Here is a 56,681-nt window from a genome sequence, read left to right as displayed (position 1 = left end):
AGCATCACGCCGCCGCACGCCGGCGAGGCGCTGATCACCGTCGAAGCGGACAAGACCTTGTGGGTCAGGCGCATCCCGGTGGCCCTTGATGGCACGACGGTCGAGATTCCGGTGGACAAGGCGTGGAAGCGCCACGACCTGTATGTGTCGGTCAGCGTGCTGCGGCCGGGCAGTGCCGGCGAGAAGGTCACCCCGGCGCGGGCCCTGGGCCTGGCGCACCTGCCGCTTGAACGGGGCGAGCGCAAGCTGGCGGTGAGTCTCGATGCGCCGAAGAAGATGCTGCCGGACACGCGCCTGAAGGTGAAGGTCAAGGCGCCCGGCGCCGCCGGCCAGCAGGCGGTGGTCACGCTGTCCGCTGTCGATGTGGGCATCCTCAACATCACGCGCTACACGACGCCCGACCCGCACGGCCACTTCTTCGGCAAGCTGCGTTACGGCGCCGACCAGTACGACGTGTACGGCCGTCTGATCGAGAAGATGGGTGGCCAGAAGGGCAAGCTCAAGTTCGGTGGCGATGCCGCGCCGAAGGCGACCAAGAGCCTGCCCAAGAAGGTGCGCCTGGTGGATCTGTTCTCCGGGCCGGTGCTGCTCAACGCACAGGGCGAAGCCGAGATCGCCCTCGACGTGCCTGATTTCAACGGCACGCTGCGCCTGATGGCGGTGGTCGCGGCACCCGAGAAGTTCGGCAATGCCGAGGCGGAGACGGTTGTTGCCGCGCCGCTGGTGGCCGAGCTGATGACGCCGCGTTTCCTGACGGTGGGCGACAACGCCACCATCGCCCTCGATCTGCACAACCTGTCCGGCGCGGCGCAGAAGCTCAAGGTGCGCATCGAGAATGCGGACGGCCTGAAGATCCAGAACGCCGAGCGCGAGCTGGACCTCAAGGATCAGCAGAAGCAGACGCTGCGCTTCCCGCTCGAAGCCGGCAACGCCTTCGGCCTGACCGATGTGCAGGTCCACGTCAGCAGCGTTGCCGGCCTCAAGCTGGAGCGCAGCTTCGGCCTGCAGGTCCAGGCGGCGACGCCGCAACAGCAGGTGCTCAAGCTGCTTGCCGTCGGGCCGGGCGAGACGGTGGAGGTGAAGGACGCGGAACTGGGCGGCTTCATCCGGAGCACCGTGCAATCGCATCTGGTGCTCTCCAACAAGGCGCCGATCGACGTGCGCAGCGCGATCCAGGGGCTGCTGACCTATCCCTACGGCTGCGCAGAGCAGACGACCAGCACCGCCTACCCGCATGTGCTGATCGACGAGGAGGGCGCCCGGCTGTTCGGGCTCAAGGCCTACACCCGCGCGCAGCGGGAAGACATGCTGGAGAAGGCCATCGCCCGGCTTGGCGCGATGCAGGCGCCGAACGGCGGCTTCAGCCTGTGGGGCAATGTGTCCGAGTACCAGTACTGGCTGTCGGCCTATGTCGGCAACTTCCTGCTCGATGCCCGCGAACAGGGCTTCCAGGTGCCGGAGGCGATGCAGAAGAAGACCCAGGAATTCCTGCTCAAGTACCTGCAGGAAGGCGTGGCCGGCCTGCCGGCCGGCAAGCTGAGCTACAACGAGAACGGCTGGCAGGATTACCGCTTCGGCGGTTCCGGCCGCTTCGGCGTGCTTGCCTACGGCGCCTATGTGCTGGCCCGTGAATCCAAGGCGCCGCTGTCCACGCTGCGCCAGATGTTCGAGGTCCGCAGCCAGGCGCACTCGGGGCTGGCCCTGGTGCAGCTCGGCCTGGCGCTCAAGCTGATGGGCGATGAAACCCGCGCCCAGACGGCGCTGGCTGAAGGTGTGAAAAAGAGCCGTGACAATGGCTACTGGTGGGGTGACTACGGCAGCCCGTTGCGGGATGCGGCGCTGTCCTACGCGTTGCTCGACCGCCACAAGGTGAAGGTGGACGGGCGTGACAATCTGGTTGCCGTCGCTGCCGCCGAGCTGGGCAAGAACCGTTACACCAGCACCCAGGAGAAGCTCGCGCTGTTCCTGCTTGGCCGCAATTTCACCAAGGCCGGCGAAGGTGAGGGCGGGTGGACGGCGGAAGTGCTCGGCAAGGACACGCCGGAAGTCATCAACGGTGCCGGCACGCTGATCCGGCCGCTGTCGGCAACGGCCTTGCAGGGCGGCGTTCGTATCCGGAACACCTACAAGGACAAGCTCTACCTGCAGCTCAGCCTGAGCGGCAATCCGGTGAAGATGCCGGCCAACCGCGACGACGCCATCGCATTGAGCCGCGACCTGTTCGAAGCCGACGGCACGCCGCTGAAGAGCCGCACGCTGAAGGTTGGTGAATCGGTCATCGTGCGCATCAAGGTCAATCCGCACAGCTGGGTCAATACCGGCATGGTGGTGGACCATATCCCGGCCGGCCTGGAGATCGAGAACCTCAATATCGTCCAGGGCGAAGGCATGGGCAGCACGACGATCGAGGGCATCAACCCGGCCGAGGCGATGCAGGACCCGCGCATCCAGCACGTCGAGTTCCGCGATGACCGCTTCGTGGTGGCCGCCCGGCTGCACGGCAAGCTCAGCCTGTTCTACCGCGCACGGGTCGTCACCCCCGGCAAGTTCGTCTTCCCGCCGCTGTATGCCGAGGACATGTACCGCCCGGACGTCTATGGCCTTGCTACTGGCGATGCGACCCTGACGGTGAGCGACGGCAAGGACAAGCCGGCTGCCGCAGCGCCGGCCAAGCCGTAAGGCATGACGCAACGCGCAGCATGGCTGGTTGCCGGGCGCGGATGGCTGATGAGCCGTCCGCGCTGGCAGTGGGGTGTGCTGCTCGCGCTGCTCGTATTGGCTGGGCTGGACCATGCTTTTCCACCGCCGGTGCCCGGCCGTGATGCGCCGAACGCGCTGCTCATCGTCGCCCGCGACGGTACGCCGCTGCGGGCCTTTCCGGACCGCGACCATGTGTGGCGCCATCCGGTGGCGCTGGCAGATGTCTCGCCGCTCTATCTTGAGGCGCTGGAGCGCTACGAGGACCGCTGGTTCCGCTGGCATCCCGGCGTCAATCCGCTGGCCCTGACGCGGGCGGCGTGGCAGTGGCTGCGCCATGGGCGCATCGTCTCCGGCGGTTCGACGCTGACCATGCAGGTCGCCCGCATCATCGAGCCGACGTCGCGGACGCTGCTTGGCAAGGGCCGGCAGATCCTGCGCGCGCTGCAGCTCGAGCTGCACTATTCGAAGGACGAGATCCTCGCCCTCTACGTCAATTACGCGCCGATGGGCGGCGTGCTCGAAGGGGTCGAGGCGGCCAGCCGGGCTTATCTCGGCAAGCCGGCCAAACGCTTGAGCCATGCGGATGCGGCGCTGCTGACCGTGCTGCCGCAGATGCCGTCGCGCCTGCGGCCGGATCGTCAGCCGGCCCGGGCGCGGGTGGCGCGCGACAAGGTTGTGCACCGCATGGCCGGCGTGTGGCCGGACGGCGACATCCGCGATGCGCTGCAGGAGCCGATCATCGCCCAGACGGCGCGCGATCCGCTGCTTGCGCCCTTGCTCGCCGAGCGGCTGCGCAAGGAGGCGCGTGGCCGGCAGCGCATCGATACGACCATCGACGCCCAGACCCAGCAGACCGTCGAGCTGCTGCTCACCAGCCGGCTCGCCGCCTTGCCGCCGCGGGTGTCGATGGCTGCGCTGGTGGTGGACAACGCAACGCTGGAGGTCCGCGCTTATGCGGGCTCGGCCGATTTCGGCGATACCGACCGCTTCGCCTTCGTGGACATGGTGCGCGCGTCGCGCTCGCCCGGTTCGACGCTCAAGCCCTTCCTGTACGGGCTGGCGCTCGATGAAGGGCTGATCCATTCGGAGTCCCTGCTCGCCGATGTGCCGCAATCCTTCGGCGGCTATCAGCCGGGCAATTTCCAGCAGTCCTTCCACGGGGCGGTCAGCGTTTCCGAAGCCTTGAGCAAGTCCCTCAATGTGCCGGCGGTCGAGGTGCTCGATCGGCTGGAGCCGGGTCGTTTCGTTGCCGCCCTGCGGCGGGGTGGCCTGAAGCTGGATTTTCCCAAAGGAGAAACGCCGAATCTATCGGTGATCCTCGGTGGCGCCGGTACGACGCTTGAACAACTGGTCGGCGCCTACACGGCTTTCGCCCGCGAGGGCGTCTCGGGCAAGCCGCGCTACCGAACGGATGAGCCGCTGGTCGAGCAGCGCATGCTGTCGCCCGGCGCGGCCTTCATCATTCGTGACGTGCTCGAATCCGGCGGACCGGTGGGCCGCGCGGTGGAGCAGGGGCCGGGCATCCGCCGCGGCATTGCGTGGAAGACCGGGACCAGCTTCGGCTTCCGCGATGCGTGGTCGATCGGCGTGTCGGACCGCTATACCGTCGGTGTGTGGATCGGCCGCCCGGACGGCACGCCGAACCCCGGTTTCTTCGGCGCCAATATCGCGGCGCCGCTGTTGGTCGATATCTTCTCGGCGGTGGATAGCCAGCCGGCCACGACCCGAACGCCGCCGCCGTCAGTGCATCAGGAGAAGATCTGCTGGCCGCTCGGCACGCGTTTTCAGCCGGAGGACGAGGCGCTTTGCCATCGCCAGGCCATCGCCTGGGTGCTCAATGACACCGCGCCGCCGACCTTTCCCGACCGGCTGCGCAGCGGCGAAATGCGCTACACCTATGAGGTCGATGCGGTCAGCGGCCTGCGCGTCACGCCGGCGTGCAGTACCCGCCCGCGCCGCCAGGTCGAGGCCGTGCATTGGCCGACCGCGCTGGACCCGTGGTTGACCGCCGATCTGCGCGCCAAGGCGCAGCCGCCGGCGTGGGATGCCGGTTGTCAGAAGCAGGCCGAGCCGGACGCTGGTCTGAGCATCGTCGGTCTGAGCAGCGGTGAGGTGATCAAGCGTCCGCGCCCTGATCAGGCGCCGGTGATCCGCCTCGAACTGCGCGGTCAGCGTGGGCAGGTTTATTGGCTGATCAACGGCCGGCTGGTCGCTCACCGGCCCGCCACCCAGCCCTTGATTCAAACTCTGACCGAAACCGGCCGTGTCAACATCACCGCGATGGATGAGCAGGGCCGTTACGACCGGATCAGCGTCAGCGTGCGCTGAGGGCGCCGCCTCCGCGTGTCAGCCCTGTTGTTCAGTCGATAGCGGGTGGGTTTCCTGTTTGGGCGGGAAGATGGCCTTGTGCGCCAGATGGTAGGCCAGCAGCAGCGGTGGCATGCGCAGCCAGTGGGCGCGGATGTAGAGGCTGCGGCGTGCCAGCGGGGTGAAGCGATCGGCGGTGCTCGGGTGTTGCGGGCACAGTACGCGGGCGTAGATGCCGTCGAGCATGCGCTGGACGATGCCCGTGCCGGCGAGGCAGCGGCTGCGGGCCGCGATGCGCTCGGGGAGCGGTGTGCCGAGCAGGCGGTGGCAATAGCGCAGCGCAAGGCGCAGCGGGCCGGATAGCTGAAGTTGTGCGGCCCGTTCGAGGAGCCCGTCCCAGGCGGTGTCGTCACGGGCCAGGTGGCGCAGCAGCAGATCGAGGTCGGTGAGGTCGCGCAGCAGGTTGTCCGGTTCGCCTTCGTGGAACAGATGCGAGGCGCTGTGCAGGATCAGGTCGGGCAGCGACAGGGTGTGCACGCCGGGCAGATCGGGTAGGGCGACGCTGGCTTCGATCAGCAGGCGGGCATCGGGTTTGAGGCGGGCGGTCGGCGGCAGGATGGTGTGGTGCACGTCGAGCGCGGAGCCGCGGAAGACATGGCGCATCGCAGGCAGTTCGTGCATCCAGCGGCGGTAGTAGCGCTGGTCGTAGTCGTCGGTGGCGGTGCTGGCCCAGCCCTTGAGCATCAGTGCGGATTCGGCATCGCCGAGGCGCTCCTTCGGCAGCAGGATGTCCACGTCGGAGAACAGCCGGCCCTGGGCGGCGGGCAGGCCGGCGGCGACGTAGGCGGCGCCCTTCAGCAGGATCACCGTGATGCCGGCCGGTTTGAGCGCCTCGCGGAGGAAGCAGGCTTCCCGCCGGATCGCGTGGCGCTGTTCGCTCGCCATCACTGCGCCGGACAGCAGGTGGTTGTGAGGCTGCTCCGGAATGTCGGCTTCGACGCCAGCGCTCTGCAGGCGCAGGAACAGCCGGCCGACCAGGTTGGCATGGCGCGCCTGGCGGACGAGCAGGTCCCAGTCGGCGGTGCCGAGACGGCGGATCGATTCGGGTTCGCGGTAGGTCTCGATGAGGAGGTTCATTCGGCCATGCCCTCCGCGGCGAGGCGGTCGAACACTGCAATGGCGTCGTCGAGGCGGCTGTATTCGAAGCTGTAGTTGCGCGTTCGGTCGATGATGTCGCCGACCGCCTTGAAGCCGCGTGCGCCGAGCACGTGGTAGTTCATGGCGTTGTCGGCGAGTTGCATGAAGGCGGTGCCGCTGCCCATCGGGGCCAGCGTCGCGTCGGCGCCGGCGCGGTAGCGCGGAAGCACCATCCAGGCGGGATCGGCCCATTCGCCGACGGCCTCGACGCTGGCCTGGGTCGGCGCCATCAGCGCGACGGTGCCCTTGGTGGTGTCGAGTATCGGCCGGGTGAGGAAGGCATCGGGCGCGTAGGCGCGAATGATGTCGATGGACGCGTTCTTCAGGTTCACCGGCCGGGCGAGGCCCATGATCTGGCCGGTGTCGAGGCGGATCAGCGTGAGTTCATCGGATAACAGGCGCCAGCCCCGGTTGACCAGTGCGGCGCACAGGGTGCTCTTGCCCGACCCCGGCGGTGCCGGGAGGATGGCCGCGTGCTTGCCGCGTGCGACCGAGGCTGCGTGGATGACCAGGATGTGGTGGCAGTAGGCCGTCACGCACCAGTTCAGGCCCCATTCGAGCATCGGCAAGGCCTGGCCGCGCGGTAGCGGCGTGAACGGCTCGACGGCATCGACGATGAAACGTGCCTGCGGTGCAATCCATCGACGCAGGCCATGGCCGGGCTGGACACCGACATGGAAGTCGATGAAGGGCTTGTCGTCGATCAGCGGATGATGGGCGTAGAGCCGGGCGAGTTCATCGGCGAGCTCGGGAATTCCGCTCTGCAGGCGGCAGTTGAACGGTCCGGTGGCCAGTCGGATACCGTCTCCACCTAGCCGCGCGCGGAATTCAGCCAGGGAAAGATCACGAATTTTCAAGGGAATGGCTCGGAGCGGCCTGAATCAGGCGGGCGCCGATCAGCGCGTCGAGGGCAGCCACAACGAGTTGCCGGCAATCCTCCGGGGCTGCATCGGGCTCTTCCTGGCAGATGGCGTGGATCAATTCGTCTTCGGAGCGCTGCCGGCCGGGAACCGACAGCTGATCAAGCACGAATCGGGTGACCGGGGCGAGCAGAAGGGTTGCACCGGCTTGTGGGTCGTAGCGGACCCACCCTTCATCTACGTCTTTCCAGAGTACATCCGCCAAGCCTTCGAACAGGGTCTCGCTGGCGGAGTACCGGATGCCGGCCGGGACCAAAAGTCAGCGTCGCTATCAGGGGAGCAGCACGTAGTCGAGGTAGGTTTCCACCTGAGCTGCATTCCACGTGACGCCCAGCGTAGGCTGGTAGGCATTGGCCACAACACCGGTGTCCCACATCTTCTTGACTTCGTCCGCGCTGAAGAGCGAGGTGCTGCCGACATTGGCGCTCAGCCAGGCGGCAACGATCTTGCGTTGAATCGACGAGCCGGAGGAGAGAATCTCGCGGAATGATTTGGTAACTGTGGAGCTGAAGACTTCGTTGAACAGCTTGTCGAGAGTGGTGTCAGTGGGATTCTGGGTGGCGTAGGTGGTCCAGAAGCTGACGCCGTTCACTTTGGTAGAGCAGGGCGTGGTGCCGTTGCGGCTGAGATTGCCGGAAGCAGAGAAGCCCGAAGGCCGCTTGCATTCTGCGGCAAGCGCCGGAACGCTCTTGAGTGCCATCAGAACAGGAGCGCCGGCCAGACCGGTTTTTATCAGCTTGCGGCGGGACAACAAGGGCGCTGCGGCGCTGCTGCCTTGTTGTGCGACCGATTTTTCCGAGTGCTCCAGTTTCATCCTAAACCTCTTCGTTCTGGCACCGTATGTCGGCGCGGTTGAACGTAATATAAGTACACCTGATTTACAGGGGCGTGACATTTGCACGCTTATGTTCAAAATAGATTAAGCAAATTTTGTTCCGCGAATTTTATAGCATACAGGATGCTGATTCAAAACGAATTTTTATGAGGTGCCGAAGAGCGTCGGAAAAAAAGGCCGGTTTGTGTAAAAAAAGTCGACGAACTTTGGCGCCAATATCTGCGGGCGTCGGGCCCCTTTGAGTTGATGATCTGCGCATGCTTCGCATGCTTCCGATGATTCATCCGCCGGTTTGCAACAGACGTCAACGACGTGTGTAGGAGGGAGCGCTCGCGGGTTTTGTTGCTGCCGGCGGGGTGAAGATGTGTGTTATCCGTCGATGGGGCCGTCGTGCGCGGAGGCGCTCACCCTGCCACGGCCGCCGGCGACAGTGCTGTCGCGAGTTGGCCGACCGCACTCCAGTCGAGGGCTTGCGGCCCGCCCGGCGTCTCTACCGAAATGCCGTCCGCGCCCACCGGCGCGACGAAGATCGCGTCGCTGGCGATGGGGGACATGAAGAGTTCGGTCTCGGCGCTCTTGCCGTCCCGCACTGCGACCATCGCGAGGGCGAGGGTGTGGGCCTCGTGGGGCGTGAGGCGCACCGTGAGGGTGCTACCGACCCTCAGGGTGAGCAGGCGGCCAAGGGCACGATGTGTCGTTTCCGAGACCGAGAACGGGGGTTTGTCGGCTTCCCGACTGCCATGCGTGTCGCTCATGCGCCGTCCCCGTGGGCGAGGAGGGCTGCGATCACCGAGCCGCCGGCACCGTCTTCGGGGTCGAGTTCCTGCAGTTTGGCGAGGGCCTTGGCCGAGGCGTCCTGGTTGTCGCGGCGCAGTTCGATGAAGGCGACAGCCTTCAGGAACTGCAGCAGGAAGCGGCGCGGTGCGGCCGGGGCGGCGGAGACGTCGGCAAGGCTCCAGCCGGTCCAGGTGCGCGGCAGGGCGGCTTGGTCGGCAGCCCGGGCGAGGGCCGTGACGGCGGTCTCGAAGGCGGAGTCGAAATCGCGCAGCTTGTTCTGCAGCTTGAACAGGCAACGGTAGGACGGCAGTACGTCCGGCGCCACCTCGATGGCCGTGCGGAAGAAGGCGCGGGCGCGGGCCGGGTCGCTGGAATGGATGGCGACGCCCTGTTGCAGCAGGGCGTTGATGTTGTCGGGTACGTCGCCGAAATCGACGGTGTCCTCGCTGAGGGCGGTAACGCTCATTGAACTCTCCGGGGTTTTCTGTTGTTGTCGGAGAGGTTTAGCAATTATGGGGCCAGCATCGGCGGGCCCCATCCGTCAGCGACAGGCGAGGCGGAAGCCGGCCTCGATGGCGGCGGCGTCGAGGCGCCGGCCGATGATGACGATGGTGGTCTCGCGGGCTTCGCCTGCCTGCCACGGGCGGCCGTAGTCGAAGCCGGTGATGCGGTGGACGCCCTGAAAGACCAGGCGCCGCTCCTCGCCCCGTACGGCCAGGATGCCCTTGTAGCGCAGCATGTCGTTGCCGCTCTTGAGCAGCAGCTCTTCGACGAAATTACCCATCAGGCCCACATCCACGTCGCCGGCGTGATGCAGCACCAGCGAGGCGATATCGTCGTTGTGGCGCACGAAGGGCTGGCGCTCTGCACCACCGCGGCGCAGGCCGCTGGGGGCGGCGTCGGATAGGAAACCCGGGGTGTGCTCCAGCACGTCGGTGAGCACGAAGGCGTCGAGGGTGAACAGCGCGGCGACGGCATCCGCGTCGGCGGGGACGGTGGTGATCGGCACGCGCAGGTTGATGCGGCGCAGGCGGGCTTCCAGCGCTTCCAGCTCGGCGGGTTCGACGAGTTCGGTCTTGCTCAGCAGGATGCGGTCGGCGAAGCCGATCTGCGCGGCGGCGACGCGGTTCTCGTCGAGCTGCTTGCCGGCATGGACGGCGTCCACGATGGCGAGGATGCCGTCCAGCTCGTAACGGTCGCGCACGCCTTCATCGACGAAGAAGGCCTGGGCGACGGGCGCCGGGTCGGCGAGGCCGGTGGTCTCGATGACCAGATGTTCGAAGTCCAGCTCGCCGCGGTCGCGGCGGTCGGCCAGCGCGGCGAGGGACAGGCTCAGTTCGCCGCGCACGCTGCAGCAGATGCAGCCATTGGCGAGCTCGACGACTTCGACGGCCGGCGAACCGGCGATCAGCCCACCGTCGATACCGACGGCGCCGAATTCGTTTTCGAGTACGGCGATCTTCTTGTGGCCGGCCGTGTTCAGGTAGCGGTTGAGCAGCGTGGTCTTGCCGGCGCCGAGGAAGCCGGTGAGGATGGTGGCGCGGATCGGCGGGCGGGGAATGGCGAGGGGATTGGTCATGGTCCGGATTCAATGAAAAATCGGCCGGAAACCCGCCAGAAGCGGGCTTGCCGGCCGAAGAATACGCGTGCCTTGCTCAGCAGCAGCGCCCCGGGCGTCCGTCGGCGCCGCCGTAGCGGGCTTCCTGGCGTTCCCGGAAGAACTCTTCATAGCTCATGATGGGCTTGTCCGGGTGGTTGAGGCGCATGTGCTGCACGTAGGTATCGTAGTCGGGCATGCCCACCATCAGGCGGGCGGCCTGACCGAGGTACTTGCCTACGCGGGCGAGGTCAGAGAACACACTGTGCTCCTTACTTGGCCGGAAGCGGCTCGAAAGGCGTTTCGAGCGTGGTCGGCTTGTTGGCGTTGAGGGCGCGCAGGCAGGCCGGGATGGCATAGACGACGATCGCGACCACCAGCAGGATGAAGAGGCCGGACATGGTGGCATCCACATAGTTGTTGGTGATGATCTGGTGCATCTGGTCCATGTTCTTTGCCGGCGCCAGGATCTCGCCCTTGTCGAGCGCAGCCTGGTACTTGTGGGCGTTGGCGAGGAAGCCGATCTTCGGGTTCTCGTGGAACATCTTCTGCCAGCCGGCGGTCAGCGTGCAGGTCAGCAGCCAGGCTGTGGGCACGATCGTCACCCACGCGAACTGCTGGCGCTTCATCTTGAACAGCACTACGGTGGCGAGGGTCAGCGCGACGCCAGCCAGCATCTGGTTGGCGATGCCGAACAGCGGCCACAGGGTGTTGATGCCACCTAGCGGGTTGACCACGCCTTGGTACAGGAAGTAGCCCCAGGCCGCCACGCATAGCGCGGTGGCGACGAGGCTGGCGAAGATGGAGTCCATCTTGCGCATGGACGGCACGAAGGTGCCCATCAGATCCTGCAGCATGAAGCGGCCCGCACGGGTGCCCGCATCGACGGCGGTGAGGATGAACAGGGCCTCGAAGAGGATCGCGAAGTGGTACCAGAAAGCCATCATCGCCTTGCCGCCGAGGGCATTGGAGAGGATGTGGGCCATGCCGACAGCCAGCGTGGGTGCGCCGCCGGCGCGGGAGATGATGGTCTTTTCGCCGACGTCCTGGGCGGTCTGCAGCAGCATGTCGGGGGTCAGTACGAAGCCCCATTGGGAGATCGCCTGGGCGGCGCTTTCGGCCGTCTTGCCGATCACCGCGGCCGGGCTGTTCATCGCGAAGTAGATGCCCGGTTCGATGACCGAGGCGGCGACCAGCGCCATCATGGCGACGAAGGACTCCATCAACATGCCGCCGTAGCCGATGAAGCGGGCGTTCTTCTCGTTGTCGAGCAGTTTGGGGGTGGTGCCCGACGAGATCAGTGCGTGGAAGCCGGACACGGCGCCGCAGGCGATGGTGATGAAGAGGAAGGGGAACAGGCTGCCGGACCACACCGGGCCGCTGCCGTCGATGAACTTGGTGAGGGCCGGCATCTGCAGGTTCGGCGCGACGATGGCGATGCCGATGGCCAGGCCGACGATGGTGCCGATCTTCAGGAAGGTGGACAGGTAGTCCCGCGGCGCCAGCAGCAGCCATACGGGCAGCACGGAAGCGATGAAGCCGTAGCCGACCAGCAGCCAGGTGAGCTGCTTGCCGTCGAAGGTGAACAGCGGGCCCCACGTTGGGCTGGCAGCGATGTCACCGCCGAAGACGATCGCGGCCATCAGGAGCACGAAGCCGATCAGGGACATTTCACCGATGCGGCCCGGGCGGATGAAGCGGGTATACACGCCCATCAGCAGCGCGATGGGGATGGTGGCGCCGACGGTGAACATGCCCCACGGGGATTCGGCCAGCGCCTTCACGACGATCAGCGCCAGCACCGCGAGGATGATGACCATGATCATGAAGGTGCCGAACAGCGCGATCACGCCGGGCACCGGGCCGAGTTCGGTCTTGACCAGATCGCCGAGGGAGCGGCCATCGCGGCGTGTGGAGATGAAGAGCACCATGAAATCCTGCACAGCCCCGGCGAAGACCACGCCGGCGAGGATCCACAGCATGCCCGGCAGGTAGCCCATCTGTGCGGCCAGAACGGGGCCAACCAGTGGGCCGGCGCCGGCGATGGCGGCGAAGTGGTGGCCGAACAGCACGTACTTGTCAGTGGGAACGTAGTCGAGGCCGTCGTTATGGCGGACAGCCGGGGTCATGCGGTTGGGGTCGAGCTCCATCACCTTCTCGGCGATGAACAGGCTGTAGTAGCGGTAGGCGATGAGATAGGTACACACCGCGGCGATGACCAACCACAGGGCGTTGATGGTCTCGCCGCGGTGCAGGGCTACGGTGCCGAACGCGGCTGCGCCGAGCACGGCAACGGCCCCCCAGCCGAGGTGACGCTGTATGGATGACATGGTTTTCCTCACTGTCTGTTTCGTGGAGACGCACGAACCTTCGCCCGACCAGTGAGGAGGAAATGGTGCCGTCCCCGGTTGGGCGTGAGCACCGGATCGACCGTGGGGCCGGGAGAAAGCCCGCCAGCGGCCCATTGTGTGTCTTATAACTTTAGTTGCAATTCGGGCCGCTTGCCCATTCTTTGCATGCGGCCCGGTATGGTCAATCAGGGTTATCACACATTGCGTCTCCCCTTGACGCAGATCAGATGTCGGCCTCCACCGAGTCGCCTTTTTCCTCCATCCAGGCCCGTCGGCCGGAGGCTTCGCCCTTGCCCATCAGCAGCGTGAACATGCGCAGGGTGTCGTCGAAGGCGTCGGGGCGCACGTGCACCGGCAGCACGCGGCGGGTGGCCGGGTCCATGGTGGTTTCGCGCAGCTGGTCGGGGTTCATCTCGCCGAGGCCCTTGAAGCGGCCGACTTCGATGTGCTCGGCCTTGACGCCTTCGTGAGCCAGACGGTCGCGCAGGGAGGCGAGCTCCTGGTCGTCCAGTGCATACAGGCGGCGCGGCGGCCGTTTCTTGCCCTGGGCGGGCACGTCGAGGCGGTACAGCGGCGGTTGGGCGACATAGATATGGCCGTTCTCGATGAGCTTGGGGAAGTGGCGGAAGAACAGGGTCAGCAACAGAGTCTGGATGTGGGAGCCGTCCACGTCCGCGTCGGACATGATGATGACTTTGCCATAGCGCAGTTCGGATAGATCCGGATCGTCCTTCGGGGTGTGGGCGTCCACGCCGAGGGCTACCGCGATGTCATGGATTTCGGCGTTGGCGAACAGGCGCTCCCGGTCCACTTCCCAGGCGTTCTGCACCTTGCCGCGCAGCGGCAGGATGGCCTGGGTGTCCTTGTCGCGGGCCATCTTGGCGCTGCCGCCGGCGGAGTCGCCTTCGACGAGGAAGAGTTCGTTGCGTTCGATGTCCTCGGATTCGCAGTCGGACAGTTTGCCGGGCAGCACGGCGACGCCGGAGGACTTGCGTTTCTCGACCTTCTGGGCGGCGCGGGCGCGGGCCTGGGCGGCCTTGATGGCCAGCTCGGCGAGCTTCTTGCCGTATTCCACGTGCTCGTTGAGCCACAGCTCGAAGGGGTCGCGGACCATCCGCGAGACGAGTTGTACGGCGTCGCGGCTGTTGAGGCGTTCCTTGGTTTGGCCCTGGAAGCTGGGGTCGAGGACGCGTGCCGAGAGCACGAAGGAGGCGCGCCCGAAGGCGTCGTCGGCGGTCAGCTTGACGCCCTTGGGCAGCAGCGCGTGGTGGTCGATGAAGTTCTTGACGGCGGTGAACACGCCGTCGCGCAGGCCGGCCTCATGGGTGCCGCCGGCCGGGGTGGGGATCAGGTTGACATAGGACTCGCGCACCGGCGTGCCTTCGGCGGTCCATGCCACGGCCCACGACGCGCCTTCGCCGGTGGCGAAGGTGTCGTCGCCCTTGGCGGCGTACTTCTCGCCGCTGAACAGTGGAATCAGCGGTTCGTCGGGCAGGGCTTCGGACAGGTAGCCACGCATGCCGTGCTCGAATAGCCACGTGCGGGTGTCGCCGCCCTCGATGCTCAGGCTGACTTCCAGGCCGGGCATCAGCACCGCCTTGGAGCGCAGCAGGCGTTCCAGCTCGGCGCGGGGCAGGTCGGCGGCGTCGAAATACTTGGCGTCCGGCCAGGCGCGCACGGTGGTGCCGCTGGCCTTCTTGGGCGCGTCGCCGACGCGGGCGAGGGGCTCGATCACATCGCCGGCGGCGAACACCAGGCGATGGCGGCCGCCGTCGCGGACGACTTCCACTTCCAGCCGGTGGGACAGGGCGTTGGTGACGGACACGCCGACGCCGTGTAGGCCGCCGGAGAAGCGGTAGGCGGATTCCTCATCGGTCTTGTTGAACTTGCCGCCAGCGTGCAGGCGGGTGAACACCACTTCGACCGTCGAGACGCCCTCGACCGGGTGGATTTCCACCGGGATGCCGCGGCCGTCGTCGGACACGCTCACCGAGCCGTCTGCATGCAGGGTCACGCCGATCTTTTTGCAGAAGCCGGCCATCGCCTCGTCGGCGGCGTTGTCGATGACTTCCTGGATGACGTGCAGCGGGTTTTCGGTGCGGGTGTACATGCCCGGCCGCTGCTTGACGGGTTCGAGGCCCTTGAGGACGGTGATGGAATCGGCGTTGTAGGTTTTCTGCGACATGCTGGGGGGAATACGGATGGATTTGAAGCGGAGCGGACTATACCGCGCCGGCCGCCGCCCCGCGAGAGGCGTAGGCGACATGGAAGGGGTGTTCAGCGGCCGAGGCTGCTGCGCCCGGCGTTGTCGGCGGTCTGTTGGGCGATGCGTTCGAGCAGCGCGTTGGCGGCGCGGCTGGCCGGGCTGTCGCCGTGGGCTTCGCGCCAGGCCAGATGCACGGTGGCGGCTTCCGCAGGGAGCGTGTAGATGGCCATCGATAGCGGGCACTGGGCGACGTTGAGCGGATTCTCGCGGGCGAAGGTCCAGGCAATGCGGGCACTGCAGAAATGCAGCACTTCGGCGTCTTGATACACCCGCGTGGTCTGCTCCAGCGCCGGTCCGGTGCGCGCCAGCATGTCGCCGAAACGGCTCGGCGGTGCCGGCACCAGGCCTTCGGCCTCGATGGCGTCTACCAGTGCTTCGCGGGCGTCGGCATAGCGGCCGGGCGTGATCGCCTGGTGGCGGATCCCATCGGCGAGGCTGGCGCTGCTGCCGGCGAGGAGCAGGGCGATGACGAAGACGGCACGCAGCATGGGCTTGGAGCTCCGGTAAAGGCGGGGATACAGGCAAAAAGGCCAGGCCGTGAGCAGGCCGTGGCACGCGAGGGGCCGACGATAGCATTGCCGACGGGCCGGATTGAAGCACCGCGGCGGGGCGCGCCAAATACTGACGCGCATATCGTAGATCAAGGCCTGTTGTCGGGCGGCGCCTTAGGGTGGCGGACATCTGATCTCAGCGGAGTCACACCGGGTGTCGTCATGAGTTACCCCAGTTTTTTCGATGAAATTTCCCCGCTGCGGGTGCGCGACCCGCTGGCTGAATTCCTGGGCGCCGCCGAGGGCGGCCTGATCGAATACCGCTATCTCGACGCGGTGCGGCTGGCCGGGCACTCCTGCCCGACGGTGGCGAGCGCCTACCGGCTGACTTGCCTGGCGCTGGCGGCCCTCTACGGCGCGGAATTACCCGAGCGCGGCGGTGTGCACGTGAGCTTCCGCGACAGCCGGACGGCGGGCGTGACCGGTGTGATCGCCAACGTGGTGTCGCTGCTCACCGGGGTGACGGTGGACACCGGCTTCAAGGGACTCGCGGGGCGTTTCGACCGCCGCGACCTGCTTGCCTTCGACGCCGAACAGCCTCTCGATCTGCGTTTCCGCCGCGTGGATACCGGTGCGGCTGTCGACGCGATGAGCACGCTGCGCGAGGTGCCGGCCAATCCGCGCATGATCCCTTTGATGCAGTTGAGCTTGGCCGGCCAGGCCAGCGACGATGAAGTGCAGGAGTTCCGGCTGCTGTGGCAGGACCGCGTCCGGCGGGTGTTGCTGGACCATGGCGACGACCCCGCGGTGTTCGTCGTCCGCCAAGCCAATTGAATCCAGGAGATGGTCATGAGCCGCAAGTCAGGTTGACAACCCGCTGCCCCTAGCGACGCGGAGCGAAGCTACAGCTCTCCGCCCTGTTACGCCGGCGACTTCCCCGGCCATTTCGGCGAGGAGGTGCCGAGCGCCGAGGCGCTGCGCATCGAGCGCCTCAATGCGTTGCTGGAAGCCGAGCGCGCCGGCGCCAAGGTGCTGGCCATCCTGCGCGATGAACTGGATGCCCGTGCGCCCTTGCGCGGCTTGCTGGAGCGCCTGCAGAAGGACGAAGGCAGCAACGCGGTGGTGCTGTACAAGACCATCCAGCGCCTGGGCGGCGCGGCGTCCCACGAGACCGGCGCCTTCGTGCACAAGACCCTGGCCATCGACGGGCTGGACGCTCGCCTGCGCTTCCTGAACAAGGGGCAGGCCTGGGTGGTGCGCAAGATCGATGAAGTGCTGACCGACATCGACGATCCCGATGCCCGGCGCATGCTGGAGGAGATGCGCCGCTCCCACGTGGACAACATTGCTGTCTGCGAGGCGGCCCTTGGCGATCCGCCGATGTCCCTGTGAGATGGATCAGGAACTGGGCTCCGCCTCCCGCAGCGTATTACGGCCCGCGCTCTTGGCTGCATACATTGCGACGTCCGCGCGTTTGAGTATTCCGTCGATGCCGTCGTCCTTGCCGGAGAACAGTGTCAGGCCGATACTGGGCGTGCTGGTGTAGGAAAGCTCGCCCAGTCGATAGGGGCCGTTGAGCGCTTGAAGGATCTTGTTGCCGACGGCGCGGGCATTGACGATGGCCTCGTCGAAAGGACCAGACAAGTTTTCCAGCATCACCACGAATTCGTCGCCTCCGAGGCGCGCGACAGTGTCCTGCTCCCGCACGCAGCCGCGCAGGCGGCTGGCGACCTCGATCAACAACTCGTCGCCCTTGGCGTGGCCGTGGGTGTCGTTGAGATGCTTGAAACGGTCCATGTCGAGGAACATCAGCGCGCCGAACTGCTTGTTGCGCTGGTTGCGCAGTACTGCCTGCTGCAGGCGCTCGATCAGCAGGCGTCGATTGGGGAGTTCGGTGAGCACGTCGAAGTAGGCGAGATGATGGATCTCTGCCTCATGGCGCTTGCGTTCGGTGATATTGGCGATGCTGCCGACCATTCGGGTCGGCTCGCCGGAGGCGGCCCGTTCGACGATGCGGCCACGGTCGGCCACCCACACGTAGTGTCCGCAGGTATGGCGCAGGCGGTGTTCGCTGGCGTAGACGCCGTCGCCGGCCAGGCAGGCGCCGAGCACGCGCTGTACCCCGGCGCGGTCGTCCGGATGGATGAGGTTCATGAAGGTATCCACCGGGTGGGTCAGGAAGGACATGTCCAGGCCCAGGATCCGGCACCAGGATGCGTTGTGATGGACCACGCCGTCAGGCATGCGCCAGTCCCATACTCCTTCGCCGGTGGCTTCCATCACGTAGCGCAGGCATTCCTCGCTGGCCTTCAGCTCCTGGGACAGGCTGCTGATGCGCAGGATGTTGCGGATGCGCAGCTTGACCAGCTCCACCTTGAATGGCTTGATGATGTAGTCGGCGACACCGAGGCTGAGCCCTGAGAGTTCCGATTCCAGGTCCGAGAGGGCGGTCACGAAGATGATGGGCGTCTTTGCCAACGCAGGTTCGGCCTTGAAGCGACGGCAGGTCTCGAAGCCGTCCATGCCCGGCATCATTACGTCGAGCAGGATCAAGTCGGGCGGAGACTCGCGGGCCATGACCAGGCCTTCCGGCCCCGAACTGGCGATCTGCAGGTCGAATTCCCCGGCCAGGGCCATGCCCAGGGTGTACAAATTGGTGGGCGTATCGTCGATCGCCAGGATGCGGGGTTTGCCGTTCATGATGCTTGTCGTGCGCTTGTTGAAGCCGCGAGGGTTCGTAGCCGTTCCAGGGCCGGGCCGAAGCGGAAACTGGCCAGCAAGGTACCGATCTCGCTGATTTCGGCGGCAAGATCGGTGCCGCTGACGAGGGCTTGAAGTTCCTTGAAACGGATCAGGGCGTCGAACTTCTGGCCTGCCAGCAAGGGTTCCAGTTCGCCGACGAGGGCCAGCAGGAGCCCGTTATCCAACGGTGGTGCTGTCGGGCCGGCGCCAGGGGCGCCTCGCAGCCACTTGGCCAGAACTGTTCGCAGGGTGTCGATGGGCACCGGTTTGGAGAGGAAATCGTTCATGCCGGCGCGGATGCTGCGCTGCAGGTCTTCATCGAAAGCCGAGGCAGTGAGGGCGATGATCGGCAGCGGCGGTCGGGCGTTGAGGCGCTCCCACGTGCGGATGCGCTCGGTGGCGGTGTAGCCGTCCACGTCCGGCATCTGGCAGTCCATCAGCACGAGATCCGGTGGCGTGCCGAGGGTGACGGCGTCCACCGCTTCGCGGCCGTCGCAGGCGAGCGTGGCGCTCAGGCCGAGCTTGCCGAGCAGGGCGGCGATGACCTTGCGTTCGGTGCCGTTGTCGTCCACCACCAGCACCTTGCCGCTCAGGGCGCAGGTGGTCGCGGGCTCGCCGTCGGCAGCGACCTTGGCATTTTCGGTTCCTAGGCGCTCCGCGCGGATCCGGAACCAGAAGTGGGAGCCTTGTCCGGGAGTGCTGCTGACCCCGACCGTGCCGTCCATCAATTCAGCTAGGCTGCGCACGATGGACAGACCGAGCCCGGAGCCCCCGTATTCGCGGGTCGTGGAGCTGTCGGCTTGGTTGAAGGGCTGGAAGAGTCGGGGCAACTTGTCTGCGTGAATGCCGATGCCGGTGTCCGACACGGAGAACTCCAGGGTGGAGTGGTTGCCGCCACGCTCCACCTCATGGGCATCGATGTGGATTTCTCCGCGTGATGTGAACTTGATGGCGTTGCCGATCAGGTTGGACAGCATTTGGCGCAGTCGGTGGGCGTCGATCCGGAAGCATGCCCCGGCCTTGCCATGCCAGTGTGTTTCGATGACGAGCCCCTTGCGCCACGCGCTCTCTTCGAACAAGGACTTGAGTTCTTGAAGGCACTGGGCGGGATCGACGGGGGCTGGCTCGATGAGGAGCTTGCCGGCTTCGATCTTGGACAGGTCCAGCATGTCGTTGAGCAGCGTGAGCAGAGTCTGGCCGGCCTTGATGATGATGTGGGCGTATTCCTGGCGCTGGGGGTCGGTAATGCCCGGGGACAGGAGGATCTGGGCCATGCCGAGAATGCCGTTCATCGGTGTCCGGATTTCGTGGCTCATCGTGGCCAGGAACTGGCTCTTGGCGAGGCTGGCTGTTTCCGCCGCCTGTCTGGCCCGCACCAGCTCGGTGATGTCCACGCGGAAGCCGACGGTATACCCATTGGCGGTGCGTCGCTCACGGATCTTCAGCCAGCGGCCGTCGTCGAGTCGCTGTATGACCTCGGAGTTTCCGTCTTGATGCCAGGCCAGGCGCTCGGCCAGCCACGCCTCCTCGCGTCCCAGCGCATCCGGATAAATGGCGTGCTGCAGGCCGGCGTGCAGGATCTCCTCGAAGCTGCGGCCCACTTCGATGGGAACGGTGCCCCGGTAGATCTGGCGGTATTCCTCGTTGAAAAAGGCCAGCCGGTCGTCGGTGTCGTAAATCACGAAACCTTCGCCGATGGTATCGATGGCCGAATGGAGTAGCTGCTCGCTCTCGATGCGCTTGGCCTCCGCTTCCTTGCGCGCGGCAATGTCCATTTGAGTGCCGTACATCATGAGGGGACGTCCGTCCGGCGAGCGGCTGATGACTCGGCCGCGATTGAGCATCCAGGCCCAGCGGCCCTCCTTGGTGCGGATGCGGGTTTCGTACTCGTATTGATCGATCTTGCCGGCGAAGTGCTGACGCAGGATGTCTATGGAGTGGGCGAGGTCATCCGGATGGATGAGCTGTGTCCAGGTGTCAATGGTGAGCGGCTGCAGTTCGTCGAGCCGATAGCCGAGCATCTCGGCCCAGCGTTCGTTGAATTGCACTTCGCCGCTCTGGATGTTCCATTCCCAGGTTCCGGCCCCGGTACCGTTGAGTACATTGACGAGGCGCTGGCGTTCGTCGCGCAGGTCTTGCTCGGCCTGTTTGCGGTCGGTGATGTCGCGGGACATCACGATGAAGCGGCACGGCTGGTTTGGCGGCGCCGGCTTACGGGCGACCGAGAGTTCGAACCAGCGATTGCCGTCGGCGAGCTGGAGCAGAATGACGCGGCCGTAATCGGCGCCGTGCTTGCAGGCCGCGTGCAGTGCATCGCGCAGCGTTGCCGCGGCGCCTTCGGGGAGAATGTCGAAGGCGCTGCGCCCGAGCAGTTCATTCCTTGGAGCCGCGAGTAGAGCCTCGCGTCTGGCGCGGACATCCAGGTAGATGCCTTCTTCATCGAGTTCGAACAGCAGGTCGGGAACCGCTTCGAGGGTCGCGGCCAACTGAGCCTGGCTGCGCCGGAGGCGTTGGTTGACCCGAACGGTGTACACCGTCACCGAGCCGGCACAGGCGGCAATGGCCAGGGCCAGTACGAGGTAGCGGAGCAGTTCGTTGTAGGTGGTCTTGCCCTTTTCGGGGTCGTAAAGAAAACCGTCCAGAGAGTAGTCCTCGGGGAGCAGGCCGATTTCTGCATAGCTGTCGGCGATGTGTCGCCAGCGTCCTGGGTTCATGTAGCCGATGGTGACCATGTCGGCATGAATCAGAGCCTCGGTGCGCTCCGCTTCGTACTGGATCTGCACGCGGGATTCTTGCGGAGCGTATTTTTCGAGGATCAGGTCGATGGTTTCTGTCGGATGGGCGAGTGCGTGCTCCCATCCGCGCAGGCTGGCTTCGATGAATGCCTTGACCTGTCCCGGATTGGCCCGGAGTTGTTGTTCGGAGGTGAACAGGTTGTCGCCATAGAAGTCGATGCCTGCAGCCCGCGGTGTGTAGATGTGATGGGGGAAGTGGATCTGGTCGAGACGGAAAGCCTGATCGGTGACATGCGCGCTTGTTGCATCCGTCTTGCCGGAGGTCAGGTCGGTGATATCGAAGCTCTGAGGTTGGCGCTGGATGGCGTCGATGGGCACGCCTTCTCGCTTGAGATACACCAGTAGCTCGTCCGCCATGGGGTCCAGCATGACCCGTTTGCCGAGCAGGTTCTGAATGCTGTCGGTGGCGCTGAAGGTCCCTGTGATAAGCACATAGGGGGAATGTTGCTGGATGACGGCCAGGGCGACTACCGGCTTGCCGGCTTTGCGGGCCAGCAGCAGACTGCTGGAGCCGACGCCGAATGTGGCACGACCGGATACGACTTCCTCTACGCTATCTGTTCCCGGCCCGGCTTCACGGATTTGTACGTCGAGCCCTGCCTCCTCGTAGTAACCGCGTTCCTTGGCGACGTAATATCCGGCGAACTCGAAACCGTGCCGCCATTTGAGCTGAACGACGGTGCTCCCGGCCGCATGAGCAAGGGACAGAGGGAGCATCAGCTGCAGTGCGAACAGCGCAGAGAGCAAGAGCCGGGAGGCAGGGATGTCCATTGCAATGTATTGATAATTTTGTCAAAAATATCAATACACCCTGCTCTTGTAAATCAATTTTATTGAATTTATTGTTTATGTGCGGTGTGTCTGCCGTATGTGTGAACCAGCGCACAAATCAGAGGCTTTGAATATCGCCGGCGCCTCCCGCGGGGGCTGATGGTTTCAGGGACAGGGTTCGGCCAGTCCTGACCGGTTGAGTCAATGCCTGCCGCGTTCAAGCCAGTGAAGCAGGCAGGCATGGAGCCGGGCCGGGTCCACCGGTTTGGAGAGAAAGTCGTCCATGCCCGCTGCGAGGCAGCGTTCCCGGTCTTCACGGAAGGCGTTGGCGGTGAGCGCGACGATCGGCGTGTTGCTGTATTCGGGCAGCTTGCGGATCTCATGGCAGGCGGCGAGCCCATCCATCACCGGCATTTGCATGTCGAGCAGGATCAGTGCGTAGGGTGTCTGCTTGGCGAAGGCCAGCGCCTCGGCGCCGTTGTTTGCGGTGTCCACGGCCAGGCCGGCATCGGTGAGCATCTCGCTGGCGACGAGCTGATTGATCTGTTCGTCCTCCGCCAGGAGGATTCTTGCGCCGGCGTGGCAGGTGCGCAGGGCGTCGAGGGCGTCCACATCGTTGGCCTTGTCTGCCGTCCGAAGGGGGGCATCGCTGATTCCCAAGCGGACGGTGAACCAGAAGGTGCTGCCGGCGCCAGCGGTGCTCGATACGCCGGTCTCGCCACCCATCAGCCGGGCCAGGTGGCGATTGATGGCGAGCCCGAGGCCGGTGCCGCCGTACTTGCGCGTCGTCGAGCCGTCAGCCTGTTCGAAGGCGTTGAACAGGCGGGTCTGCTGTGCGGGCGTCAGCCCGATGCCGGTGTCGCTGACCGAGAAGCGGAGCAGCACTTGGCCATCCCGCTCTTCCTCGCGCCGGACGGTGAGGCGCACATGGCCGCGCTCGGTGAACTTGATGGCGTTGCTGAGGTAGTTGAGCAGCATCTGGGTGAGCCGCGTCATGTCCCCATGCAGGGTTTCGGGCAGCGGGTCGATATCGACGCCGTAGTCGAGGCCCTTGGTGCGCGCCTTCTCGCCAATCTGGCTGGATACGGAGGCCAGGAGGTCGGCCAGACGGAAGCCCACTTGTTCGATGACGAGCTTGCCGGCTTCGACTTTCGACAGGTCGAGGATGTCGTTGATGATCTCCAGCAGGTGGGCCGCAGCGTGGCCGATGCGGTCCAGCAACTCGTGCTGGCGCGGGCTGGCGGGTTCCTTCCGGAGGATGTGGGTGAGTCCGACGATCGCGTTCATCGGAGTGCGGATCTCGTGGCTCATCGTCGCCAGGAAAGTGCTCTTGGCCTGGTTGGTAGCCTCCGCCTGGGCGCTGCGGCGTTCGAGTTGGCGGTTGAGTTCCTCGATCTGGGTGGTCCGTGCCTCTACCAGTTCCTGCAGATGATGGCGATGGCGGTCCAGTTCGGAGACGAGGCGTTTGTGCTCGTTGATGTCAGTGTGGGTGCCGGACATGATCAGCGGCTGACCTGTCGGGTCGCGTTCGACCACTTTTCCGCGGGACAGTATCCAGTGCCATTCGCCATTCTTTGTGAGGCAGCGCAGCTCAGCCTCGTGGAGTGGGCGAAGCCCTTGCAGGTGCGCTTCGATCGAGCGCGCATTGGCGGCCAGATCGTCGGGGTGGACGTAGCGGGGCCAGTTCTTCTCGCTGAGATCGCGCTCGCCCGGCGTGTAGCCAAGCATGGTCTCGAACCGGTCGCTGACGTCGAACGCATGTGTCTGGAGGTTCCAGTCCCAGAAGCCTTGATCGGAGCCTTCGATCACCCGCTCGTAGCGGGCGCGGGCGGCTGCTTCCAGTTGTTCGGCCTGGTGCCGGGCGCGCATCGACAGATAGGCCAGGCTGATGATGCCGGTGATGAAGAGCAGGGCGGCAGCACTGGCCAGCTGGAAGTTGCGCTCGAAGCGTGCAGCGAGCAGGCGTCCGCGCTCGCGTATCACGCCGTCCGCGCGGGCGGCCTGGCGTTCGAGATCGTGGTAGGCGATCAGCAGGCCGACTTCGCGCTGGGGCTCGCGGCTGCCCCGATGGCGCCAGTCGGCGAGCAGGGCCTCGAAATGCCGGACCTTGCGCTGCAATTCATCGGCGGGCGTCGGTGTCCGGGTCTCCAGGTCCGATACCGTTGCGGCCAGCGAGCCGGCGGCCTGACGCAGCAACGCGAGGCCCTGTTCGCTGCGGAAAGGGGAGCCGTCTGCGTCGCCCAGGCTGGCGTAGAGAAAACCTTTGGCCAGCTCGGTTCGGGCCAGCCGGACGGTTTCCAGGCGCCGGTTCACGTCGGTAAGATCCCGTTGCTGCTCGGCGTACAGCCAGACGAGGGCGGTGGCGATCAGTACCGCCAGGGCCATGGTGATGGCCAGCAGCAGGTGGGGGCGGCGGGTGAGGCGGGTGCGTAAGGTACTCACCGGGCGAGTACCTCCCGGGTCCGGACGGTGCCGGGCAGCTCCCCATCATCGAAACCGAAGGCCGAGACCAGCGTCCGGTGTTCGAGGCTACCGACGTAGCCAGCTTGTGCGGCGTTCCAGGCGGCTTGCAGGTGGGTGTCGTCCTTGCGGAAGGCGAAAGCCCCGTAGCCAATCCGCCCTTGCGGTATGTCCGGCTGGGTGAACGGCGCGGCGATCTCAGTGTGGCCAAGTTCGTGCAGCAAGGCCAGCCAGCGCAGGGAGGGGAGGGACAGGGCGAACCCCTGGACTGCGCCGGTTTCGACGGCGATCCGGCCGGTGCGGGCATCCGGTACGTGTGTGAGCTGTGCCGGGTCACGGACCAGTGCGGCGAGCTGGGCCTCTTCGATGGAGCCGGAGAGTACGGCGATCTTCACCAGCCTGTTGTGGACGGCGTCGGCATACGAGTGCAGTGCATGGGGATTGCCGGGATTGACCAGCAGCCCTTCACGAACGTGGAAGGTGGGTTCCGAGAAGGCGACGCGGTGGGCGCGTTCCGGCGTGATGAACATGCCCGCGGCGATCACGTCGATGCGGCCGTCCTCGAGATCGGAGATCAGTTCGGAGAACTCGGCGAGGCGCCATTCGATATGTGGAATGCCGAGCCGGGCGACGATACGGCGGGCGACCTCGGGGGATTCGCCGGTTACGTCGCCATTGGCCCGCAGATAGGCGTAGGGGGCTTCGATGGCGTAGCCGATGCGGATCACGCCGGGTTCGCGCAGCCCGAGGGGCGAGTCCGGATGTTCCGTGCGGGGCCACACGGCGACGGCAAGGCCGAGTATGAGCGCAGCCACCAGCAGTAAACCAACAAAGGAAGCCCGGTTCATCGGCACGGATTCAGGGAGTCGCGATCTGCGGCTAATTTAGCCCATATCTACGTGGGGCTTGTGGTTCAACAGTGAGCTGGTCGTGATCTCCGTCCTCGCTGTCGTCTTCGGCCTTGCAGCGGGCGATGGCGGCCAGTGCGGCTCCGACCCGTAGCAGCACGCCCTGGCGGCGCAGGTAGGCGTTCTGGACCCGGTAGGCGAGTGCCTCATGGCGCAGAGTGTCCTCGCAGCGGGCGAACAGGCCAGGGCCGTAGCGCCGGAATTGCAGGACATGGACGAATTCGTGCAGCAGATAGGAATGGTCGGCAGGCTGGCTCAGGTCCAGGCGCGCGTCGATCAGGATGCGGTAGTGGGGGATATCGAAGTAGGCGGCGATGCCGACGCATTCGGCCGGGCGTTCGGGGCAGACCTGCTGGCGCAGATCGGCCGGGGTCAGCCGGACGATCGGCGGCAGGTCTTCCGGTGCCTGGGCCGGCAGGCCGCTGACAGATGAGGCGAAGGCCAGCAGCCAGGCGATGAGTTCCGTGTCCATGACGTCGCTCCCAGAGGGCGGGGCCCTTCGGGAGGTGGACTGCGGCGGCACGGATCGGTTTCGCCGGGATGATCGCCGGCCCGGCGGGGGGCTTTCCGCTATGCGGCGTCGGGCCACATCAGCGTGCGCAGTTCGGCGCCGATGCGTTCGCCGCGTCCCCAGGCCGTGGTGGCTTCGATGAACAGGCGGGCATCTGCCGGGTTGTTGACCAGCACATCGTATTCGGCGAAGAAGCTGCCGTCGGCGTTGATGATCAGGTTGCCCTTGCGTCCGGCCTCGTCGGCCGGCCAGGTAGCGATCAGCGCGGCTTCCCCGGTGTAGGGGTCGTCGCGCAGGCTGTAGGCGGCCCGCGCCGGATCGATGTCCGGCGCGGGAAGGCCGTGGCGCTCCACCTCCTGGGCGAGACGGGCGCAGATCCGTTCGAGCAGCGGGCGCTCCTGCGCCAGCCGCTCGTCCGTGCTGCCGCTCACGGCCTGTCCGGTGCTCACAGCGAGGCCGGCGAGTGGGTGTGACAGTCCTTCGGACAGACCCGGCCACAGGAACCGCAGCCGATGCAGTCCATCGCGTCGGCGATGGCCATCACCATCGTGTTGTCGTCGTCGCCTTCGTCATCATCGTCGAATTCGCGTTCGACGAGTTCGAAGACGTTGCGCGGACAAACCTTGTAGCAGCGGCCGCAGCCGATGCAGGTTTCCTGGTTGAGGTCGGTGACGAAGGTCGGGGTGTAGGCTTTGCCGCCCCGGGTCAAGCCGGTAATCGTTTCCATGATCGTGCCTTGATTGCGTGGTGCTGCTTACTGACCGCCGGCGGCGGCCAGCTTGCGGTTGGCCTCGGCCCATGCCTGGCAGGCCTCGTAGGTGGATTTGGCGATGCCGGGAATCTCCTCGTAGGCGGCCGGCAGGCGGTCTTCCACCAGGTCGTGCATCTGCGATGCCCATTCGGAGGCGATGCGCTTGAGCTTGCGCACCTCCTTGTCGAGGGCCTTGATTTCCTCTTCGGTCATGGCGCTCACCTTACAGACCGGCGACTTCCGGGTACTTGCCGACGATCGCCAGGGCGACGGACAGCAGCTTGTCGGCCTCGTCCTTCATCTTGCCGATGCTGTCGAAGCCGAAGCGATGGACGTCGCGCAGGGTGCGGTCGAGGACGATCAGTTTGCCCACCGAGATCAGCGCGCGGCCAAAGCCTTCGTGGGTGATGTTGATGATCGAGCTGGCCATCAGGCCGCTTTCCTTTTCGATCAGCACGGCCAGGCCGTTGTAGAAGGCCTTCACGCGGGACAGAATGACTTCGTCCGGATCGCCGATCACCGGGATCTCGCGGCGCTGGTCCTTGGTGACGATGAAGGGGGCCAGCACCCGTTCGTTGGGCCAGCCGTCGTAGGTGCCATAGGAGTCAAGCGCGCGCATCTGCTTGACCATCTCTTTGACGTAATCGGAACTCCACAGGCCTTCGTCAGCGGTGGCGGTAGTCATTGTTGTCACTCCTTGGATAAAGCGGCTTGAAAATAGATCGGCAGGGCGGAGCCCGATGCCGGCGCGGTATTTGCGATGGCGAGGATGCGCACCCCGCTCGGGATGCGGGCGGCGGCGAGGCGGGCACCGACGAAGCCGGACAGCGCGCCGAGCAGCGCGCCGAGGGCTTCGCCGCTGCTGCCGAACAGGCCGTGCGCCAGCGCCATGCCGGCGATCAGCCCGACGGTCGGCAGCCCGTAGGCGACGCCGACTGCGGTGGTCATGGATTCGGAGCTGACGGAGAGGTCGACGATGTCGCCCGCCTTGGCGCCCACCGTGTTGGCGAGGCGCAGCACCATGCGTCCGTGCAGCCCGACCTTGCCCTCCTTGGGCACGCCGCAGGCGCTGGCAGTGCCGCAGCTGGAGCAGCCGCTGCCGCCGGCTTCGACTTCAGCCCATGCGGCGTCTGCCGCGATGACGCGGCCTTGTTCGATCATCATTCGCTCCACCCTTCCTCTTCCATGTCCGCGAAACGCTCAGCGGCCTTGGGCGTGCCACGGTTGACCGCCTTGGCCAACCAGCCGGTGGGGCCTTCCTTGAGTTCGCCCTGCAGCATCGCGATGACGGAGTCGATGGTGGTGCCGTTCTCCACCTTGACCGGTTGCACACCCTTGGAGAGCAGGCGCTGGATCGCCGAGGCGCCGACCGCTTCGCTGAACACCGCGGCGCAGCCGTCGAGGAGGGCGATCTTGGCGTCCAGCTTGCCCTCGTGGCCGTCCATCGCTGTTTCGATGAACTGGGCGACCTCGATGAGGCGCGAGCTCTCGGGGCCGATCTCGTGGATGGCGAAGGCGCTGGCGGCACCGAAGTGCTGATCGATGATCACTCGGTCACTGCTGGCAAAGGCAACGAGTAGCTGCATGGCGGATTCCTCAGTGGAGTGGGAGACCACCAGCCGCAGGCGCCGTGGCGGCCGTGCCGAGCTCGGCGAAGGCTTCTGCGGGCCGGAAGATGGACCGGTACGGGGCGATGAGGTGGTGTTCTTCATGATGTTCGAGCAGCAGGTTGGCGAGGTCGAACAAGGCTTGCCGGCTACCGCGGTAGCCGATCCAGGTGCGGGTGTAGCCACCCACGAGGTCGTACTGGGGGAAACCGATGCGCAGGATCGGCACGCCGAGGCGCTCGGCGCTGGAAACCGCGTGGGAGTTACCGATGACGAGCTGGCACTGGCCCTCACGCCCGGCGATCTCCAGGTCTTCCAGGTCGCCGATGTGCACCTTGTCGGCGGGCACGTCGTCGAGAGACGGCGCGCGGACCGGTGCGATGGCGGCGACGATTTCCGAGCCGACGGACTTGAGGAACTGGCTCATGCCGAGCAGTAGGTCGGGGTCCGCGGCAATTGCAACGCGCGCCATGCCGAGCATGAAGTGGCAATCGACGAGAGCGTCCTGGTACTGGGCGCGCTGGCGTTCGATACGCTCCGGCACCGGATGGCCGGACACTTCTGCCAGCACGCCGATCAGGCGGTCGTTGGCGTCCAGGCCCATCAGGTGGTCGAAGCGATGGTCGGGCACGCCGGTGCGCTCGGCCAGCACGTCGGCAGCGGCGTCCAGCGAACGGCCGATGACGATCGTCGCGGCGGCTTCGCCAAGGGTGGCGAATTCGCTGACCGGCGTGCCGCCGAGGGTCAGCGGCGTGTAGTCCTCGGGCATCAGGTGACCGTCGAGGGAGTCGCCCACGTCGGGCACCATCACCGGGCGCAGGCCGAAGGCTTCGATGAGTTCCTTCAGCGCCTCGGTGTCGCCGGGCGTCAGGGAGGCGTGGGGAACCACGTTGATCTGGCGCGGGCGCAGGCCGACGCGGGTACGATCTTCCGGCACCAGCGCTTCGAACATGCCTTTGACGGCCAGCGCGTAGCCGGTTTCCAGGCAGCCGGTGAAGTCCGGCGTATTGACCGGGATCACCGCCACGTGGGCGTATTCCGGGTGCTGGCGGTAGAAGTCCTTGACCAGCCGGGCGATGTCGGTGCCCTGGGTTTCCGACAGGCCGGTGGTCGGCAGGCCGATCATCGCTGGCTTTTGCTTGGCGCAGATGGTGGCGAGGCCCTGGATCACGTTGTCGTCGGCGCCCATCACGCTGCTGGCCTGGTCCATCGCGGTGGTCTGCAGCGGAATCGGCTCGCGGAAGTGCCGTACGAAATAAACCTTGGCGAAGGCCGTGCAGCCCTGGCTGCCGTGCAGCATCGGAATGGCGTGGTGGATGCCCAGAAAGGCCAGGGCGGCGCCGGTCGGCGAGCTGGCCTTGAGGGGGCTCACCGACATGGCCTTGCTGCGCTTGATGATCTCGCTCATGGCTGGGCTCCTCAGGCGGCGGCGTGGTGGTGGTCGTGCACGTCGTCCATGTCGAAGCCATCATCGAGAGGCATCGGCAGGTCGTCGGCATCCAGCGGCAGTTCGGGTGCGGCAGGGCGCAGCGCGGCCCACGGTGCGGCGCTGCGGGCCTGCGTCCACACGGGGGATTCGAGGGTCAGGGCGAGTTGCTTGACCAGTTCGAGCATGCCGGTGTAGCCGGCGTAGCCGAATTCCCGTTCCTGGTTGATGTCGAGGAAGGGCAGGCGGGCCTTGAGGGCGGTGTAGAGGTTGCGGCCGCCGGCGATGAGGATGTCGGCGCGCAGTTCCTTCACCATGTTGAGCAGCGCGCGCGGCGAGCCATCCTCGACCATCTTGGCTTCCGGGCCCATGAGCTCGCGGATGCGCGCCTTGTCTTCCTCGGTGGATTTCTTGGTGGCGGTGGCGACGACCACCAGGCCGAGATCCTGCAGCGCGGAGACGATGGACCAGCTCTTCACGCCGCCGGTGTTGAGCAGCACCCGCTTGCCTTCGAGGCGCGCGCGCCAGGGCTTGAGGGCGGCGAAGATCTTGGCTTCTTCGCGGGCGATGAGGGCTTCGGTGCGCTCGGTGAGGTCCGGATCGCCGATCAGGCGGGCGAAGTCGCGCAGGGCCTGGGTGGTGTCGGTGATGCCGTAGAAGCTGCCCTCGAACCACGGTGTGCCGAAGCGGTCTTCGAGCTTGCGGGCGACGTTGAGCATCGCCTTGGAGCACACCATCATGTTCACTTCGGCCCGGTGCATGGACTGCACCTCGTGGAAGCGGCCGTCGCCGGACAGGGTGCAGATCACGCGGATGCCCAGCTCGTCGAGCAGCGGCGCGATGAACCAGAACTCGCCAGCGATGTTGTATTCGCCGATGAGGTTCACATTGTGGATCTTGATGCCGCGCTTCTCCGCGTATTCGATGGCTGCGGCTGGCGGCGGCAGGGGCTCGGCAGTACCGGCCACGTACTTGACCATCGCCTCGCCGGCAATCCGGTTACCGAGGTTCTTGGTGCCGTAGAAACCGGCGGAATCGACCGGGACCACCGGCGTGCCCCAGCGTTCGGTGGCGGCCTTGCAGACGGCGTCGATGTCGTCGCCGACCAGGGCTGGTACACAGGTGTTGTAGACGAAAACGGCCTTCGGGTTGTGGGTCTCGATGGCCTGCTTGATTGAGTGGAACAGCCGCTTTTCGCTGCGACCCATGATCACGTCCTGCTCGGTGAGGTCGGTGGTCATGCCGATGCGGTACAGCGTGGGACCGGTGGAGCGGGTGCCCCGGTTGTCCCAGGAGCTGCCGGCGCAGGCGATCGGACCGTGGACGATGTGGGCTACGTCGGCGATCGGCAGCAGCGCGATCTGGGCGCCGTCGAAGGCGCAACCACCGGCGGAGGCACCCGGCGTCGGCTTGGAGCAGCCGGATTTCGCCTTCTTGTTGTGGGTGCAGGCGGGTTCGTCGAGAAGGACTGCTACTTCAGATGGTTTCACCGCGAATCTCCCGGTTGGTCTCGGGTATCGATCCGCAAGCTCCGTGCCATCTGGCGGAAGATGCTAAGGCATTGAAATTACAGCAGTGTGGCGAAATGTGGTGGATGTGGGCTTGTGATGAACCCTACAAGCACCGCGGTCCATTGTCAGGGGCTCCACAATGGCCGTGCGTCATGCCGAAGGAATGCGGTAATACGCCTTGCCTTTTAAGTACAAAAACATTCGACGTCCGCGGAATGCCTTGCTATTGTGTGAGGGCGGACTGTCTCTCGTGGCCGCCATTCTTTTCGAAATGGAGCGCGTCAATTGGGTACTAAGCTTTACGTGGGCAATCTGGCCTACACAGTGGATAAGAGTCGTCTGGAAGAGATTTTTCACGAGTTCGGCACCGTGGCTTCGGCCCAGGTGATCATGGATCGTGAAACCGGCCGCTCCAAGGGGTTTGGCTTTGTCGAGATGGGTTCGGATGACGAGGCCCAGGCAGCGATCGCAGGCGCCAATGGTAAAAATTACGATGGCCGCAACCTCACGGTGAATGAGGCACGCCCGCAGGAGCCGCGTAGCGGTTTCGGCGGACCCCGTCGGGGTCCGGGGGGCGGAGGCGGTGGTGGCGGTTTCGGAGGCGGCGGTGGCCGACGAGGTCCGGGCGGTGGCTCTGGCTTCGGCGGTGGCGGCGGACGTTACTGAACCGTATTCCGAGCAGGCATTTCTTCATGCCGGGTTTCCCGCCCGAGCGTCATAAGGCGGGCGGGAAACTTTCGCGAAGCGCGTAGTACACGTATGGTGCTGTACGCGTTTGGTCTGTGCTGAGAGTCCCCCGATAATGCATTTTCTTCTGTCGGAGGCATCCTTCAGGCGGCTTCGAAATGTTCCAGCATCAGCTGGATGTTCGCGGCACCGTTGTATTCATTGACTGCCAGCCGGAAGGCCGCGTGAATCTGCGGTCCCGCCGAGGTGGTGCAGTTGAACTGGATGGCATCGATCCGCGTGTTGCCCTTGCGCAGCTGGAGCTTGAGGTGCTTGTCTTTCAGGATGCGCTGGTTCTCGACGCGGAAGGTATCGTCGAAGATCGGGGCGGCAAAGCCTTGGCCCCAGATTTCCCGTTCCAGTAGCCTCGCCGTTTCCAGGTTGTAGAGGCTGTCTTCCAGTGCGCCGTCGGTTTCCAGGCTGCGGGTCAGGTCGGCCGGGTCGATCAGCGACTGCACGGCGGCTTCGAACAGACTTTCAAAACGTGCCAGATCGCTCTCGCGGATGGTGAGGCCTGCGGCCATCGCGTGTCCGCCGAACTTCAGGACCAGATCCGGTGCCTGCTTGGTCACCAGATCGAGCGCGTCGCGCAAGTGGAGGCCGGGAATCGAACGCCCAGAGCCTTTCAGCTGTCCTTCGTCGCCACGGGCAAAGGCCACCGTGGGGCGGTGGAACTTCTCCTTGATGCGTCCGGCCAGGATGCCGATTACGCCCTGGTGCCACTCGGGCTGGAACAAGGTCAGCGTGGCCCGGCTGCCCGGGTCGATTCCGTCCAGTTCGAGCATCGCGCCTTCCTGCATCTCCGCTTCTATGCTGCGCCGTTCCCGGTTGAGGCGGTCGAGTTCCTGGGCGATGTTGAGGGCGCGGCCCATGTCATCGGTGATCAGGCATTCGATGCCGAGGGACATGTCGGCCAGGCGGCCGGCGGCGTTGAGGCGCGGGCCCAGCGCAAAGCCCATGTCGAAGGTGGTGGCGCGGGTCGCATCGCGTCCGGCTGCTGCAAAAAGCGCCCGGATGCCCGGTTGCATGCGGTCGGCCCGCATGCGCTGCAGGCCCTGGGACACCAGGATGCGGTTGTTGTGGTCGAGCTTTACCACGTCAGCGACGGTGCCGAGCGCCACCAGGTCGAGCAGTTCGGCCAGATTCGGCTCTGCACGCCCTTGGAAGAGGCCACGGTCGCGCAGTTCGGCACGCAGGGCCAGCATCGTGTAGAACATGACGCCGACGCCGGCCAATGCCTTGCTCGGGAATAGGCAGCCGGGCTGGTTGGGGTTCACGATCACATCGGCTTCGGGCAGCGTGTCGCCCGGCAGGTGGTGGTCGGTGATGACGGTAGCAATACCGTGCTCCCGGGCTGCCGCGACGCCTTCGACGCTGGCGATGCCGTTGTCTACTGTGATCAGCAGGTCGGGCTCCATCTTGGCTGCCAGCTCGACGATGGCGGGCGTCAGCCCGTAGCCGTATTCGAAGCGGTTGGGCACCAGGTAGCCGACTTCGGCGCCAAAGGCGCGTAGCGCACGAATACCGACCGCGCAGGCGGTGGCGCCGTCGCAGTCGTAGTCGGCGACGATAAGCATGCGGGCGCCGGCTTCTATGGCGTCGGCGAGGATCTGCGCCGCATCCTGAACACCTTTCAGCTGCTGGGGCGGAATCAGGGCCTTGAGGCTGTAGTCGAGCTCTTCCCGGTTCTCGATGCCGCGGGCTGCGTAGATGCGGGCCAGCAGCGGATGAGTGCCGGCCTCCAGCAGGTGGGTGATCGCGCGGGTGGGAACAGGGCGGGGGAGAATACGGGTCATGGCGTTTGGGCGGCGGGTTGAGGGGCTGCGGCGAGCACGCTGCCAAGCGTGCGTGGCTTGCGCCAGAACTTCCAGAGTCCGCTCGAGCCGACGTCGAGTTGCAAGGTGTGGCGGTCGTTGGGCACGCTGATGCGGATCGCTTCCAGCTTGCGCGTCTTGAGGTCTGACAGCAACGGGGCGAACCAGTTGGTTTCCAGGGCCTGCAGCGCCCGGCACCAGCCTTCCCGGTCCATATGGAGAAGGGGGCGCTGGAGGTCGTCGATCAGCGCGAGGCCGTTGCCGTCCGGACGGTGGTAATGGTCAGTCGCCGCAGGGCTCAGGCCCGCGTGGCTGGCGAGGCCGCGGGCGAAGGGCTGGTCGGCCTGCAGAGCGTCGAACGGCCGAGAGCCGGAGGCGGCTGCCGTGCCATTGCCCCACAGCCAGACGCCATTGATGGTGCGCTGGCCCCGTTCCTCCCGCGCCGCATTGACTGGGTGGCTGAACAACCAGACTTCAATCTCGTTGGAAAGGCGCGCCCAGCGCGGGACGTCTTCACCTTCGGGGAGGAAGAGTTGCACCGGGCGGCCATTGACGTCGGCAAGGGGATGGAACTCCGGCTGCGGCTCGGCAGCCAGACGGACGTACCAGCGGTCTGGAGCCGGTGCTTCGAAGTGCCCGATGTCCGCGAAAGTCTCGTTCAGCCCATCCATCAGCGCATCGGCTTCCTCGCGTGTGATGTCGAGCCCGCCAGCGTCGTTGAGCAGCAGCGTGTCGCGGGAGAAGTGCAGGTGGACCGGGTCGCAGCACAGCCAGTGACCCTCGGTCGGGGCTGGTGTGCGTTCCCCGAAGCGCCGGAAGCGCGCGTGGGGCAGGCGATCCGTGAGTCCGAAACGTTCAGCCAGTAAGGTTTCCGGCGTGCTGTGCGGCGTCCAGATTGCCTCGGAGAAGCCAAGCAGCTTGGACAGGGTGGGCAGTGCCAGATCGTCGGCGGGATGATGGCCGGGCCCGGTGGGCCAGTCCAGTCCGGGCAGGATCAACTCGAAGTGCATCGGAACATTCGCTGAAAGCTTACCAGCAGCAGGATGCTGCCGCAGGTTTTGCCGCAAGCCGTGGAGGACCGGCATCACGACGGGAGTCCAAAAGTACAAAGCCGGGCGCGAGGCCCGGCTCTCTGGACGCGAAGAGTGCCTTATTTCTTCTTCTTCGTCGACTTGGACTTGGTCGTCGTTGCGTCGTTGCTGCCACCCGTGCTGCCGCCCTGTACGCCGAGCTGGCCGCCGGTGCCGAGGCCGCCCTTCACTTCCTGGGCCTTGTAGTTCTTCACGGCCTTGACCACGTTGTTGTAGGCGTCGGTGAACGCGGCAACGATGACCTTGCCTTCCGCGGTGTTGGTGTAGCCGCCGAGGCCACCACCGAGGCCGCCGCCAAACAGCGCGCCCATGCCGCCGAAGTCCATGTTGCGGGCGCTGCCTTCGGCCGCCACGAGTTGGACGCTGGAGCGGTTGTCGACCATCGTCAGCATGGTGCTGGCTTCCTTGACGTTGATGCTGCCAACGACCGCACCGAGCACGCCGCCACCGATGCCGCCCAGGCCCCCGGTCATGCCGCCCGCGTTGTTGTTGCTGAAGGTGATCGACGGGCTCATGGAGTAGTCGGCGGAGGCCATCTGGCCCTTGCCGAAATTGGAGTTGGAGCGCAGTTCGCCCGACTGCTGCAGGGCGCGTTCCTGCATCATGTTGTTCATCGCGCGGCCGCGCTCGACCACCACGAAACAGTTGGACTGCTGGATCAGCAGCTTGAGCACGGGGACGGTCGAGCCGAGCTTCATCTGCCCGGTGAGCACGCCATACCAGGGGGCTCCGGTGTCTTCCACCACGGCGATCGTGCCGAGGGGCGCTGTACACTTCTCGAGGGTGGAGTTGGCGTTCTGGGAATTGGCGCCGCCGGCCGAACCGGTGGCGGTAGTCTTGGCTTCCTGTGAGCCCATTTGCATGTTTGCACAGCCAGACAAGGCTAGCAGCCCGGCGAGAAGGGCGATTTTGTGACGGTATCCTGCCGAGGTTGAAAGGGCTTTCATGATTTCCCCTGGAGTTTGATGGGTTGAGAACGGGTGCTGAACGTTTTTGTCGTTTCTGCCGAGTATTTTAGCGACTGTGCATGGGCTTATCGAGAATCATTTTGAATGCGCGGCACCAAGCATGGCTGCGCCAAAACGGCTTGAGCAGGCGAGAGCCTGACTCGGACCGAGGTTGCGCGTTTCACTGAATAGACAAGTGCGGCTGCCATCTCCGGACAGGAACTCCTGGGTGAGTTCGTGAATGCCAACTGCATCGGTTCGCAGCAGCGCGGACGGGCCGTCCGAGACAAAGCCCGCGCGCGCCGGTCTACGGATGGCGTCAGCGACAATGACGAGCCATTCGCCATCCTTTTCTGCTGCCAGCGGGATTTCGATGTCGGCGCTGCGTTGAATCGGAGCTTGCTGACTGTTCCCTGCGGGGTAGAGCAGGCGGACGTCGCTGCGGCCGGCCGATAGCACATACACGTAACCCGCTTCGCTGCTGCTCACGCGCAGGCGCGTCGAGCCTGTTGCCGCGGACAGTCGGGTCACGTCGACGCGCCGTTGTTGATCGCGCTGGGCGTGGATGATGCGTAGAAACTGGCGGGCGTCGCGGCTTGGTTGGTCGGAGGGCTGCAGCGCGAGGACGAGATCGCCATTGCCTGCCAAGCCGGGATGCTGAGTGCCAGGGCTGGCGGCGATGCGTTGTCGACTGCAAGAGATCAAGGCATCGCCAGTGAGCAGGCCCGATGGGCTGTCGAAGGCGGGCTCACCGGACAGGCAGGCATGGAGGGCCTGGCTGAAGAGGCCACCAGCCGGTGTGCCACCCGCGTTCTCGTTCGGGCGGCTGGCTGTCAGGATGGCCACGTTGGCTGGGAGGCGGCTGAACTCGCTGCTGGATGGCGTTGCCTTGCAGCCTGGATCAGACAAGGCTCGGGCAAAGCGGGTCGAGATTGTGGTTGCGTTGGGACCGTCACCGCGGCCAGCATCGAGGATCAGGAAGATCTTGTCGGCTTTGCTGGCGAGCAGTTGCAGATGGTGAGCCAGCTCCTCGAAGGAAAAGGCGCTGCCGTCATGGGTCAGGATCGCCTCGCCGCATCGTCCGGATACCTGGCGATGAATGCCGAAGGCAGAAAGGTAGATGAAGGCGCGGTCGCCGTTGCCCATGTGGGCGTCGAGTTCTGCAAAGGCCTGGTGCAATCCGTCCCGGTCGAGTTCGCTATCGGTGCGATAGCGGATGTTGGCGTCGGGCACTCCGCTGAGGCGCGCCATCCCTGCGCCGAGACGGGCGTCGGCTGCACTGCCATCGAGCACGGTGGACGGAGTTCCGGGAGGCTGGCCTATCGTGAGGATCAGCGCATGCTGGCTGGCGCGGGGGAGCGGACGCCATGCGTTGCCACCGGCGCCCGAGGTGGCGAATGTCTGGCTGCGGCCTGGTTCCGCCGCGGCGGTGCGGCTGCGGTCCAGGCTGGTATCCCGGAGCCAACCCGTCCGTCCGCCGGCTGCTTCGACGCGCGTCCAGCCGTTTTGGGCTTCGAGTACCTGAACTTCGGTGCGGCGCGTGACGTCCATAATGCTGTGCGCCGAGATGGAAGGCTGCGTACGCAGGGGCTCGGAGCGGATCAGCTGCGCGCTTTCCGCGTGCCCGGCAAGCGGATGAAGGACGAGGGCTGCGGCGGCCAGCAGGGCAGCAAGGTTGGAAGGTGGCATCACGCGGTGACGGTCGAAGCTCGGGTTGCCGGATTATCGGGGCGAGACGATGACAAATGTAAGGAGATAATTCTCACGCCACGCGCGGGATACCCAGCATCGGCCAACTCCGGCACAATGCGCCCCTGATCCGCTATCCGGTTATCCGGTTGCCCATCCCGATGTCTTACGAATTCCTCGTCGGCCTGCGTTACACCCGCTCCAAACGGCGTGCGCAGGGCCGCAATCGTTTCATTTCCTTCATTTCGCTCGTTTCCATGCTGGGCATCGCCCTCGGCGTGGCGGCGCTCATCGTCGTGCTGTCGGTGATGAACGGCTTCCAGCGTGAACTGCGTACGCGCATCCTGGGGGTTGCGTCCCATGTGCAGGTGACGGGTTTCGACGGCGAGCTGGCCAGTTGGCAGCGGGTTGCCGACGAGGCCACCAAGCATCCGCGGGTCAAGGCGGCGGCGCCCTTCGTGCAGGCCCAGGGCATGCTGTCCTTCGACCAGACCGTGCAGGGCACGCTGGTCCGCGGGGTGTTACCGGATGCCGAGGACAAGGTGGCCGATTTCGCGCAGCACATGCGCGCCGGGCGGCTCGACGACCTGCAGCCCGGCGGCTTCGGCATCGTGCTCGGTGCCGATCTGGCGCGGGCGCTGCGGGTGTCGGTCGGCGACAAGGTCACGCTGATCGCGCCGCAGGGGCTGGTCACGCCGGCGGCGATCCTGCCGCGCCTGAAGCAATTCCGGGTGGTGGGGATTTTCGAGGTCGGCATGTACGAGTACGACTCCAGTCTGGCTTTGATTCACCTGCAGGACGCCCAGACCTTGTATCGCATGGACGACAGGGTGTCGGGCGTGCGCTTGAAGGTCGATGATCTCTTCGAGGCACCGCGGGTGGCACGTGAATTGGTCAAGTATGTGGATGCGGACCTGCTGGTGTCCGACTGGACCCGCAGCCACGCCAATTTCTTCCGTGCGGTGCAGATCGAGAAGAACGTGATGTTCATCATCCTGTTGCTGATCGTCGCGGTGGCGGCTTTCAATATCGTGTCCACGCTGGTGATGGCGGTGCAGGACAAGCAGGCCGACATTGCCATTCTGCGCACGCTGGGGGCGAGCCCGGGCTCGATCATGAGCATCTTCGTGATCCAGGGGGCGTTGATCGGCTTCATCGGGCTGGCCATCGGTGTGATCGGTGGGGTCACCCTGGCGCTCAACATTGATGTGGTTGTACCGGCCATCGAACGGACCTTCGGTATCCAGTTCCTTGCGAAAGACGTGTATTACATTTCCGACCTGCCGTCCGAGCTACTGTGGTCGGACGTGATCGCCATCACCGTGGTGTCCTTCGTGCTGACGCTGGTGGCGACGCTCTACCCGAGCTGGCGTGCATCGCGCCTCAACCCTGCGGAGGCCCTGCGCTATGAATGACGTGACCAAGCCGCGCACGGTGCTGGAGTGCAAGGGGCTGTCCAAGTCCTTCCGGGAAGGCGCCGATGCGCTGGAGGTGCTGCGGGACGTGAGCCTGTCGGTGGAGCGCAGCGAGCGCTTGGCCATTGTCGGCTCCTCGGGCTCGGGCAAGAGCACACTGCTGCACCTGCTGGGCGGGTTGGATGTGCCGTCGGCTGGCGAAGTGCGCTTGCTCGGCAGGAATTTCTCGACCATTTCCGATGCGGAGCGGGGGCGCCTGCGCAACCAATCCCTTGGTTTCGTGTATCAGTTTCACCACCTGCTGGCGGAGTTCTCTGCGGTGGAGAACGTTGCCATGCCCTTGTTCGTGCGGCGCATGGACAAGGAAGAAGCTATGGCACAGGCGATGGAAACCCTCAAGGCGGTGGGCCTTGGGCATCGCCTTGACCACACGCCCGGCGAACTGTCGGGCGGCGAGCGCCAGCGCGCCGCTATTGCCCGGGCGCTGGTGACGCGGCCGGCCTGCGTGCTGGCCGACGAGCCGACCGGTAATCTCGACCGCCAGACTGCAGAGAAGGTCTTCGGCCTGATGCTCGAACTGGCCGAGGAGCAGGGAACTAGCTTCGTCATCGTCACGCATGACACACAGCTGGCTGCCAGGGCCAGCCGCGTCCTGCAACTGCGCGACGGGATTCTCGGCGCCTCCGACTGAGCGCTGTCGGACTGCCCGCAGGGCCGATCGAAGCCGGGTTGCCTCTCGCAGCCCGGATATCGCTTCAATCTGTTCAAGTCTTTTCTAGACTGAATAACCCATTGCGTTATCTGTAGTCCCGTAATTCAAGGGCTGCAGGGTTCTGGCCGATAAAAGGGGCGTGGCAGGCGGCACTCCGGCTGCCAACCAGATTTCCAGGAGTCAGCATGAAAGCTTTTTTTTCACCAGCCGTGAGCATGCTCAACCGCATGCGCTATCCGGCCAAGTTCACGCTGTTGGGCCTGATCGCCTTTCTGGTGGTCGGTTTCCTGCTGGCTCAGTTGACCGTTTCCCTGCGTGCCGACATCGTCTTCACGGAAAAGGAACTGGGTTCGATGGACGGGGTGCCGCGGGTGCTCAAGCTCATCGAGCTGGTGCAGCAGCATCGCGGCCTGTCTTCCGGCGTGCTGAATGGCAACGAGGAGTTACGGCCGCGTCTGCAGAAGAAGACGGAGGAGGTCGTGGCGGCAGTCGTGGCGGCAGAGAGCGTGCTTGCCGCTGATGCGGCGCCGTCGGCCAGCAAGCGCTGGACGGAGGTCAAGACGGCCTGGGAGGTGATCCGTGGCGGCGGCCTGCAGATGCCCCCGCGGGAGAACCTGCAGGCCCATACCGCGATGATCCGCAAGATCGTGCTGACGCTGCATGACCTGGGTGACGACGGCAACCTGGCCCTTGATCCGTCCCCGGACACCTACTACCTGATCGATAACATGCTGCGGCGGGTGCCGGATGTTTCCGAGCGTCTCGGCCGGTTGCGTGCACTGGGTACTGGCGCGCTGGCGGCGAAGAGCGTGGATGAACAGCGGCGTTTCGACATCAGCTCCCAGTTGGGCGAGCTGAACATGGCGGTGACCGACCTGAACGAGAACTTCGACCGTTCGGGCATTGCTAATCGTCATATCCAGGGCGCGCTGGATGCGTTGCGCAAGGAACTCAACGCGGGAACCTCCGACGTGATCGACCAACTTCAGAACCATCTTCTGAAAGGGGATTACGAGATGGCCGCGCCGGCCTATTTCGACATGGTCACCAAGAGCATCGACATCGTGTTTGCCAAGACCTACCAGGACCTGATTCCCGAGGCGAGGGGCTTGCTGGTCGCTCGCTTGGCTGCGTCGGAGAAGAAATTCATGCTGGCGGCGGTCCTGTCGTGCACATCGCTGCTGGTCTTGCTCTATTTGTCGATGGCCTTCTGCCTGTCGGTGATGCAGTCGGTGAGCGAGTTGCGGGCCGGCGCCAGGGAATTGGCTGCGGGTAACCTGCGTGAGCGCATCACGCTGTCGGCTCGGGATGAACTGCACCTGGTGGCGGACCAGTTCAACGAGATGGCCCAGGCCTTCTCGGACGTGATCACCAAGGTCCAGCGCGGCGCCAACGATGTGGCTGCGTCCGCGGTATCGCTGGCCAGTTCTGCATCCCAGGTATCGAACGGTTCGGATCAGCAGAGCGCGGCCGCCTCCAATATGGCGGCGGCGGTCGAGGAGATGACCGTCGGCATCGAGGAGATCGCCAGCAGTGCATCGTCGGCGGAGGGTATTTCTGCGGAGTCCGGGCGCCTGTCTGCGGAAGGGGGCGCCGTCGTGGCCAGAACGGTGGCCGAGATGGAGCGGATTTCCGTGTCGGTGCGCGAGTCCGCTGACGTGATCCAGGACCTCGGCGACCAGTCGGCGAAGATTTCCGCCATCGTCAATTCCATCAAGGAGATTGCCGATCAGACCAATCTGCTGGCCCTCAATGCGGCGATCGAGGCGGCGCGTGCCGGCGAGACCGGCCGGGGCTTCGCGGTGGTGGCCGATGAGGTGCGGAAGCTGGCTGAGCGGACGGCCAAGGCCACCGATGAGATTACCGGCATGGTCGCGGCCATTCAGCAGGGCACCAGCCGTGCAGTGGACACCATGCAGGGCGGTGTCGTGCGGGTGCAGGAGGGGGTGGAGCTGGCGGGCCAGGCCGGAGCGTCGATGGACCAGATCCGCGCCGGTGCTAATCAGGTGGTGGCCGCGGTGACGGATATTTCGTCGGCCTTGCGGGAGCAGGGTGCGGCAAGTACCGACATCGCCCGCAACGTGGAACAGATCGCCCAGATGGCCGAGCAGAATTCGGCTGCGGTGCGGGAAACGGCCAATACGGCGCGTCGTCTTGAAAACCTGGCCCAGCAGCTACGGGCCGAGGTCTCCCACTTCCATATCTGAAACCTGCTGCAGCGGCAGGGTGTGTGCGCCGCTGCAGCCGTCCTTGAGGGTTCTTACTCCGGCAGCAGCGCGCCCTCCAGTTCTTGTCGTCCGAGAGGGGAGGCCATCGCGATCACGTATTGCCCCGGTTCGAGCATGAATTCCTTCGGTGGATTGAAGACGAAATCGCTGCCGCGGCGAACGGCAAGCATTACGTAGTTGGGGCTGCGCAGGCGTAGGGTCTCCAGCGCACGGGGTTCGAACCGCTCCGGCACCTCGACCTCCTCGAGGCGCAGCTTGTGCTCGGAGCGCAGCATTTCGTCCAGAAACGACACCACGTGCGGGCGGATCATGCTGGACGCGATCCGCATGCCGCCCGTGAAGTCCGGCGAGATCACGCTGTCTGCACCTGCCTTGCGCAGTTTTTCGGCATTGCGCACCTCGTGGCAGCGCGCCACGATCCGGATACCCGGATTGAGCTGCTTGGCGGTGAACACGATCATCAGGTTGCGGCTGTCGTCGCCGGTGACGGCGAACAGACCGCGGGCATCCTGGATGCCCGCTGCCAGCAGTAGGTCGTCGTCGGAGGCGTCGCCTCCCAGGTAGATCAGGCCAGGCAGGCGTTCCCGCTGGGCTTCCAGGGCGGCTTCGTCGGCGTCGATGGCGACGTAGTGCCGGTGGGTTGTGGTCAGCTCGTTGGCCACGTTGCGCCCCACGCGACCGAAGCCGCAGATGATGAAATGCTGATGCAGTTTGTGGACCTGCTTTTCCATGCGTCGTCTCCGCAGGGTGTAGTCGAGATCGCTCTCGAGGAAAAAGACGGTGAGGCTGGTGAACAGGAAGGTCACAGCGCCAAAGCCGGCCAGGGCGATGAGGCCGGCAAAGAGCCGCGCGGCAAAGCCGTCGATCGGTACAACCTCGCCATAGCCGACAGTCGTGACCGTAATCAGCGTCATGTAGATGGCGTCGGACAAGTTCGCCTTGTCGCCGCCGGCCCAGTAGAAGCCCACGGTGCCGAGGAGGATCAGCCCGATCAGCACACCTGCCGCGTAGTAGATGCGCAGCAGGATGCGCGGCAACTGGCTGGTTCGGCTGGACGGTTTCTTGGGATGGTGTCGTCGCCGCAGATGGAGGTGCTGGCGCAATCGCCGCAGCAGCGCGAGAACGATGGACATCTTCATGGCCGGTGTGCCCGCCGCTTGTGCCACTGGTGGATCAGGTAGGTCCGCCAGGCAAGACGAGTCAGCAGGTAGCCCGAAAAGGCCAGCACGAAGGCCAGTACGATGAGTCCGATCGCCAGCGGACGGCCAAGGCCGATGAGCCAGTGGGTCAGATCGATCATCCAGGCGATCAGGCCGGCTGAGCCCCATTCTGGCGGCTGGGTGAATTGGCCCACTCCAGGGCCAAGAACCCATTCACCGATCGAGAACGCGGCAATGTAGATCGGGACGATGGTGAAGGGGTTGGTGTACAGCGTGGTGAACAGGGCAAGGGGCAGGTTGACCCTGAACAGCAGGCAGCAGATCGCTGCGCCGAGCATCTGGAACGGCCCCGGGATCAGGCCGCAGAACAGCCCGACGGCAATTGCGCCGGCCGCCGAGTGACGGTTGAGGTGCCACAAGCGTGGGTGGAACAGGGTCGAGCCAAAGGGGGCAAGCCAGCGGTTGGCGGCCAGCGACGCGTGGTCCGGCAGATGGCGCTTCAGCAGTCGTCGCATTTTCTTGTTATTCGTCTCGGGCCGGGCCCTTCTCCTCAGGACTGAATTCTAGCTGACGTCAGCCCCCTTGGTGTTTGCTCCGCTTCTCGCTAAATTGCGGCTCATGCGGATTATGTCTATTGGATTTTTTGCGGGAATTCTCGGTTGCCAGATGGCAGCCGTGCTGCCGTCGTCGGAGGGTGTCCAGGGGCTTCTCCTCGGTGCGGCCGCCGGTTTTCTCCTCGCTGCGGTCGTCGCGTGGTTGCGAATGCCGGCGGTCGCCAAAGCGCTACTGTTGCTGGCGACCGTTCTGGCCGGATGGGGCTTTGCGGCCTGGCGTGCAGAACTGCGCCTGGCCGACTCCCTGCCGATGGCGCTCGAAGGGCAGGACGTGACGGTGACGGGGGTGGTCGCCGGCCTGCCGCAGGACTTCGAGCGGGGGCTGCGCTTCACGTTTCGTGTCGAGAGTGGCGTGGAGGGTGTGCCGGAAATGCTGTCGCTGGCCTGGTACAAGGGCTTTCGTGACGACGAATGGCACACGCTGCCGGCCCTTCACGCCGGCGAGCGATGGCGGCTGACCGTCCGTCTCAAGCGCCCCCACGGCAACGTCAACCCCCACGGTTTCGATTACGAAGGCTGGTTGCTGGAGCAGGGGATCCGGGCCACCGGCTATGTGCGCCCGGATAGGGCGAATCTACGTTTGGATGCCTTCGTGCCGGGGATCATGAACCTCGTCGAGCGCTCTCGGGAGCACATCCGGGCGCGTTTCCAGGAGGCCTTGCCCGACGCTGAGTACAGGGGCGTGCTGCTCGCGCTGGCGATCGGTGATCAGCGGGCGATCAGTCAGGAGCAATGGCAGATCTTTGCCCGCACGGGGATAGCGCACCTGGTGGCCATTAGCGGTGCCCACGTCACGATGCTGGCGGCCTTGGTGGCCGGGGCATTGGGGTGGGCCTGGCGGCGCTGCCCGTGGCTGGCATTGCGCTGGCCGGCCCAGCAGGCCGCGGTGCTGGCCGGTTTTTTGGCGGCCTTTGGGTATTGTCTGCTGGCCGGTTGGGGCGTACCGGCCCAGCGTACGCTGTACATGCTCGGCTGCGTTGCGCTGGCCCTGTTGCTGCGTCGGGAGACCGAGCCGAGCCGAGTGCTGGCTTTCGCGTTGCTGGTCGTCCTGCTCATCGATCCCTGGGCGATTCTGGCGGCGGGCTTCTGGCTGTCCTTCGGCGCGGTGGCCCTGCTGTTGCTGGTCGGCAGCGGGCGTCTGCGTACCGCCGGTTGGCTGCACGAGGGGCTGCGCGCCCAGTGGGCGGTGACGCTGGGGTTGGTCCCGGCTTTGCTGGTGTTGTTCCAGCAGTTCTCGTTGGTATCACCGCTGGCGAACGGCATTGCCATTCCGCTGATCAGTTTCATCGTCACACCGCTGGCCATTGCCTATGCACTTGTGCCGCTGCAGATGTTCGCTGACTTGGCGCACATGGCGCTGGCGGCGACGATGGTGCCGATCGAGTGGCTGGCGGAATTTCCGATGGCCCGGTGGCAACAGGCAGCTCCACCCCCGGAGTTGGCCGTTCTCGCCACTCTGGGTTGCCTGTGGGCGCTGCTGCCGCGAGGAACGCCCGTGCGTTGGCTGGGTCTGGCGATGTTGGTGCCCATGGTGATGTGGACACCACCGCGGCCACCGCCGGGCGAGGCCTGGGTTGCCGTGCTGGACGTGGGGCAGGGCCTGGCGGTGCATGTGCAGACGGCCAACAGCGACCTGATCTATGACACCGGCCCGGCTTTTTCCGCAGATGCGAACAGCGGGGAGCGGATCCTGTTGCCCTATCTGCGCGCAATGGGCGTGCGCCGGCTCGATACGTTGGTGGTGACGCATCAGGACAACGACCATGCCGGCGGCGCGGAGGCCGTGCTGGCGGGTATCCCGGTCGGAGCGGTGCTGTTCTCCCTACCGGAGAATCACCCCGTACGCCTGATCGCCGACCACAGGGGCCGCGCCTGCGCGGCGGGGCAGGGATGGGAGCAGGATGGCGTGCGCTTCTCGGTGCTGCATCCCGTTGGCGGTAGTGTCCCGCGGAAGAGCAATGACGCGTCCTGCGTGCTGCAGGTGGAGGCGGGGGGACGCCGAGTGCTGCTGAGCTCCGACATCGAGGCAGTCTCCGAAGCTGGGTTGCTCGGACGCAACCCAGCCGCGCTGGCCAGCGATGTGGTGGTGGCGCCCCATCATGGAAGCCGGACTTCCTCCACGCCGGCCTTCATCGCAGCCACTTCCCCGCATTGGGTGATCTTCCCGGTGGGCTATCGCAACCGCTTCCGCCATCCGAATCCTGAAGTCTGGGCGCGCTGGGCAGCCAGCGGCGCCCGCCTGTTGCGGACGGATGCCAGCGGCGCCGTCCGGATCCGGCTGGGGGCCGGAGAGGTGCAGGTGGACGCGGCCCGTGAGGCCTTTCCACGCTATTGGCACGGGCGATGAGGGTCGATGGCCGATGGTGAATGTTATCCTTGGGCCATTCCCAGTCAGTGAGCGAAGCGGGTTTTACCATGAGCATTTTCGAGCCTTATCGCCGCCTGCTTGCCCCCTTGCAGGTCGTACCTTCCGATTCCGCCACCACGCTCTCCCTCGAGCCCCGGCTCCGCAGCGTGCAGTGCGCCTCGCCCCATGGGCTGCACCGGATGGCCTATACCGAATGGGGCGATCCGGACAATCCCCGTGTGGTGTTGTGCGTGCATGGCCTGACCCGTAATGGACGCGATTTCGATGATCTGGCCCGTGCATTGGCCACCCACTATCGGGTCGTGTGTCCGGACGTGGTCGGGCGCGGGCAGAGCAGTTGGTTGCCGGTGAAGGCCGATTACCAGTTGCCGACCTATGTGGCGGACATGGTGACGCTGATCGCCCGCCTCGACGTCGAGACCGTGCATTGGGTCGGGACGTCCATGGGGGGGCTGATTGGCATGGTGCTGGCCAGTCTGCCGGATAATCCGATCCGACGCTTGGTGCTGAATGATGTGGGGCCGGTTCTGCCCGCGGAGTCCCTGCTCCGCATCGGGCAATATGTGGGGCAGGCACCGGTCTTCCCCAGCTACGAGACAGCCGAGGCCTACGTGCGGGCGGTCAGTGCGCCCTTCGGACACCTCAGCGACGCTCAGTGGCGTCATCTGACCGAACCGTCCGTCAAACAGGTGGATGGGGGCTGGGCCATGCGTTACGACCCGGCGATCGGAGATGCTTTCCGCGACCCGCAGATGGCGGATGTGAATCTGTGGCCGATCTATGAAGCCATCGGCTGCCCCACGCTGGTCCTGCGCGGGGCGGATTCCGACCTGTTGTTGCCGGATACTGCACGCCAGATGGGCGTACGGGGCCCGCGGGCGCGGGTTGTCGAGATTCCGGATGTGGGCCATGCGCCGACCCTGATGGATTCGGCCCAGATCGCGCCGATCCGTGACTTCCTGCTGAAGGCGTGTTGATGCAGGGCGCGTGGTTGACGGCCTTCAGCGTCGTGGATTGGATCGCGGTGAGCTGGTTCATCTTCTGCTGGACCGGTTACGGCTGGCTCGTCGAGCACGGCCCTGGCGGCACGATGCGCGGCCTGATGGGGGCCAGCCACGCCTTCCGTCTGGAATGGGGCCGGCAGATGTTGCGCCGCGAGGTGCGTGTGGCGGACTCCGGGCTGGTCGGCAACCTGATGCAGAACGTGTCCTTCTACGCCAACACCACGATCTACGTGATCGCCGGATTGCTAGCGCTGCTCGGCACGATGGACAAGCTGATCGATGCTGCGTCCGACCTGCCGTTTGCCCGGCATGTGTCGCGGGAGGTGTGGGAGGTCAAGCTATTGCTGCTGCTGATGGTCTTCGTGGTGGCCTACTTCAAGTTCACCTGGTCGCTGCGGCAGTTCAACATGCTGTCCATCCTGATCGGTGCGGCGCCGCCGCCGGGGGAGGGCACGGAAGAGGACGTGCAGCGCTTCGCCAAGGTGAACTCCCTGGCGGGGGATGAGTTCAACCGCGGCATCCGGGCCTATTACTTCGGCCTGGCCGCGGTGTTCTGGTTCGTACACCCATGGCTGTTCTTCGCGGTGACGAGCTTCATCGTGCTGGTCTTGTACCGGCGCGATTTCCTGTCCCACACCTACTCGGCGATGCGTGCCTGATCAGCTGTCCTGCTCGAGCTTTACCGAGACGGAGTTGATGCAGTAGCGCAGCCCGGTGGGGGCCGGGCCATCTTCGAATACATGCCCGAGGTGCGCCCCGCAGTTGTGGCACAACACTTCGGTGCGCAGCATGAAGTGGCTGCGGTCCTCGGCCTCTTCGACGTTCTCCGGGGCTGCCGCGGTATGGAAGCTCGGCCAGCCGCAGCCGGAGTCGTACTTGTGCTCGGACGAGAACAGGTCGGCGCCGCAGCAGGTGCACACGTACTTGCCCTGTTCGTGGCAGTCCCAGTAACGGCCTGTAAAGGCGCGCTCGGTGCCCTTCTGGCGAGTGACGACGTATTCCTCGGGGGACAACTGGGCGCGCCATTCGGCGTCGGTCTTTTCGATCTTGTGGCTCATGGATGTCTCCGGTGGGGGATGCCGGATGGAGCGTCCGACGAGCGGGAAGGCTCCCACCCGTCGGGTGGGCGGTCAGTGCAGGTGCTTGGGCATCTGCTCGGCCTGCTCCTCTGGCAGTTCGGCATGTACGGCTTCGCCTTCGGGCGAGGGGTACATGGGGGCGCCGCAGTCGTCGCAGTATTCCATCGGGAACTCGTTGTCGAGGGTCAGGATGTCGGTGATGCCGCAGGCACGCAGTGTGGCCTCGATCTGGCCCAGGGTTTCGACGCTCTCGTCCTCGGCGCCGAGAAGTGGCCACACCACGCCGTGCACCACGTCGCTTTGCCCGCGCAGGGTGAAGCCGATGCGGAACTCCTCCACCTGGCGCTCGAAGAAGGGCGCTACGACAGCCCGCAGACTGGCGGCCGGCGCGTCCATCGTAGTGCTGAGAAAGGCGACCGAAGCCTGGATGGAGTAGGGGCGGGACATCTTGTCCGCCTCGCGGCTGGCGGCGAAGTAGGCGTCCGGCAGGACGACTTCGAAGGCGCAGCCGGTGAGCAGCGGGGTGATGCAGGCGCCGCCCTGGGCGCGCCACTGTTCCAGGGCCTGGTCGCGGGTGCAGTCCTCTTCCTGCCAGCGGAAGATCGGGGCGCCCTTCGGGACGATGACCGCGCCGAGTATGTAGCGATTGTCGGACAGGAACTGGGCGGTTTCCGGCAGGTTGTCGGTCTTGATGTGCAGGTCGCTGTCGCTCTCAGCGGCCCGGCCGATATGGGTGGCCAGATCGGCGGTGGCGCAGTAGCCCTGCGGCAGCTGGTCGGGGCTGAACAGGAAGTCGGCGAGGGCCAGCTTGACGCCGTTGGCCAGCACGTGGGCCTTGAGCTGTACGCGCAGGTTGGCCATCACGGCGGCTGCGATCGGCGCTGCCGGAATACGGTAGCGGGACCAGGCCATCACCGGCACGGCGATCAGCAGCACGTCCTGCTGGTCGTCGGACTTGAGGGCGCCTTCGGCCCGCGACTCGATCATGTCGGCGAGTTCGTCGTAGGCATGGACGCTGGCCGTGCTGAGGTGGTCGAGGGCCGTCGTCAGGGTGTCCTCGTCTTCGGCGCTCAAAAAATGATCCACCGCGGCGGCCAGGCGCAGGTCCCAGAAGTGGTCTTCGGCGCGGCTGCTCGAATCGGCAAGACCGTTGGCGAGCCACAGCAATTGTTCGGCGTCCCGCGGCAGTCCGCCGCGACGCCCGAGTCGATTACGTTTCATCGGGGGCTCTCCGTGTAGTTATGGATTGGACAGTGGACGTCCGTTGGGGATTCCCGGTCTCAATAGGTGAGGGGATCGATGCGCACTTCCTGCAGGATGATGGTGGAGATTTCTTCGATGGACTTGGTGGTCGAGTCGAGCCACTTGATGCCTTCGCGCTTCATCATGCGCTGGGCTGCTTCGATTTCCGCCAGACAGTTGTCGATCGATGCGTAGCGGCTGTTGGGGCGGCGCTCCTGGCGGATCTGGGACAGGCGATCCGGGCCGATGGTGAGGCCGAACAGCTTGTGGCGGAAGCGGGAAAGCTCGCCGGGCAGCTTGTTGCGTTCGAAATCTTCGGGAATCAGCGGATAGTTGGCCGCCTTGATGCCGAACTGCATCGCGAGGTAAAGGCTGGTCGGCGTCTTGCCGGAGCGGGAGACGCCAACGAGGATCACATCGGCCTCGGCGAGGTCCGTATTGGAGACGCCGTCGTCGTGGGCCAGCGTGAAGTTGATGGCCTCGATGCGTTTCTTGTAGTCCTGGCTGTCGGCAATGCCATGGAAGCGCCCGGCCGCGTGGGTGGAGCGCTGTCCGAGTTCGTTCTCGAGAGGCTCGATGAACTTCTCGAACAGGTCGAGGAACAGCGCGTCGGCTTCGCGCAGCGCGGCAACGGCTTCCGGATCCACCAGCGTGTTGAAGACAATGGGCCGCAGGCCGCTCTCGATGGCCGCATCCCGAATCTTGAGTGCGCAGTCGCGGGCCTTCTCCGGGGAGTCGATGAAGGGCATGCGGTGATTACGGAAACGGGATTCCGGAAACTGCGCGAGAAGACTGTGGCCAAGGGTCTCGGCCGTGATGCCTGTTCCGTCGGAAATGAAGAATACGGGGCGGGTCTGAGTCATGAACGTGCCAACAGGGAAAAGGACATGTTTGTCGGCCGGGAGGCCGAGGGCAGGTCTGCATCTTATCCCATTCTGACCGTTGGGCTCCGTTTGAGCCCCGGATGCGCCGGCCCCCCCGATTGCCCTGGTATGCATTCCGCCTGAAGTGGGTATGGTTAGGATAAACCCTGCATGCGGCAGGGCAACAAAACGACTTACAATACGGCCCGACGACGTGAGTCGCCCAGATTTACTTTCTTCATTACCTCCCCAGGATGAGTCCTTTTATGGCCCGTAACGTCATTCCTTTCCAAGAGCTGCGCATGTCCGATGTCGAGCAGGTCGGCGGCAAGAACGCCTCCCTCGGCGAAATGATCAGCCAGCTGCCGTCCAGCGTACGCGTTCCCGGTGGCTTTGCCACCACGGCAGCCGCCTACCGCGAGTTCCTGTCCCATCAGGGCCTGGCGGAGCGCATCAGCGGCGCACTCGAAAGCCTGGACGTGGATGACGTGGTTGCTCTGGCAAAGACCGGCGCCCAGATCCGCGAGTGGATCGTCGATACCCCGTTCCCGCCGGCCCTCGAGGCCGAGATCAAGGCCGCCTACGAGCAGCTCACCGCTGAAGGCGACGGCAGCTTCGCTGTGCGTTCCTCCGCGACCGCCGAAGATTTGCCCGATGCGTCTTTCGCCGGCCAGCAGGAATCCTTCCTGAACATCCACGGCTACGAAAACATCCTGCACGCCATCAAGGAAGTGTTCGCGTCGCTCTATAACGACCGCGCCATCGCCTACCGCGTGCACAAGGGCTTCACCCACGCTGAAGTTGCCCTGTCTGCTGGCGTGCAGCGCATGGTGCGCTCCGACATCGGTGCTTCTGGCGTGATGTTCACGATGGATACCGAATCCGGCTTCGACGGCGTGGTGTTCATCACCGCCTCCTACGGCCTCGGCGAAACCGTCGTGCAAGGTGCCGTGAATCCGGACGAGTTCTATGTTCACAAGGCCACCCTGGCTGAAGGCAAGCCGGCGATCATCCGCCGCAACCTGGGCTCCAAGCTGATCAAGATGGTCTTCGCCGACAAGAAGGAAGCCGGCAAGTCCACCCGCACCATCGACGTTGCCGAAGCCGAGCGCAATGTTTACTCGCTGACCGACGAAGACGTGCTGGAACTTGGCCGCTACGCGTCCATCATCGAAAAGCACTACGGTCGTCCGATGGACATCGAGTGGGGCAAGAGCGGTGACGACGGCAAGCTGTACATCCTGCAGGCTCGTCCGGAAACCGTGAAGAGCCAGCAGTCCGGCCACGTGATGGAAAAGTATCGCCTCAAGCAATACAGCAAGTCCATCACCCATGGTCGCGCCATCGGCCAAAAGATCGGTGCCGGCCACGTCCGCATCGTCAAGGACGCCTCCGAGATGGATCGTGTGAAGGCTGGCGACATCCTCGTCACCGACATGACCGATCCGAACTGGGAGCCGGTGATGAAGCGCGCTTCCGCCATCGTGACCAACCGCGGCGGCCGTACCTGTCACGCGGCGATCATCGCCCGTGAGCTGGGCATCCCGGCCATCGTTGGTTGCGGCAACGCCACCGAAGTGCTGGAAGAGAACGACGAAGTCACCGTGTCCTGCGCCGAAGGCGATACTGGCTATGTGTACCGCGGCAAGCTGGACTTCGAAGTGGTCACCACCGACATGGGCAACCTGCCCGACATCCCGGTGAAGATCATGATGAACGTCGGCAACCCGGAGCTGGCCTTCGAGTTCGCGCAGATCCCGAACGGCGGTGTCGGCCTGGCCCGTCTCGAGTTCGTGATCAACAACATGATCGGTATCCACCCAAAGGCGATCCTCGAGATCAACCAGGTGCCGGCCAGCCTGCGTACGGAAATCACCCGCCGCTCCCGCGGCTATGCCACGCCGAAGCAGTTCTTCATCGAGAAGCTGGTGGAAGGCGTCGCCACCATCGCCGCGGCCTTCTATCCGAAGCCCGTGATCGTCCGCCTGTCCGACTTCAAGTCGAACGAGTACCGCAAGCTGCTGGGCGGCGAGATCTACGAGCCGGAAGAAGAAAACCCCATGCTGGGCTTCCGTGGCGCGTCCCGCTACATCGCCCACAGCTTCCGTGACTGCTTCGAGCTCGAGTGCGCAGCGATGAAGAAGGTGCGCAACGAACTTGGCCTGACCAACGTTCAGCTGATGGTGCCCTTCGTGCGCAATCTGGACGAAGCCAGGGGCGTCGTCGAGCTGCTGGCCGAACACGGCCTGAAGCAGGGCGAGAACGATCTCAAGCTGATCATGATGTGTGAGATCCCGTCCAACGCGCTGCTGGCTGACCAGTTCCTGGAGATCTTCGATGGTTTTTCCATCGGCTCCAACGACCTGACCCAGCTGACTCTCGGTCTGGACCGCGACTCCGGTCTGGTGGCGCACTCCTTCGACGAGCGCGATCCTGCGGTCAAGCAACTGCTCTCGATGGCCATCCAGAGCGCTAACAAGCTCGGCAAGTATGTCGGCATCTGCGGCCAGGGCCCGTCCGACCACGCCGACTTTGCGGAATGGCTGATGGACGAAGGTATCCAGACCATCTCTCTCAACCCGGATACGGTTGTGGATACGTGGCTGAAGCTGGCTGCCCACAGCCAGGCTTGATGCCGACTTCCTGTCGTGTTTGACCGAAAAGGCCGGGGTAACCCGGCCTTTTTGCATTCTGGGGCTGCTCCCTGTGGTCAGGAGTCATGCGCCTCTGATAGTGTCGCGATACGGACGTCATCGTTACGGCAGGCGAGGAGGGGGCATGGGGTTCGAGTGGTGGCACTGGATCGTGTTGGGAATTGCGCTGGTGATCGCCGAGCTGGTGGTGCCGGCATTCTTTGTCATCTGGTTCGGCCTCGGTGCGCTGCTTGTCGGGCTGGTCCTGACGCTGCTGCCAGCCTTGGGAATGACGGTCCAGCTGGCCCTGTGGATTCTCGCGTCGCTGGCAATGGTGGTGTTGTGGTTCCGCGTCTTCAAACGGAGCGATCACAAGACCCGTATCGGGCAGTCGGATGGGGACTCCATCGGTGAGGTGGGAATGATGTCGAAGCCGGCTGCGCCCTTCGAGCGCGGCCGCGTGCGCTTCCAGAAACCCTTGCTGGGTTCGGATGAGTGGGAGTGCGTGGTGGATGAGCCCGTCGCGGCAGGCGAGCGTGTCAGGGTCATGGCGGTGGAGGGGAGTTTCCTCAGGGTAGAGAAGGCGAATTCGCTTCAGGAGAGAAGTCAATGAGTGCAGCTTTTGTCGTGGTCCTGGCCGTTCTGGTCTTTGTCGTCGTTACCATCGCCAAGGGGGTTCGCATCGTGCCGCAGGGCGAAGAGTGGATCGTCGAGCGTCTCGGGAAGTACTTCGGGACACTGAAGCCCGGCCTCAACATCATCATTCCCTACCTGGATCAGGTGGCCTACAAGTTGGTGACCAAGGACATCATCCTCGACGTCCAGGAGCAGGAGGTCATCACCCGGGACAACGCCGTCATCCTTACCAATGCGATCGCCTTCATGAAGGTGACCGACCCCGTGAAGGCAGTCTATGGCGTCACGGATTTCTCCGAGGCGATCCGCAACATGATCATGACGACCCTGCGATCGATCATCGGCGAGATGGAGCTCGACGAAGCCCTGTCCAGTCGGGACAAGATCAAGGCGCGGCTGCGCGAGAGCATTGCCGATGAAGCGGTGGATTGGGGGCTGACCGTCAAGTCGGTGGAGATTCAGGACATCAAGCCGTCGCCCTCGATGCAGAAAGCCATGGAGCAGCAGGCGTCCGCCGAACGGGAGCGCAAGGCCGTCGTGACCCGCGCCGAGGGGGCGAAGCAGGCCGCGATTCTTGAGGCAGAAGCGCGTCTCGAGGCATCCAAGCGCGATGCAAATGCGCAGGTGATGCTCGCGGAGGCATCGGCTGAGGCGATCCGCCGTGTGAGTGCGGCCGTGGGGGCCGAGACTGCACCGATGCTTTTCCTGCTCGGCGAGAAGTACATTGCGTCCCTGGAGCGCCTTGGCTCTTCCGAAAGCGCCCGGGTCGTCGTCCTGCCGGCCGATTTGCAGGAGGCGGTACGTGGCTTGATCGGCGGTGTGATCCGGCACTGATGGCGCCGATGATTTGCATTGGGGGAATTTTCCAAGGGCGGCCACCCCTGTAGGATAGGCGCCCATGTTTGCATACATCGTTCGACGGCTGCTGTACGCGCCCCTGATCCTCATCGGGGTCAATCTGTTCACCTTCGCGCTGTTCTTCGTCGTGAATACGCCTGATGACATGGCCCGGATGCAACTGGGGGGCAAGCGGGTGACGCCGGAGGCGATTGAGCGCTGGAAAGTGGAGCGCGGCTACGACAAGCCGTTGTTCGTGAACAACGCTGCAGCTGGAGTGGGGCGTTTCATCGAGACGGTCTTCTTCGAGAAGTCGCTGCGGATGTTCGTTTTCGACTTCGGCCGCGCGGATGACGGGCGCGATATCGCGAAGGAGATCCAGGATCGAATGGGGCCGTCGCTTGCGATTGCGCTGCCGACGTTCGTGCTGGGATTGTTCGTGACGGTCGCGTTGGCGCTGCTGCTCGTGTTCTTCCGTGCCTCTTACCTGGATTTCTGGGGTGTCGTGTTGTGTGTCGGCATGATGTCGATATCCGGCTTGTTCTACATCATCGGCGGGCAGTGGCTCGTTTCGAAGGTCTGGCATCTCGTGCCGATTTCCGGCTATGGGGCGGGGGTGGATGTAGCGCGCTTCTTGGTGCTGCCCGTCGTGATCGGCGTGGTTGCCGGTGTCGGCGGCAGTGCCCGTTGGTACCGGACCATCTTCCTTGAGGAGGCGGGGAAGGACTATGTGCGTACCGCGCGCGCCAAGGGGCTGTCGGAATTGCAGGCTCTTTTCAGACATGTCCTGAAGAATGGGATGATTCCGATCCTGACAGGTGTTGTGGTGGTCATTCCGTCTTTGTTCATGGGCAGTCTGCTTTATGAGTCCTTCTTCGGGATTCCGGGGTTGGGGAGCTACACGATCGATGCGATCAATGCGCAGGATTTCCTTGTGGTTCGGGCAATGGTTTTCATCGGTGCCCTGCTGTACATCATGGGGCTGATCCTGACGGATCTTTCCTATACGCTGGTTGATCCGCGGGTGAGGCTCGAATGATGTCTTTTCAGCCCATCTTGCTGTGGACCGATGCGCTTTTGTTTGTCTTGTTTGTCGGCGTGTTGTTGGCACTGATGCGGGCTCGAGGCAGTGAGCAGATGTGTGCCGCATGGCGCAGAGTGGGAGAGAGCAATGCTGGCATGGTGTCTCTCACTCTGCTGATGCTGTTTCTGATGGTGGGTTTGGCTGACAGCCTGCATTACCGTTCCCGCCTTGCCCCGGTGGGGGATGCGGCTGGGGTGACGAACAAGCGGGTGCTGTCGACGGAAGTATTGAGCCTCTTCGACGCGATGGCGGCGCCTTTGCGCGCGCGGGTGGAGAAGACTTATTCCGCACCCTTGGCCTATATCCTGTTCGCCAAGGAAACGCAGGAGGGCGCAGACGGAGTGCAGCGAAGGGATTTCCCCCGCTTGAAGTTCGGTGGTGCGGACCTGCAATATCCTGAGGATGATTACGCAGGTGACGTATTTGGGCGGATCGGGATTGGGGTGGCGATAGCGGCCGGTGCTTGGGCAGCCTTTGCTGCAGTGCTAGTCGCAATCGTGGCGCGCTCGCGCAAGGTGCCTGTGGGAGCTGCCTGGCGGGCCATCTGGAGAGGAAAGGGTGGTCTGGCGTGGCGCTCCGTGCTAGCAACAATGGGTGTCGTGCTGTTCGTGGTGGGGCCGTTGCTGGCTTTGGCCATGGAATACCATGTCTTCGGTACGGACAAGGTGGGGCGGGATGTCTTCTATCTGGCCTTGAAGAGTATTCGGACAGCGTTGGTCATCGGAACGCTGACAACGCTGGTTACGCTGCCCTTGGCTGTAGTCCTTGGCATCATGGCGGGCTATCTCGGCGGATGGGTTGATGACGCAATTCAGTATGTCTACACCGTCCTTAATTCGATTCCGGGAGTGTTGCTGATCGCAGCTGCCGTACTGATGATGCAGGTGGTCATAGATACCCATCCGAATTGGTTCGAGACCGCAGCAGATCGCTCCGATGCACGGCTCCTCGCTCTGTGCGTCATTCTTGGAATGACGAACTGGACAGGCCTTTGTCGGCTACTGCGTGGTGAGACCCTGAAATTGCGTGAGTCGGAGTATGTGCAGGCTGCTCGGGCATTCGGTGTGTCGGCAGCGAGAATCCTCTATCGCCACCTCCTGCCCAACCTGCTTCATCTGGTCTTGATCTCTCTGGTCATGGACTTCTCCGGTCTGGTGCTTGCCGAGGCAGTTCTTTCCTACGTTGGGATTGGCGTGGATCCGGAAACGATCAGCTTCGGCACGATGATCAACGCCGCGCGGATGGAATTGGCTCGAGAGCCCATGGTCTGGTGGAGCTTGATTGCAGCGTTTTGCTTCATGTTTGTGCTGGTACTCGTCGCCAATCTATTCGCGGATTGCGTAAGAGATGCGTTCGCCCCCCGTGCGAGCTGACGTTCTGTCATCTCCTGACCGATAGCGAGTGCTGGACTGGTACGGGATGATCGCAGCTTTGGAATTAAGCTTGGCTGAGTGAAGCTGCCATGATGAGCGGAGTCCGCTCATGAGCTAGCTGCCTGTGGTCTCGCAAAGTGAGATCCAGCTGCCTTTCGACGCGCGCTGTTGTGCGGTTTGCAGCCAGATGAGCTCCTTTGATGTATGTGAAGTGGCAGTCGGTGAGGCGTCCATTGGCGTCCC

49 protein-coding genes (1 of these 49 cut by a window edge) are annotated in these 56,681 nt (G+C 64.7%); 16 read left to right on the top strand and 33 right to left on the bottom strand.

Annotation, left to right across the window (positions count from 1 at the left end; translation table 11 throughout):
• A protein-coding gene (locus AC1PQG_RS13860) for an alpha-2-macroglobulin family protein (protein ID WP_481118431.1) crosses the window boundary here: on the top strand, nucleotides 1-2,679 show its 3' portion. It extends 2,466 nt beyond the left edge of the window; only the last 2,679 of its 5,145 coding nucleotides appear in the window; the start codon falls outside the window, past its left edge; the stop codon is at nucleotides 2,677-2,679.
• Nucleotides 2,680-2,682: 3 nt separating this feature from the next.
• Nucleotides 2,683-5,028: a penicillin-binding protein 1C gene (gene pbpC / locus AC1PQG_RS13855; protein WP_481118430.1), complete on the top strand. Its 2,346-nt coding sequence runs from the start codon at nucleotides 2,683-2,685 to the stop codon at nucleotides 5,026-5,028.
• A gap of 18 nt (nucleotides 5,029-5,046) precedes the next feature.
• Here the strand turns inward: pbpC and AC1PQG_RS13850 are convergent, their stop codons facing one another.
• From AC1PQG_RS13850 to AC1PQG_RS13800, 11 genes are all read right to left on the bottom strand, one after another.
• Complete coding sequence (locus AC1PQG_RS13850) at nucleotides 5,047-6,144, bottom strand: nucleotidyltransferase domain-containing protein (RefSeq protein ID WP_481118429.1); 1,098 nt, start codon at nucleotides 6,142-6,144, stop codon at nucleotides 5,047-5,049.
• Nucleotides 6,141-7,061, bottom strand: a complete 921-nt coding sequence (locus tag AC1PQG_RS13845) for an HprK-related kinase A (RefSeq protein ID WP_481118428.1) — start codon at nucleotides 7,059-7,061, stop codon at nucleotides 6,141-6,143. The genes AC1PQG_RS13850 and AC1PQG_RS13845 overlap by 4 nt, the downstream gene beginning before the upstream one ends.
• Entirely contained in the window at nucleotides 7,048-7,380 is a 333-nt protein-coding gene (locus tag AC1PQG_RS13840; protein WP_481118427.1) for a PqqD family peptide modification chaperone, read from the bottom strand. Before AC1PQG_RS13840 ends, AC1PQG_RS13845 begins: the two co-directional genes overlap by 14 nt.
• A 15-nt stretch (nucleotides 7,381-7,395) precedes the next feature.
• Entirely contained in the window at nucleotides 7,396-7,938 is a 543-nt protein-coding gene (locus AC1PQG_RS13835; protein WP_481118426.1) for a hypothetical protein, read from the bottom strand.
• A gap of 425 nt (nucleotides 7,939-8,363) precedes the next feature.
• Nucleotides 8,364-8,714, bottom strand: coding sequence for a hypothetical protein (locus tag AC1PQG_RS13830; RefSeq protein WP_481118425.1), 351 nt, complete (start codon nucleotides 8,712-8,714; stop codon nucleotides 8,364-8,366).
• Entirely contained in the window at nucleotides 8,711-9,202 is a 492-nt protein-coding gene (locus AC1PQG_RS13825; RefSeq protein ID WP_481118424.1) for a hypothetical protein, read from the bottom strand. The genes AC1PQG_RS13830 and AC1PQG_RS13825 overlap by 4 nt, the downstream gene beginning before the upstream one ends.
• 75 nt (nucleotides 9,203-9,277) lie before the next feature.
• Nucleotides 9,278-10,315 (bottom strand): CobW family GTP-binding protein, encoded by a 1,038-nt coding sequence (locus AC1PQG_RS13820; protein ID WP_481118423.1) that lies wholly within the window; start codon nucleotides 10,313-10,315, stop codon nucleotides 9,278-9,280.
• 76 nt (nucleotides 10,316-10,391) lie between these two features.
• Complete coding sequence (locus tag AC1PQG_RS13815) at nucleotides 10,392-10,595, bottom strand: YbdD/YjiX family protein (protein ID WP_481118422.1); 204 nt, start codon at nucleotides 10,593-10,595, stop codon at nucleotides 10,392-10,394.
• 10 nt (nucleotides 10,596-10,605) lie between these two features.
• Nucleotides 10,606-12,663 carry a carbon starvation CstA family protein gene (locus AC1PQG_RS13810; protein ID WP_481118421.1) on the bottom strand — a complete coding sequence of 686 codons (2,058 nt, stop codon included), beginning with the start codon at nucleotides 12,661-12,663 and terminating at the stop codon, nucleotides 10,606-10,608.
• A gap of 244 nt (nucleotides 12,664-12,907) precedes the next feature.
• Complete coding sequence (gene parE, locus AC1PQG_RS13805; RefSeq protein WP_481118420.1) at nucleotides 12,908-14,869, bottom strand: DNA topoisomerase IV subunit B; 1,962 nt, start codon at nucleotides 14,867-14,869, stop codon at nucleotides 12,908-12,910.
• Between the two features lie 92 nt (nucleotides 14,870-14,961).
• Complete coding sequence (locus tag AC1PQG_RS13800; protein WP_481118419.1) at nucleotides 14,962-15,438, bottom strand: DUF302 domain-containing protein; 477 nt, start codon at nucleotides 15,436-15,438, stop codon at nucleotides 14,962-14,964.
• 225 nt (nucleotides 15,439-15,663) lie between these two features.
• Here AC1PQG_RS13800 and AC1PQG_RS13795 point away from each other — a divergent pair, with 225 nt between their 5' ends.
• Together AC1PQG_RS13795 and AC1PQG_RS13790 are read left to right on the top strand one after the other, a co-directional pair.
• Nucleotides 15,664-16,275 (top strand): hypothetical protein, encoded by a 612-nt coding sequence (locus AC1PQG_RS13795; protein ID WP_481118418.1) that lies wholly within the window; start codon nucleotides 15,664-15,666, stop codon nucleotides 16,273-16,275.
• A 123-nt stretch (nucleotides 16,276-16,398) separates the two neighbouring features.
• Entirely contained in the window at nucleotides 16,399-16,833 is a 435-nt protein-coding gene (locus tag AC1PQG_RS13790; protein ID WP_481118417.1) for a DUF6306 domain-containing protein, read from the top strand.
• A 6-nt stretch (nucleotides 16,834-16,839) separates the two neighbouring features.
• On the opposite strand, the gene AC1PQG_RS13785 is transcribed toward AC1PQG_RS13790, so the two are convergent.
• From AC1PQG_RS13785 to nifE, 13 genes are all read right to left on the bottom strand, one after another.
• Nucleotides 16,840-18,141, bottom strand: coding sequence for a diguanylate cyclase domain-containing protein (locus tag AC1PQG_RS13785; protein WP_481118416.1), 1,302 nt, complete (start codon nucleotides 18,139-18,141; stop codon nucleotides 16,840-16,842).
• A complete protein-coding gene (locus tag AC1PQG_RS13780; RefSeq protein ID WP_481118415.1) occupies nucleotides 18,138-21,749 on the bottom strand; it encodes an ABC transporter substrate-binding protein in 3,612 nt (1,203 codons plus the stop codon). Before AC1PQG_RS13780 ends, AC1PQG_RS13785 begins: the two co-directional genes overlap by 4 nt.
• Nucleotides 21,750-21,950: 201 nt before the next feature.
• On the bottom strand, nucleotides 21,951-24,191 hold the full coding sequence (locus tag AC1PQG_RS13775) for a hybrid sensor histidine kinase/response regulator (RefSeq protein WP_481118414.1): 2,241 nt from the start codon (nucleotides 24,189-24,191) through the stop codon (nucleotides 21,951-21,953).
• Nucleotides 24,188-25,024 carry a transporter substrate-binding domain-containing protein gene (locus tag AC1PQG_RS13770; protein WP_481118413.1) on the bottom strand — a complete coding sequence of 279 codons (837 nt, stop codon included), beginning with the start codon at nucleotides 25,022-25,024 and terminating at the stop codon, nucleotides 24,188-24,190. Before AC1PQG_RS13770 ends, AC1PQG_RS13775 begins: the two co-directional genes overlap by 4 nt.
• A 64-nt stretch (nucleotides 25,025-25,088) precedes the next feature.
• Nucleotides 25,089-25,589 carry a hypothetical protein gene (locus AC1PQG_RS13765; protein WP_481118412.1) on the bottom strand — a complete coding sequence of 167 codons (501 nt, stop codon included), beginning with the start codon at nucleotides 25,587-25,589 and terminating at the stop codon, nucleotides 25,089-25,091.
• 98 nt (nucleotides 25,590-25,687) lie between these two features.
• Nucleotides 25,688-26,059: a hypothetical protein gene (locus AC1PQG_RS13760; protein ID WP_481118411.1), complete on the bottom strand. Its 372-nt coding sequence runs from the start codon at nucleotides 26,057-26,059 to the stop codon at nucleotides 25,688-25,690.
• 14 nt (nucleotides 26,060-26,073) lie between these two features.
• Nucleotides 26,074-26,355, bottom strand: coding sequence for a ferredoxin III, nif-specific (gene fdxB, locus AC1PQG_RS13755; RefSeq protein ID WP_481113822.1), 282 nt, complete (start codon nucleotides 26,353-26,355; stop codon nucleotides 26,074-26,076).
• Between the two features lie 27 nt (nucleotides 26,356-26,382).
• Nucleotides 26,383-26,592, bottom strand: a complete 210-nt coding sequence (locus tag AC1PQG_RS13750; RefSeq protein WP_374486379.1) for a CCE_0567 family metalloprotein — start codon at nucleotides 26,590-26,592, stop codon at nucleotides 26,383-26,385.
• A gap of 10 nt (nucleotides 26,593-26,602) precedes the next feature.
• The gene (locus AC1PQG_RS13745) at nucleotides 26,603-27,064 is read right to left on the bottom strand and encodes a NifX-associated nitrogen fixation protein (RefSeq protein ID WP_079436707.1); all 462 of its coding nucleotides are present in this window, start codon (nucleotides 27,062-27,064) and stop codon (nucleotides 26,603-26,605) included.
• A 5-nt stretch (nucleotides 27,065-27,069) separates the two neighbouring features.
• Complete coding sequence (locus AC1PQG_RS13740; RefSeq protein ID WP_481118410.1) at nucleotides 27,070-27,543, bottom strand: SoxR reducing system RseC family protein; 474 nt, start codon at nucleotides 27,541-27,543, stop codon at nucleotides 27,070-27,072.
• Nucleotides 27,540-27,965 carry a NifB/NifX family molybdenum-iron cluster-binding protein gene (locus AC1PQG_RS13735; protein WP_481118409.1) on the bottom strand — a complete coding sequence of 142 codons (426 nt, stop codon included), beginning with the start codon at nucleotides 27,963-27,965 and terminating at the stop codon, nucleotides 27,540-27,542. Before AC1PQG_RS13735 ends, AC1PQG_RS13740 begins: the two co-directional genes overlap by 4 nt.
• A 10-nt stretch (nucleotides 27,966-27,975) precedes the next feature.
• A complete protein-coding gene (gene nifN / locus AC1PQG_RS13730) occupies nucleotides 27,976-29,394 on the bottom strand; it encodes a nitrogenase iron-molybdenum cofactor biosynthesis protein NifN (protein ID WP_481118408.1) in 1,419 nt (472 codons plus the stop codon).
• 11 nt (nucleotides 29,395-29,405) lie between these two features.
• The gene (gene nifE, locus AC1PQG_RS13725; RefSeq protein WP_481118407.1) at nucleotides 29,406-30,902 is read right to left on the bottom strand and encodes a nitrogenase iron-molybdenum cofactor biosynthesis protein NifE; all 1,497 of its coding nucleotides are present in this window, start codon (nucleotides 30,900-30,902) and stop codon (nucleotides 29,406-29,408) included.
• A gap of 306 nt (nucleotides 30,903-31,208) precedes the next feature.
• On the opposite strand from nifE, the gene AC1PQG_RS13720 reads away from it, so the two are divergent.
• Nucleotides 31,209-31,589: an RNA recognition motif domain-containing protein gene (locus AC1PQG_RS13720; protein WP_481113828.1), complete on the top strand. Its 381-nt coding sequence runs from the start codon at nucleotides 31,209-31,211 to the stop codon at nucleotides 31,587-31,589.
• 164 nt (nucleotides 31,590-31,753) lie between these two features.
• On the opposite strand, the gene recJ is transcribed toward AC1PQG_RS13720, so the two are convergent.
• From recJ to AC1PQG_RS13700, 4 genes are all read right to left on the bottom strand, one after another.
• Entirely contained in the window at nucleotides 31,754-33,445 is a 1,692-nt protein-coding gene (gene recJ, locus AC1PQG_RS13715) for a single-stranded-DNA-specific exonuclease RecJ (protein ID WP_481118406.1), read from the bottom strand.
• Entirely contained in the window at nucleotides 33,442-34,473 is a 1,032-nt protein-coding gene (locus AC1PQG_RS13710; protein ID WP_481118405.1) for a hypothetical protein, read from the bottom strand. Before AC1PQG_RS13710 ends, recJ begins: the two co-directional genes overlap by 4 nt.
• Nucleotides 34,474-34,613: 140 nt before the next feature.
• Complete coding sequence (locus AC1PQG_RS13705) at nucleotides 34,614-35,411, bottom strand: CsgG/HfaB family protein (protein ID WP_481118404.1); 798 nt, start codon at nucleotides 35,409-35,411, stop codon at nucleotides 34,614-34,616.
• A 186-nt stretch (nucleotides 35,412-35,597) separates the two neighbouring features.
• A complete protein-coding gene (locus tag AC1PQG_RS13700) occupies nucleotides 35,598-37,190 on the bottom strand; it encodes an SH3 domain-containing protein (protein WP_481118403.1) in 1,593 nt (530 codons plus the stop codon).
• 161 nt (nucleotides 37,191-37,351) lie between these two features.
• On the opposite strand from AC1PQG_RS13700, the gene AC1PQG_RS13695 reads away from it, so the two are divergent.
• From AC1PQG_RS13695 to AC1PQG_RS13685, 3 genes are all read left to right on the top strand, one after another.
• Nucleotides 37,352-38,605: a lipoprotein-releasing ABC transporter permease subunit gene (locus tag AC1PQG_RS13695; RefSeq protein WP_481118402.1), complete on the top strand. Its 1,254-nt coding sequence runs from the start codon at nucleotides 37,352-37,354 to the stop codon at nucleotides 38,603-38,605.
• Complete coding sequence (gene lolD / locus AC1PQG_RS13690; RefSeq protein ID WP_481118401.1) at nucleotides 38,598-39,296, top strand: lipoprotein-releasing ABC transporter ATP-binding protein LolD; 699 nt, start codon at nucleotides 38,598-38,600, stop codon at nucleotides 39,294-39,296. The genes AC1PQG_RS13695 and lolD overlap by 8 nt, the downstream gene beginning before the upstream one ends.
• A 206-nt stretch (nucleotides 39,297-39,502) precedes the next feature.
• A complete protein-coding gene (locus AC1PQG_RS13685) occupies nucleotides 39,503-41,524 on the top strand; it encodes a methyl-accepting chemotaxis protein (RefSeq protein ID WP_481118400.1) in 2,022 nt (673 codons plus the stop codon).
• Between the two features lie 53 nt (nucleotides 41,525-41,577).
• Here the strand turns inward: AC1PQG_RS13685 and AC1PQG_RS13680 are convergent, their stop codons facing one another.
• Both AC1PQG_RS13680 and AC1PQG_RS13675 read right to left on the bottom strand, forming a co-directional pair.
• Nucleotides 41,578-42,678 (bottom strand): potassium channel family protein, encoded by a 1,101-nt coding sequence (locus tag AC1PQG_RS13680; protein ID WP_481118399.1) that lies wholly within the window; start codon nucleotides 42,676-42,678, stop codon nucleotides 41,578-41,580.
• A gap of 2 nt (nucleotides 42,679-42,680) precedes the next feature.
• Nucleotides 42,681-43,220, bottom strand: a complete 540-nt coding sequence (locus AC1PQG_RS13675; protein ID WP_481118398.1) for a DUF2062 domain-containing protein — start codon at nucleotides 43,218-43,220, stop codon at nucleotides 42,681-42,683.
• A gap of 151 nt (nucleotides 43,221-43,371) precedes the next feature.
• Between AC1PQG_RS13675 and AC1PQG_RS13670 the strand changes: the two genes are divergently transcribed.
• The 3 genes from AC1PQG_RS13670 to AC1PQG_RS13660 all read left to right on the top strand — a co-directional run bounded on the left by AC1PQG_RS13670 (nucleotide 43,372) and on the right by AC1PQG_RS13660 (nucleotide 47,350).
• Nucleotides 43,372-45,666 carry a DNA internalization-related competence protein ComEC/Rec2 gene (locus tag AC1PQG_RS13670; RefSeq protein WP_481118397.1) on the top strand — a complete coding sequence of 765 codons (2,295 nt, stop codon included), beginning with the start codon at nucleotides 43,372-43,374 and terminating at the stop codon, nucleotides 45,664-45,666.
• Nucleotides 45,667-45,734: 68 nt separating this feature from the next.
• Nucleotides 45,735-46,664, top strand: a complete 930-nt coding sequence (locus AC1PQG_RS13665; protein WP_481118396.1) for an alpha/beta fold hydrolase — start codon at nucleotides 45,735-45,737, stop codon at nucleotides 46,662-46,664.
• Nucleotides 46,664-47,350: a DUF599 domain-containing protein gene (locus AC1PQG_RS13660; RefSeq protein ID WP_481118395.1), complete on the top strand. Its 687-nt coding sequence runs from the start codon at nucleotides 46,664-46,666 to the stop codon at nucleotides 47,348-47,350. The genes AC1PQG_RS13665 and AC1PQG_RS13660 overlap by 1 nt, the downstream gene beginning before the upstream one ends.
• On the opposite strand, the gene msrB is transcribed toward AC1PQG_RS13660, so the two are convergent.
• From msrB to ppsR, 3 genes are all read right to left on the bottom strand, one after another.
• A complete protein-coding gene (msrB, locus tag AC1PQG_RS13655) occupies nucleotides 47,351-47,749 on the bottom strand; it encodes a peptide-methionine (R)-S-oxide reductase MsrB (RefSeq protein ID WP_481118394.1) in 399 nt (132 codons plus the stop codon).
• Nucleotides 47,750-47,821: 72 nt separating this feature from the next.
• A complete protein-coding gene (locus AC1PQG_RS13650; protein ID WP_481118393.1) occupies nucleotides 47,822-48,991 on the bottom strand; it encodes a DUF2863 family protein in 1,170 nt (389 codons plus the stop codon).
• Nucleotides 48,992-49,050: 59 nt separating this feature from the next.
• A complete protein-coding gene (ppsR, locus tag AC1PQG_RS13645; RefSeq protein WP_481118392.1) occupies nucleotides 49,051-49,875 on the bottom strand; it encodes a posphoenolpyruvate synthetase regulatory kinase/phosphorylase PpsR in 825 nt (274 codons plus the stop codon).
• Nucleotides 49,876-50,141: 266 nt separating this feature from the next.
• Between ppsR and ppsA the strand changes: the two genes are divergently transcribed.
• The 5 genes from ppsA (at nucleotide 50,142) to AC1PQG_RS13620 (ending at nucleotide 56,438) form a co-directional block, all read left to right on the top strand.
• Nucleotides 50,142-52,508 (top strand): phosphoenolpyruvate synthase, encoded by a 2,367-nt coding sequence (gene ppsA / locus AC1PQG_RS13640; RefSeq protein ID WP_481118391.1) that lies wholly within the window; start codon nucleotides 50,142-50,144, stop codon nucleotides 52,506-52,508.
• A 145-nt stretch (nucleotides 52,509-52,653) separates the two neighbouring features.
• Entirely contained in the window at nucleotides 52,654-53,121 is a 468-nt protein-coding gene (locus tag AC1PQG_RS13635) for an NfeD family protein (RefSeq protein WP_481118390.1), read from the top strand.
• Nucleotides 53,118-53,978 (top strand): SPFH domain-containing protein, encoded by an 861-nt coding sequence (locus AC1PQG_RS13630; RefSeq protein WP_481118389.1) that lies wholly within the window; start codon nucleotides 53,118-53,120, stop codon nucleotides 53,976-53,978. Before AC1PQG_RS13635 ends, AC1PQG_RS13630 begins: the two co-directional genes overlap by 4 nt.
• Nucleotides 53,979-54,042: 64 nt before the next feature.
• A complete protein-coding gene (locus AC1PQG_RS13625; RefSeq protein WP_481118388.1) occupies nucleotides 54,043-55,020 on the top strand; it encodes an ABC transporter permease in 978 nt (325 codons plus the stop codon).
• Nucleotides 55,020-56,438, top strand: a complete 1,419-nt coding sequence (locus tag AC1PQG_RS13620) for an ABC transporter permease (RefSeq protein ID WP_481123007.1) — start codon at nucleotides 55,020-55,022, stop codon at nucleotides 56,436-56,438. Before AC1PQG_RS13625 ends, AC1PQG_RS13620 begins: the two co-directional genes overlap by 1 nt.
• The last annotated feature ends 243 nt before the right edge of the window (nucleotides 56,439-56,681 follow it).

Source organism: Zoogloea sp. GDB6 (genome assembly GCF_056724105.1).
Note: the sequence above shows the minus strand (reverse complement) of the source record. Positions and strands in the feature narration are given on the sequence as shown.

What these genes read in the sequence shown, in the direction of transcription:
- AC1PQG_RS13695 (WP_481118402.1), top strand. Translation starts at nt 37,352, where the DNA reads ATGTCTTACGAATTCCTCGTCGGCCTGCGTTACACCCGCTCCAAACGG.
- AC1PQG_RS13665 (WP_481118396.1), top strand. Translation starts at nt 45,735, where the DNA reads ATGAGCATTTTCGAGCCTTATCGCCGCCTGCTTGCCCCCTTGCAGGTC.
- AC1PQG_RS13800 (WP_481118419.1), bottom strand. Translation starts at nt 15,438, where the DNA reads ATGCTGCGTGCCGTCTTCGTCATCGCCCTGCTCCTCGCCGGCAGCAGC.
- parE (WP_481118420.1), bottom strand. Translation starts at nt 14,869, where the DNA reads ATGTCGCAGAAAACCTACAACGCCGATTCCATCACCGTCCTCAAGGGC.
- AC1PQG_RS13795 (WP_481118418.1), top strand. Translation starts at nt 15,664, where the DNA reads ATGAGTTACCCCAGTTTTTTCGATGAAATTTCCCCGCTGCGGGTGCGC.
- lolD (WP_481118401.1), top strand. Translation starts at nt 38,598, where the DNA reads ATGAATGACGTGACCAAGCCGCGCACGGTGCTGGAGTGCAAGGGGCTG.
- AC1PQG_RS13750 (WP_374486379.1), bottom strand. Translation starts at nt 26,592, where the DNA reads ATGACCGAAGAGGAAATCAAGGCCCTCGACAAGGAGGTGCGCAAGCTC.
- AC1PQG_RS13785 (WP_481118416.1), bottom strand. Translation starts at nt 18,141, where the DNA reads ATGAACGGCAAACCCCGCATCCTGGCGATCGACGATACGCCCACCAAT.
- AC1PQG_RS13810 (WP_481118421.1), bottom strand. Translation starts at nt 12,663, where the DNA reads ATGTCATCCATACAGCGTCACCTCGGCTGGGGGGCCGTTGCCGTGCTC.
- AC1PQG_RS13830 (WP_481118425.1), bottom strand. Translation starts at nt 8,714, where the DNA reads ATGAGCGACACGCATGGCAGTCGGGAAGCCGACAAACCCCCGTTCTCG.
- AC1PQG_RS13620 (WP_481123007.1), top strand. Translation starts at nt 55,020, where the DNA reads ATGTCTTTTCAGCCCATCTTGCTGTGGACCGATGCGCTTTTGTTTGTC.
- AC1PQG_RS13705 (WP_481118404.1), bottom strand. Translation starts at nt 35,411, where the DNA reads ATGGGCTCACAGGAAGCCAAGACTACCGCCACCGGTTCGGCCGGCGGC.
- ppsA (WP_481118391.1), top strand. Translation starts at nt 50,142, where the DNA reads ATGGCCCGTAACGTCATTCCTTTCCAAGAGCTGCGCATGTCCGATGTC.
- AC1PQG_RS13740 (WP_481118410.1), bottom strand. Translation starts at nt 27,543, where the DNA reads ATGATGATCGAACAAGGCCGCGTCATCGCGGCAGACGCCGCATGGGCT.
- msrB (WP_481118394.1), bottom strand. Translation starts at nt 47,749, where the DNA reads ATGAGCCACAAGATCGAAAAGACCGACGCCGAATGGCGCGCCCAGTTG.
- AC1PQG_RS13850 (WP_481118429.1), bottom strand. Translation starts at nt 6,144, where the DNA reads ATGAACCTCCTCATCGAGACCTACCGCGAACCCGAATCGATCCGCCGT.
- pbpC (WP_481118430.1), top strand. Translation starts at nt 2,683, where the DNA reads ATGACGCAACGCGCAGCATGGCTGGTTGCCGGGCGCGGATGGCTGATG.
- AC1PQG_RS13660 (WP_481118395.1), top strand. Translation starts at nt 46,664, where the DNA reads ATGCAGGGCGCGTGGTTGACGGCCTTCAGCGTCGTGGATTGGATCGCG.
- AC1PQG_RS13710 (WP_481118405.1), bottom strand. Translation starts at nt 34,473, where the DNA reads ATGCACTTCGAGTTGATCCTGCCCGGACTGGACTGGCCCACCGGGCCC.
- recJ (WP_481118406.1), bottom strand. Translation starts at nt 33,445, where the DNA reads ATGACCCGTATTCTCCCCCGCCCTGTTCCCACCCGCGCGATCACCCAC.
- AC1PQG_RS13745 (WP_079436707.1), bottom strand. Translation starts at nt 27,064, where the DNA reads ATGACTACCGCCACCGCTGACGAAGGCCTGTGGAGTTCCGATTACGTC.
- AC1PQG_RS13630 (WP_481118389.1), top strand. Translation starts at nt 53,118, where the DNA reads ATGAGTGCAGCTTTTGTCGTGGTCCTGGCCGTTCTGGTCTTTGTCGTC.
- AC1PQG_RS13670 (WP_481118397.1), top strand. Translation starts at nt 43,372, where the DNA reads ATGGCAGCCGTGCTGCCGTCGTCGGAGGGTGTCCAGGGGCTTCTCCTC.
- AC1PQG_RS13625 (WP_481118388.1), top strand. Translation starts at nt 54,043, where the DNA reads ATGTTTGCATACATCGTTCGACGGCTGCTGTACGCGCCCCTGATCCTC.
- AC1PQG_RS13675 (WP_481118398.1), bottom strand. Translation starts at nt 43,220, where the DNA reads ATGCGACGACTGCTGAAGCGCCATCTGCCGGACCACGCGTCGCTGGCC.
- AC1PQG_RS13820 (WP_481118423.1), bottom strand. Translation starts at nt 10,315, where the DNA reads ATGACCAATCCCCTCGCCATTCCCCGCCCGCCGATCCGCGCCACCATC.
- AC1PQG_RS13835 (WP_481118426.1), bottom strand. Translation starts at nt 7,938, where the DNA reads ATGAAACTGGAGCACTCGGAAAAATCGGTCGCACAACAAGGCAGCAGC.
- AC1PQG_RS13765 (WP_481118412.1), bottom strand. Translation starts at nt 25,589, where the DNA reads ATGGACACGGAACTCATCGCCTGGCTGCTGGCCTTCGCCTCATCTGTC.
- ppsR (WP_481118392.1), bottom strand. Translation starts at nt 49,875, where the DNA reads ATGACTCAGACCCGCCCCGTATTCTTCATTTCCGACGGAACAGGCATC.
- AC1PQG_RS13700 (WP_481118403.1), bottom strand. Translation starts at nt 37,190, where the DNA reads ATGCCACCTTCCAACCTTGCTGCCCTGCTGGCCGCCGCAGCCCTCGTC.
- AC1PQG_RS13735 (WP_481118409.1), bottom strand. Translation starts at nt 27,965, where the DNA reads ATGCAGCTACTCGTTGCCTTTGCCAGCAGTGACCGAGTGATCATCGAT.
- nifN (WP_481118408.1), bottom strand. Translation starts at nt 29,394, where the DNA reads ATGAGCGAGATCATCAAGCGCAGCAAGGCCATGTCGGTGAGCCCCCTC.
- AC1PQG_RS13685 (WP_481118400.1), top strand. Translation starts at nt 39,503, where the DNA reads ATGAAAGCTTTTTTTTCACCAGCCGTGAGCATGCTCAACCGCATGCGC.
- fdxB (WP_481113822.1), bottom strand. Translation starts at nt 26,355, where the DNA reads ATGGAAACGATTACCGGCTTGACCCGGGGCGGCAAAGCCTACACCCCG.
- AC1PQG_RS13635 (WP_481118390.1), top strand. Translation starts at nt 52,654, where the DNA reads ATGGGGTTCGAGTGGTGGCACTGGATCGTGTTGGGAATTGCGCTGGTG.
- AC1PQG_RS13780 (WP_481118415.1), bottom strand. Translation starts at nt 21,749, where the DNA reads ATGGACATCCCTGCCTCCCGGCTCTTGCTCTCTGCGCTGTTCGCACTG.
- AC1PQG_RS13680 (WP_481118399.1), bottom strand. Translation starts at nt 42,678, where the DNA reads ATGTCCATCGTTCTCGCGCTGCTGCGGCGATTGCGCCAGCACCTCCAT.
- AC1PQG_RS13650 (WP_481118393.1), bottom strand. Translation starts at nt 48,991, where the DNA reads ATGAAACGTAATCGACTCGGGCGTCGCGGCGGACTGCCGCGGGACGCC.
- AC1PQG_RS13825 (WP_481118424.1), bottom strand. Translation starts at nt 9,202, where the DNA reads ATGAGCGTTACCGCCCTCAGCGAGGACACCGTCGATTTCGGCGACGTA.